Source organism: Nonomuraea sp. NPDC048882 (assembly GCF_040649755.1).
Classification (GTDB): domain Bacteria; phylum Actinomycetota; class Actinomycetes; order Streptosporangiales; family Streptosporangiaceae; genus Nonomuraea; species Nonomuraea maheshkhaliensis.
The window spans coordinates 1-55,641 of the sequence record NZ_JBEZGB010000028.1; the positions used below are offsets into that span (position 1 = coordinate 1).

The 55,641-nt window shown below is 70.1% G+C and carries 53 protein-coding genes, 1 pseudogene and 1 riboswitch (1 of these 55 only partly in view); of the genes and pseudogenes, 30 read left to right on the forward strand and 24 right to left on the reverse strand.

Translation table 11 applies throughout. The annotated features are described in order from the left end of the window. Positions 1-390 precede the first annotated feature (390 nt). Both AB0C27_RS51430 and mgrA read left to right on the forward strand, forming a co-directional pair. Positions 391-2,481, forward strand: a complete 2,091-nt coding sequence (locus AB0C27_RS51430) for a S9 family peptidase (RefSeq protein ID WP_357861844.1) — start codon at positions 391-393, stop codon at positions 2,479-2,481. Further along, complete coding sequence (mgrA, locus tag AB0C27_RS51435; RefSeq protein ID WP_357861846.1) at positions 2,478-3,461, forward strand: L-glyceraldehyde 3-phosphate reductase; 984 nt, start codon at positions 2,478-2,480, stop codon at positions 3,459-3,461. The genes AB0C27_RS51430 and mgrA overlap by 4 nt, the downstream gene beginning before the upstream one ends. 7 nt (positions 3,462-3,468) lie before the next feature. On the opposite strand, the gene AB0C27_RS51440 is transcribed toward mgrA, so the two are convergent. Further along, the gene (locus AB0C27_RS51440; protein ID WP_357861848.1) at positions 3,469-5,862 is read right to left on the reverse strand and encodes a lysylphosphatidylglycerol synthase transmembrane domain-containing protein; all 2,394 of its coding nucleotides are present in this window, start codon (positions 5,860-5,862) and stop codon (positions 3,469-3,471) included. A 216-nt stretch (positions 5,863-6,078) separates the two neighbouring features. Between AB0C27_RS51440 and AB0C27_RS51445 the strand changes: the two genes are divergently transcribed. Then, positions 6,079-8,085 carry a molybdopterin oxidoreductase family protein gene (locus AB0C27_RS51445; RefSeq protein ID WP_357861850.1) on the forward strand — a complete coding sequence of 669 codons (2,007 nt, stop codon included), beginning with the start codon at positions 6,079-6,081 and terminating at the stop codon, positions 8,083-8,085. On the opposite strand, the gene AB0C27_RS51450 is transcribed toward AB0C27_RS51445, so the two are convergent. Next, positions 8,072-8,542, reverse strand: coding sequence for a GNAT family N-acetyltransferase (locus tag AB0C27_RS51450; protein WP_357862010.1), 471 nt, complete (start codon positions 8,540-8,542; stop codon positions 8,072-8,074). The genes AB0C27_RS51445 and AB0C27_RS51450 overlap by 14 nt on opposite strands. Before the next feature lie 42 nt (positions 8,543-8,584). Continuing rightward, positions 8,585-9,007: pseudogene (locus tag AB0C27_RS51455) on the reverse strand (GNAT family N-acetyltransferase); the annotation flags it as partial. A 65-nt stretch (positions 9,008-9,072) separates the two neighbouring features. Here AB0C27_RS51455 and AB0C27_RS51460 point away from each other — a divergent pair. Continuing rightward, positions 9,073-9,522, forward strand: coding sequence for a hypothetical protein (locus tag AB0C27_RS51460; protein ID WP_357861852.1), 450 nt, complete (start codon positions 9,073-9,075; stop codon positions 9,520-9,522). An 88-nt stretch (positions 9,523-9,610) separates the two neighbouring features. Here the strand turns inward: AB0C27_RS51460 and AB0C27_RS51465 are convergent, their stop codons facing one another. The 3 genes from AB0C27_RS51465 to AB0C27_RS51475 form a co-directional block, all read right to left on the reverse strand. Beyond that, entirely contained in the window at positions 9,611-9,997 is a 387-nt protein-coding gene (locus AB0C27_RS51465) for a VOC family protein (RefSeq protein ID WP_357861854.1), read from the reverse strand. Between the two features lie 31 nt (positions 9,998-10,028). Next, positions 10,029-10,343 (reverse strand): multidrug efflux SMR transporter, encoded by a 315-nt coding sequence (locus AB0C27_RS51470; RefSeq protein ID WP_357861856.1) that lies wholly within the window; start codon positions 10,341-10,343, stop codon positions 10,029-10,031. Between the two features lie 33 nt (positions 10,344-10,376). Further along, positions 10,377-10,437: riboswitch (guanidine-III (ykkC-III) riboswitch) on the reverse strand. 25 nt (positions 10,438-10,462) lie between these two features. Continuing rightward, complete coding sequence (locus tag AB0C27_RS51475; protein ID WP_357861858.1) at positions 10,463-11,260, reverse strand: methyltransferase domain-containing protein; 798 nt, start codon at positions 11,258-11,260, stop codon at positions 10,463-10,465. A gap of 102 nt (positions 11,261-11,362) precedes the next feature. Between AB0C27_RS51475 and AB0C27_RS51480 the strand changes: the two genes are divergently transcribed. From AB0C27_RS51480 to AB0C27_RS51490, 3 genes are all read left to right on the forward strand, one after another. Next, the gene (locus tag AB0C27_RS51480) at positions 11,363-13,168 is read left to right on the forward strand and encodes an acyl-CoA dehydrogenase (RefSeq protein ID WP_357861859.1); all 1,806 of its coding nucleotides are present in this window, start codon (positions 11,363-11,365) and stop codon (positions 13,166-13,168) included. Between the two features lie 109 nt (positions 13,169-13,277). Beyond that, positions 13,278-14,228: an MBL fold metallo-hydrolase gene (locus AB0C27_RS51485; RefSeq protein ID WP_357861861.1), complete on the forward strand. Its 951-nt coding sequence runs from the start codon at positions 13,278-13,280 to the stop codon at positions 14,226-14,228. Positions 14,229-14,299: 71 nt separating this feature from the next. After that, the gene (locus AB0C27_RS51490) at positions 14,300-14,524 is read left to right on the forward strand and encodes a hypothetical protein (protein ID WP_357861863.1); all 225 of its coding nucleotides are present in this window, start codon (positions 14,300-14,302) and stop codon (positions 14,522-14,524) included. A gap of 29 nt (positions 14,525-14,553) precedes the next feature. Here the strand turns inward: AB0C27_RS51490 and AB0C27_RS51495 are convergent, their stop codons facing one another. The 4 genes from AB0C27_RS51495 to pdhA form a co-directional block, all read right to left on the reverse strand. Next, positions 14,554-14,847 carry a Dabb family protein gene (locus tag AB0C27_RS51495; RefSeq protein WP_357861865.1) on the reverse strand — a complete coding sequence of 98 codons (294 nt, stop codon included), beginning with the start codon at positions 14,845-14,847 and terminating at the stop codon, positions 14,554-14,556. Between the two features lie 155 nt (positions 14,848-15,002). Continuing rightward, the gene (locus AB0C27_RS51500; RefSeq protein ID WP_357861867.1) at positions 15,003-16,451 is read right to left on the reverse strand and encodes a dihydrolipoamide acetyltransferase family protein; all 1,449 of its coding nucleotides are present in this window, start codon (positions 16,449-16,451) and stop codon (positions 15,003-15,005) included. Between the two features lie 11 nt (positions 16,452-16,462). After that, a complete protein-coding gene (locus AB0C27_RS51505; protein WP_357861869.1) occupies positions 16,463-17,443 on the reverse strand; it encodes an alpha-ketoacid dehydrogenase subunit beta in 981 nt (326 codons plus the stop codon). 42 nt (positions 17,444-17,485) lie between these two features. After that, positions 17,486-18,577, reverse strand: coding sequence for a pyruvate dehydrogenase (acetyl-transferring) E1 component subunit alpha (gene pdhA, locus AB0C27_RS51510; RefSeq protein ID WP_357861871.1), 1,092 nt, complete (start codon positions 18,575-18,577; stop codon positions 17,486-17,488). A gap of 224 nt (positions 18,578-18,801) precedes the next feature. Between pdhA and purS the strand changes: the two genes are divergently transcribed. From purS to purL, 4 genes are all read left to right on the forward strand, one after another. Then, complete coding sequence (gene purS / locus AB0C27_RS51515; RefSeq protein ID WP_346105659.1) at positions 18,802-19,047, forward strand: phosphoribosylformylglycinamidine synthase subunit PurS; 246 nt, start codon at positions 18,802-18,804, stop codon at positions 19,045-19,047. A gap of 233 nt (positions 19,048-19,280) precedes the next feature. Then, positions 19,281-19,667: an ATP-binding protein gene (locus AB0C27_RS51520; RefSeq protein WP_346105694.1), complete on the forward strand. Its 387-nt coding sequence runs from the start codon at positions 19,281-19,283 to the stop codon at positions 19,665-19,667. Between the two features lie 123 nt (positions 19,668-19,790). Further along, complete coding sequence (gene purQ, locus AB0C27_RS51525) at positions 19,791-20,474, forward strand: phosphoribosylformylglycinamidine synthase subunit PurQ (RefSeq protein ID WP_357861874.1); 684 nt, start codon at positions 19,791-19,793, stop codon at positions 20,472-20,474. A 20-nt stretch (positions 20,475-20,494) separates the two neighbouring features. Beyond that, on the forward strand, positions 20,495-22,744 hold the full coding sequence (gene purL, locus AB0C27_RS51530; RefSeq protein WP_357861876.1) for a phosphoribosylformylglycinamidine synthase subunit PurL: 2,250 nt from the start codon (positions 20,495-20,497) through the stop codon (positions 22,742-22,744). 290 nt (positions 22,745-23,034) lie between these two features. Here the strand turns inward: purL and AB0C27_RS51535 are convergent, their stop codons facing one another. Further along, a complete protein-coding gene (locus AB0C27_RS51535; RefSeq protein WP_357861878.1) occupies positions 23,035-23,946 on the reverse strand; it encodes a hypothetical protein in 912 nt (303 codons plus the stop codon). A gap of 196 nt (positions 23,947-24,142) precedes the next feature. Here AB0C27_RS51535 and AB0C27_RS51540 point away from each other — a divergent pair, with 196 nt between their 5' ends. The 5 genes from AB0C27_RS51540 to AB0C27_RS51560 are packed head-to-tail and all read left to right on the forward strand — an operon-like array spanning position 24,143 to position 28,922. Then, positions 24,143-26,167 carry an adenylate/guanylate cyclase domain-containing protein gene (locus AB0C27_RS51540; protein WP_357861880.1) on the forward strand — a complete coding sequence of 675 codons (2,025 nt, stop codon included), beginning with the start codon at positions 24,143-24,145 and terminating at the stop codon, positions 26,165-26,167. A 33-nt stretch (positions 26,168-26,200) separates the two neighbouring features. Next, complete coding sequence (locus AB0C27_RS51545) at positions 26,201-26,863, forward strand: Crp/Fnr family transcriptional regulator (protein WP_357861882.1); 663 nt, start codon at positions 26,201-26,203, stop codon at positions 26,861-26,863. Between the two features lie 45 nt (positions 26,864-26,908). Continuing rightward, positions 26,909-28,351 (forward strand): MFS transporter, encoded by a 1,443-nt coding sequence (locus AB0C27_RS51550; protein WP_357861884.1) that lies wholly within the window; start codon positions 26,909-26,911, stop codon positions 28,349-28,351. A gap of 29 nt (positions 28,352-28,380) precedes the next feature. Next, entirely contained in the window at positions 28,381-28,605 is a 225-nt protein-coding gene (locus tag AB0C27_RS51555; RefSeq protein WP_357861886.1) for a hypothetical protein, read from the forward strand. Continuing rightward, positions 28,602-28,922, forward strand: coding sequence for a type II toxin-antitoxin system PemK/MazF family toxin (locus AB0C27_RS51560; protein ID WP_357861888.1), 321 nt, complete (start codon positions 28,602-28,604; stop codon positions 28,920-28,922). Before AB0C27_RS51555 ends, AB0C27_RS51560 begins: the two co-directional genes overlap by 4 nt. Here the strand turns inward: AB0C27_RS51560 and AB0C27_RS51565 are convergent. Together AB0C27_RS51565 and AB0C27_RS51570 are read right to left on the reverse strand one after the other, a co-directional pair. Beyond that, complete coding sequence (locus tag AB0C27_RS51565; protein WP_357861889.1) at positions 28,915-29,664, reverse strand: methylenetetrahydrofolate reductase; 750 nt, start codon at positions 29,662-29,664, stop codon at positions 28,915-28,917. The genes AB0C27_RS51560 and AB0C27_RS51565 overlap by 8 nt on opposite strands. Positions 29,665-29,674: 10 nt before the next feature. Continuing rightward, complete coding sequence (locus tag AB0C27_RS51570) at positions 29,675-30,319, reverse strand: TetR family transcriptional regulator (protein ID WP_357862012.1); 645 nt, start codon at positions 30,317-30,319, stop codon at positions 29,675-29,677. 72 nt (positions 30,320-30,391) lie between these two features. Here AB0C27_RS51570 and AB0C27_RS51575 point away from each other — a divergent pair, with 72 nt between their 5' ends. Further along, on the forward strand, positions 30,392-31,804 hold the full coding sequence (locus AB0C27_RS51575; protein WP_357861891.1) for an MFS transporter: 1,413 nt from the start codon (positions 30,392-30,394) through the stop codon (positions 31,802-31,804). Here the strand turns inward: AB0C27_RS51575 and AB0C27_RS51580 are convergent. Beyond that, a complete protein-coding gene (locus tag AB0C27_RS51580; RefSeq protein WP_357861893.1) occupies positions 31,765-33,645 on the reverse strand; it encodes an ABC transporter ATP-binding protein in 1,881 nt (626 codons plus the stop codon). The two genes, AB0C27_RS51575 and AB0C27_RS51580, sit on opposite strands and share 40 nt — an antisense overlap. Positions 33,646-33,679: 34 nt before the next feature. After that, complete coding sequence (locus tag AB0C27_RS51585) at positions 33,680-35,743, reverse strand: PhoX family phosphatase (RefSeq protein ID WP_357861895.1); 2,064 nt, start codon at positions 35,741-35,743, stop codon at positions 33,680-33,682. A gap of 129 nt (positions 35,744-35,872) precedes the next feature. Here AB0C27_RS51585 and AB0C27_RS51590 point away from each other — a divergent pair, with 129 nt between their 5' ends. Further along, positions 35,873-36,295, forward strand: coding sequence for a sterol carrier family protein (locus AB0C27_RS51590; protein ID WP_357862014.1), 423 nt, complete (start codon positions 35,873-35,875; stop codon positions 36,293-36,295). On the opposite strand, the gene AB0C27_RS51595 is transcribed toward AB0C27_RS51590, so the two are convergent. Further along, a complete protein-coding gene (locus AB0C27_RS51595; RefSeq protein WP_357861897.1) occupies positions 36,292-37,371 on the reverse strand; it encodes a hypothetical protein in 1,080 nt (359 codons plus the stop codon). The genes AB0C27_RS51590 and AB0C27_RS51595 overlap by 4 nt on opposite strands. A 198-nt stretch (positions 37,372-37,569) precedes the next feature. On the opposite strand from AB0C27_RS51595, the gene purF reads away from it, so the two are divergent. Beyond that, complete coding sequence (purF, locus tag AB0C27_RS51600; RefSeq protein ID WP_346105636.1) at positions 37,570-39,006, forward strand: amidophosphoribosyltransferase; 1,437 nt, start codon at positions 37,570-37,572, stop codon at positions 39,004-39,006. Beyond that, positions 39,003-40,028, forward strand: a complete 1,026-nt coding sequence (gene purM, locus AB0C27_RS51605) for a phosphoribosylformylglycinamidine cyclo-ligase (protein WP_357861899.1) — start codon at positions 39,003-39,005, stop codon at positions 40,026-40,028. Before purF ends, purM begins: the two co-directional genes overlap by 4 nt. 310 nt (positions 40,029-40,338) lie before the next feature. Here the strand turns inward: purM and AB0C27_RS51610 are convergent, their stop codons facing one another. Together AB0C27_RS51610 and AB0C27_RS51615 are read right to left on the reverse strand one after the other, a co-directional pair. After that, positions 40,339-40,569, reverse strand: coding sequence for a DUF3073 domain-containing protein (locus AB0C27_RS51610; protein WP_346105632.1), 231 nt, complete (start codon positions 40,567-40,569; stop codon positions 40,339-40,341). Positions 40,570-40,720: 151 nt separating this feature from the next. Next, positions 40,721-41,800: a Glu/Leu/Phe/Val dehydrogenase gene (locus tag AB0C27_RS51615; protein WP_357861901.1), complete on the reverse strand. Its 1,080-nt coding sequence runs from the start codon at positions 41,798-41,800 to the stop codon at positions 40,721-40,723. A 107-nt stretch (positions 41,801-41,907) separates the two neighbouring features. Here AB0C27_RS51615 and AB0C27_RS51620 point away from each other — a divergent pair, with 107 nt between their 5' ends. Both AB0C27_RS51620 and bldC read left to right on the forward strand, forming a co-directional pair. Further along, on the forward strand, positions 41,908-42,771 hold the full coding sequence (locus AB0C27_RS51620; RefSeq protein ID WP_357861903.1) for a hypothetical protein: 864 nt from the start codon (positions 41,908-41,910) through the stop codon (positions 42,769-42,771). A 322-nt stretch (positions 42,772-43,093) separates the two neighbouring features. Next, positions 43,094-43,297 (forward strand): developmental transcriptional regulator BldC, encoded by a 204-nt coding sequence (bldC, locus tag AB0C27_RS51625; RefSeq protein ID WP_013133571.1) that lies wholly within the window; start codon positions 43,094-43,096, stop codon positions 43,295-43,297. A 236-nt stretch (positions 43,298-43,533) separates the two neighbouring features. Here bldC and AB0C27_RS51630 read toward each other — a convergent pair whose 3' ends face one another. Further along, a complete protein-coding gene (locus AB0C27_RS51630; protein WP_357861905.1) occupies positions 43,534-44,268 on the reverse strand; it encodes a TetR/AcrR family transcriptional regulator in 735 nt (244 codons plus the stop codon). A gap of 246 nt (positions 44,269-44,514) precedes the next feature. On the opposite strand from AB0C27_RS51630, the gene AB0C27_RS51635 reads away from it, so the two are divergent. The 4 genes from AB0C27_RS51635 to AB0C27_RS51650 all read left to right on the forward strand — a co-directional run bounded on the left by AB0C27_RS51635 (position 44,515) and on the right by AB0C27_RS51650 (position 48,365). Next, the gene (locus tag AB0C27_RS51635; protein WP_357862016.1) at positions 44,515-45,486 is read left to right on the forward strand and encodes a LacI family DNA-binding transcriptional regulator; all 972 of its coding nucleotides are present in this window, start codon (positions 44,515-44,517) and stop codon (positions 45,484-45,486) included. Positions 45,487-45,607: 121 nt separating this feature from the next. After that, on the forward strand, positions 45,608-45,856 hold the full coding sequence (locus AB0C27_RS51640; protein ID WP_345559797.1) for a hypothetical protein: 249 nt from the start codon (positions 45,608-45,610) through the stop codon (positions 45,854-45,856). A 92-nt stretch (positions 45,857-45,948) separates the two neighbouring features. Beyond that, positions 45,949-46,776 carry an N-acetylmuramoyl-L-alanine amidase gene (locus AB0C27_RS51645; RefSeq protein ID WP_357861907.1) on the forward strand — a complete coding sequence of 276 codons (828 nt, stop codon included), beginning with the start codon at positions 45,949-45,951 and terminating at the stop codon, positions 46,774-46,776. Then, complete coding sequence (locus tag AB0C27_RS51650; protein ID WP_357861909.1) at positions 46,773-48,365, forward strand: beta-N-acetylhexosaminidase; 1,593 nt, start codon at positions 46,773-46,775, stop codon at positions 48,363-48,365. The genes AB0C27_RS51645 and AB0C27_RS51650 overlap by 4 nt, the downstream gene beginning before the upstream one ends. Before the next feature lie 7 nt (positions 48,366-48,372). On the opposite strand, the gene AB0C27_RS51655 is transcribed toward AB0C27_RS51650, so the two are convergent. The 3 genes from AB0C27_RS51655 to AB0C27_RS51665 are packed head-to-tail and all read right to left on the reverse strand — an operon-like array spanning position 48,373 to position 50,654. Then, a complete protein-coding gene (locus tag AB0C27_RS51655; RefSeq protein WP_357861911.1) occupies positions 48,373-48,927 on the reverse strand; it encodes a GNAT family N-acetyltransferase in 555 nt (184 codons plus the stop codon). A 17-nt stretch (positions 48,928-48,944) separates the two neighbouring features. Further along, complete coding sequence (locus AB0C27_RS51660; RefSeq protein WP_357861913.1) at positions 48,945-49,997, reverse strand: quinone-dependent dihydroorotate dehydrogenase; 1,053 nt, start codon at positions 49,995-49,997, stop codon at positions 48,945-48,947. 6 nt (positions 49,998-50,003) lie between these two features. Further along, the gene (locus AB0C27_RS51665) at positions 50,004-50,654 is read right to left on the reverse strand and encodes a response regulator transcription factor (protein WP_357861915.1); all 651 of its coding nucleotides are present in this window, start codon (positions 50,652-50,654) and stop codon (positions 50,004-50,006) included. Between the two features lie 19 nt (positions 50,655-50,673). Here AB0C27_RS51665 and AB0C27_RS51670 point away from each other — a divergent pair, with 19 nt between their 5' ends. Together AB0C27_RS51670 and lpdA are read left to right on the forward strand one after the other, a co-directional pair. Next, the gene (locus tag AB0C27_RS51670) at positions 50,674-51,048 is read left to right on the forward strand and encodes a tautomerase family protein (protein ID WP_357861917.1); all 375 of its coding nucleotides are present in this window, start codon (positions 50,674-50,676) and stop codon (positions 51,046-51,048) included. A gap of 39 nt (positions 51,049-51,087) precedes the next feature. Further along, positions 51,088-52,467, forward strand: a complete 1,380-nt coding sequence (gene lpdA, locus AB0C27_RS51675) for a dihydrolipoyl dehydrogenase (RefSeq protein ID WP_357861919.1) — start codon at positions 51,088-51,090, stop codon at positions 52,465-52,467. On the opposite strand, the gene AB0C27_RS51680 is transcribed toward lpdA, so the two are convergent. Together AB0C27_RS51680 and AB0C27_RS51685 are read right to left on the reverse strand one after the other, a co-directional pair. Then, the gene (locus AB0C27_RS51680; RefSeq protein WP_357861921.1) at positions 52,457-53,263 is read right to left on the reverse strand and encodes a hypothetical protein; all 807 of its coding nucleotides are present in this window, start codon (positions 53,261-53,263) and stop codon (positions 52,457-52,459) included. The two genes, lpdA and AB0C27_RS51680, sit on opposite strands and share 11 nt — an antisense overlap. Next, entirely contained in the window at positions 53,247-53,969 is a 723-nt protein-coding gene (locus AB0C27_RS51685) for a methyltransferase (RefSeq protein WP_357861923.1), read from the reverse strand. The genes AB0C27_RS51680 and AB0C27_RS51685 overlap by 17 nt, the downstream gene beginning before the upstream one ends. A 250-nt stretch (positions 53,970-54,219) precedes the next feature. Between AB0C27_RS51685 and AB0C27_RS51690 the strand changes: the two genes are divergently transcribed. Both AB0C27_RS51690 and AB0C27_RS51695 read left to right on the forward strand, forming a co-directional pair. Then, positions 54,220-54,714 (forward strand): hypothetical protein, encoded by a 495-nt coding sequence (locus AB0C27_RS51690; protein ID WP_357861925.1) that lies wholly within the window; start codon positions 54,220-54,222, stop codon positions 54,712-54,714. Positions 54,715-54,900: 186 nt separating this feature from the next. Then, positions 54,901-55,641: the 5' portion of a hypothetical protein gene (locus tag AB0C27_RS51695; protein WP_357861927.1), read on the forward strand. Its footprint extends 60 nt past the window's final position; the window shows 741 of its 801 coding nt (coding positions 1-741); it begins with the start codon at positions 54,901-54,903; its stop codon lies off the right edge, out of view.

Genomic DNA, 55,641 nt, shown 5'->3' on the forward strand with positions numbered 1-55,641 from the left:
TCCTCACCGAAACCACACTCTCGCGGCTCCCGCTCGGAGGCGTTCACTCCGTTTTGTTCTTTCGTTGTGTCTTAATTCTTTCAGCCGTTCAAGTCTCTGTCAAATTGACCGGACTCGCTCGACCTGCGGGAATTAAGCGCCGCCCCCTTTCGGAGACAACCCCTCTAACTTACCAGCCGTTCGGCCGTTCTGCGAATCGATCTCCAGACCGGCGCGTCAGAAGGGTTTGCCGACAAGCGAGACACAACACACCAAAGTCACCTGAGTGAGAGAGGAGGGTTGCGCCGCACCGCGTCGGCTCCTAAAGATTAGCAGCGCTTCCGAGCCCTCGTGCCGCTTCGCCGTCTTCTCCGGCAACAGAACGATCACGACCGAACATAGACTCCCCACGTGAGCAGCAACACGCCGCCAGTGGCGAAGAAGGTTCCCACGAAGCGCATCCATCACGGCGACACCGTCATCGACGAGTACGCCTGGCTGAGCAACAAGGAAGATCCCGACACGACCGCCTATCTGGAGGCGGAGAACGATTTCCTCAAACAGCAGACCGCTCACCTCTCCGATCTCCAGGAGCAGGTGTTCCAGGAGATCAAGGGCCGCACCCAGGAGACCGACCTGTCGGTGCCCAGCCGCAAGGGCGCGTGGTGGTATTTCTCGCGCACCGAGGAGGGCAAGCAGTACGCGGTCTCCTGCCGGGTCCCCGCCGACAGCGACGCGCCCCCGGAGATCACCCCGGGCGAGCGGCTCGACCGCGAGCAGGTGATCCTCGACGGCAACGAGCTGGCCGGCGACAGCCCGTTCTTCTCGGTCGGCGCCAGCTCCGTCAGCCCCGACGGCACGATGCTGGCCTTCTCGACCGATTACAAGGGCGACGAACGCTTCACGCTCAGGTTCAAGAACCTGACGACCGGCGAGGTGCTCCCCGACGAGATCACCGACATCTTCTACGGCGGCGCCTGGTCTGCCGACGGGTCGACGTTCTTCTACACGCGGGTGGACGACGCCTGGCGCCCCTTCCAGGTCTACCGGCACGCGCTGGGCACCCAGGAGGACGTACTCGTCTACGAGGAGTCCGACGAGCGCTACTGGGTCGGCATCGGGCTGACACGCAGCGAGAAGTACCTGGTGCTCGGCGCGGGCAGCAAGATCACCAGCGAGGTGCGGATCCTCGACGCGAACGACCCCGCGGGCGAGTTCAGGGTGGTCCGCCCGCGGACGACCGGCGTCGAGTACGGCGTCGAGCACGCGGGCGACTTCTTCTACGTGCTGCACAACGAGAACGCCGAGAACTTCGAGCTGGCCACGGCCCCGCTCGACGACCCCGGCACCTGGACGCCGCTCATCCCGCACGGGGAGGACACCAGGCTCCTGGAGATCGACGCGTTCTCCGACCACGCCGTGGTGCACCTGCGCCGCGACGGCCTGACCGGGCTGCGCGTGCTCCCGTACGGCTCGGCCGGCGGCACCTGGCGCGAGCGGGTCGAGGCGTCGGAGCGGAACGCGTACGAGATCGACTTTCCCGAGCCGCTCTACGACGTCGGCCCGGCCGGAAACCCGGAGTTCACGACCAGGCGGCTGCGGCTGGCCTACACGAGCATGGTCACCCCACCCAGCGTGTACGACTACGAGCTCGACAGCCACGAGCTGATCCTGCTCAAGCAGCGCCCGGTGCTCGGCGGCTACGACCCTGGCGACTACGAGCAGTTCCGCGAGTGGGCCACGGCCGGCGACGGCACGAAGATCCCGGTTTCGATCGTCAAGCGCAAGGACGCGGCCAAGCCCGCCCCGACCCTCCTGTACGGGTACGGCAGCTACGAGACCTCGATCGACCCCGGCTTCTCGGTGCCGAGGCTGTCGCTGCTCGACCGCGGGTTCGTCTTCGCCATCGCGCACGTGCGCGGCGGCGGTGAGATGGGCCGGCGCTGGTACGAGGAGGGCAAGCTCACCAGGAAGCGCAACACGTTCACTGACTTCGTGGACGTGGCCAGGCACATGAAGGCGTCGGGCTGGAGCGAGCGGATCATCGCGCGGGGCGGTTCGGCGGGCGGCCTGCTGATGGGCGCAGTGACGAACCTGGCTCCCGAGCTGTTCGCGGGCGTGGTGGCCGAGGTGCCGTTCGTGGACGCGCTGAACACGATCCTCGACCCGTCGCTGCCGCTCACCGTCATCGAATGGGACGAGTGGGGCGATCCGCTGCACAACCCGGACGTGTACGCGTACATGAAGAGCTATTCGCCCTATGAGAACGTAGACGGCGGGCCGTACCCGCCGATCCTGGCGATCACGAGCCTGAACGACACGCGCGTGCTGTACCACGAGCCGGCCAAGTGGATCGCCCGGCTGCGGGCGTCCGCGAGCGGCGGGCCGTTCCTGCTGAAGACGGAGATGGGCGCCGGTCACGGCGGGCGCAGCGGGCGTTACGACGCCTGGCGGGAAGAGGCGTTCGCGCTGTCGTGGATCATCGAAAGGGGCACAGCATGACCTACCAGGCCGACGAGGGGCGTTATGAGCGCCAGCCGTACAACCGCAGCGGGCGCAGCGGGCTGAAGCTGCCCGCGGTCTCGCTGGGGTTGTGGCACAACTTCGGCGACAACCGGCCGATCGAGAACTCGCGGGCGATCCTGCGCCGCGCGTTCGACCTCGGCGTCACGCACTTCGACCTGGCGAACAACTACGGCGTGCCGTACGGCTCGGCGGAGCGGAACTTCGGCCGGATCTTCAGCGAGGACTTCGCCCCTTACCGGGACGAGCTGATCATCTCGACCAAGGCGGGCTTCGACATGTGGCCGGGCCCGTACGGCGAGTGGGGTTCGCGCAAATACGTGCTGGCCAGCCTGGACCAGTCGCTGGGGCGCATGGGCCTCGACTACGTGGACATCTTCTACAGCCACCGTCCCGACCCGGAGACGCCGCTGGAGGAGACCATGGGGGCGCTCGACCGGGCCGTGCGCTCGGGCAAGGCGCTGTACGCCGGCATCTCCAACTACTCGGCCGAGCAGACCGCGCAGGCCGCGCGGATCATGCGCGAGCTGGGCACGCCGCTGCTCATCCACCAGCCGTCCTACTCGATGATCAACCGGTGGATCGAGAACGGGCTGCTGGACGCGGTGGAGGAGGCGGGCATGGGCTGCATCGCGTTCTCGCCGCTGGCGCAGGGGCTGCTGACCGACCGTTACCTCGACGGCGTTCCCACCGACTCGCGTGCGGCGACCAGCAGGTTCCTGAACGCCGAGCAGATCAACGTGCAGCTGGCGCGCGACCTCAACGAGATCGCGCGGACCCGGGGTCAGACGCTGGCGCAGATGGCGCTGTCGTGGGTGCTGCGGGACTCGCGGGTGACGAGCGTGCTGATCGGGGCGAGCAGCGTCAAGCAGCTTGAGGACAACGTGGCGTGCGTGGACGGCCCCGCCTTCACGCAGGACGAGCTCCAGGCCATCGACAAGCTCACCGGCTCGGCATGAGCACGCCTCACAGGGCTTCGTGCCGCTGGAGGTAGGTGAAGGAGGCCCAGCCGGGCAGGACCGGGAGCCAGAACGTGAGCAACCGGTACAGCAGCACGGCCGAGGTCGCCAGCTCCTTGGGCACCCCGGCCAGCACCAGGCCGCCCACGAGCGCCAGTTCGACCGCGCCCAGACCACCCGGTGTGGGCGCGGCCGAGCCGATCGCGTTGGCCGTGAGGAAGACGACCGCCACGGCGGTGAAGCTGATCTCGTGGCCGAAGGCGGCGATGCAGGCGTGCAGGCACAGCACGAACATCAGGGTGATCATGAGCGTGCCGACGCACGCCTCGACCATCTTGCGCGGCGACTGCAGCACGTCGAGCAGCCGGGGCAGCACGTTGGAGAACAGCTTGCTCATCCGCGTGGTCAGCAGCCGGCGCAGCGGCGGGATGCCGAGCACCGCCACCACCAGCACGGCGACCGCCAGCATGACCAGGACCAGGCCGCGTGACGGCGTGAACGAGGTCGCGGTGGTGGAGCCGGTGATGTAGGCGAACAGGGCCAGCAGCGAGATGTGGAAGACGAGCATGATGAGCTGTGAGGCCCCCACGCTGGCCACCGCGCTGGCCGGTGGGACGCCGCGTTTCTGCAGGTAGCGCGTGTTGATCGCGACGCCGCCGACGGCGGCGGGCGCGACCAGCTTGACGAACGACGACGCGAACTGCACGAGCACCGTGCGCCAGAGCGGCAGGGGCTCGGGGACGAATCCGCGCAGCATGAGCGCGGCCGCCACGAAGCTGGCGAACGAGGCCACCAGGGCGAGGCCCGACCAGGCCCAGTTGGCCGTGGTGACGACGTGGTAGACGTCGACCTGGCTGAGCTGGTAGAGCACGATGTAGGCGGCGATGGCGCTGGCGATGATCGTGATCAGGGTGCGCGGACGGAAGCGTTCGAGGCGGACTTCCTCGACCTTGCTCTGCGGCTTGAGGGCGACGATGTGCTCGCGGATGGCGGGCAGGACGTTCTTCGCCTTCGACAGCGCCGAGCGGGTCTCCCTGGTCAGCGCGATCTGCTGGAGCAGCGGCATGGCGGCGGCCAGCGCGTCGGGGCCCATCACGGCGGCCGCGGCGCGTACGGAACGCTCGGGGCCGACGCGCAGCGCCAGGTAGGTGAGCAGCTGGGCGACGTCGAGGCGCAGCAGCAGGTCGCCGGCGGCGACCTCGCCGCTGCGGGCGTCGGTGAGCACCACGCGGCCCGCCCGGTCGACGTGGATGCTGTCGCCGGTGAGGCGGCGGTGGGCCAGGCGCTGGATCTGCAGCAGCTCGACCTGCTCCCAGATCTGGGCGAGCAGGTCGTCGTCGATCTCCTCGTCGGGCAGCTCGTCGAGCGGGCGCGTGTCGATGTGCTCGTAAGCGAGCAGCGCGGCCTCGGTGCCGATCTCGCTGGTGCCGAGCAGGCGGGGGGTGCTGGCGCCGGCCGCCTGGGCCGCGTACGCCATGAGCGCCTCGCGTTCGAGCTCGGCCCGCAGCGATCTGATCGCCCGCCGCCTGGTCTCGGAGTTGAGCCGGAAGCGGCGCCACAGCCGGTAGGGGAGGCCGGCCACCTGCCGGTCGCGGTCGAGCACGGTCACGTCGAGGCCGGAGCCGTCGCGCAGGCCGATGGCGTAGCGGCGGCTGCCCTGGTGGTCGTCCTCGATGCGGCGGGCGGAGATCGGCGAGAACGACAGTTTGCGCAGCGCGGCGACCACGGCGCTGCCGGCCGGTCTGGTGTTGGGGCTGCCGACCCCGTAGAGGGTGGCGTAGCCGATGGCCATGCCCACGAGGACGGTGACGATGGCGCTGGGGATGGTGATCTGGCGGCCGGAGAAGAAGGCCAGGATGTAGAGGGCGATCGTGGTCCACATCAGCATGCGCCAGGTGGGGCGGCGGGAGATGCGGACGGCGGTGGCGTACGCGACGACCGAGGTGAGCAGCGTGTTGAGCGGCTCCATCTCGCGCCCGCCGGTGAGCAGGACGCGCAGGTCGTAGGCGTTGCCCCCGACGAGCCACTGCCCGAGCAGGAACGAGCCGGCCATGCCGACGATGGCGGCGATCAGCCCTTCGGCCACGCGCAGCCCGTCGCGGTGGAAGACCCGCTCGACCGCGAAGGCGGCGGGCACGATGAGGACGGCGGCGCCGCCGAGGAAGGCGGCGATCCTGCTGAGCAGGGGGACGAGCTCGGCGCCCTCCTTGACGTCGGCCTCCAGCCCGATCAGTGTCTGCTTGGCGACCAGGGCGAGCAGGACGACGGCGGCGAGCACGAGGATCGTGGCGATGAAGCGCAGCAGGTCGGAGGGCCGGCGCAGGCGCTGGGGCAGCAGCGGCTCGACGACGTAGACGGCGTTTACGTCGTCAGGGTCGTGGTCAGGGCGCGACTCAGCCACGGCGGGATCCTCCTCCGAGAGGTCCTCCGTGTTGTCTCGTTCCCTGATATCGGCCACCGAGAGAGATTCTGCCCCTTCCCGTGCCGGACCGTACGATCTCCGCCCCCCAGTGTCGTCGATCGTGCTCCAGTCGTCGCACGGGGCAGGCTACACGCTGGAGTTCCCACCCTTCACCTCTGATTTCCCGGCGCACCGAGGGGACGTAGGCTGTTCCTCATGTCGGGCGAATTGAGGGTTTTGGGGGCATGTCCACTGGACTGTCCGGATACCTGCTCCTGGGTGGTCACCGTGGAGGACGGCGCCGCGGTGAAGCTGCGCGGCAATCCCGACCAGCCCTACACCAGGGGCGCGCTGTGTGTGAAGGTCAACCGCTACCTGGAGCACACCAGGGCGGACGACCGCATCCTCTACCCCATGCGCCGGGTCGGGCCGAAGGGCTCGGGTCGGTTCGAGCGGATCACGTGGGAAGAGGCGCTCGACGAGATCTCCGTACGACTGCGCGGCATCGTCGAGGAGCACGGTGGCGAGGCGATCTGGCCGTATCTGGGCACCGGCTCGCTGGGCTACCTGCAAGGGTGCGAAGGCGTGGCGGGACGGCGGTTCTGGAACATGCTCGGCGCCTCCAAGCACTGGCTCAACATCTGCTCGGCGGCCGGCAACAGCGGCCTGCGCCGGACGAACGGCACCGCGGGCGGCATGGACCCGGAGAACTTCGCGCTGTCGAAGCTCATCCTGCTCTGGGGCACCAACACCCTGACCACCGGCCACCACCTGTGGAAGTTCATCCAGGACGCGCGGGCGAACGGCGCCCACGTCGTCGCCATCGACCCGATCCGCACCAGGACCGCCGACCAGGCCGACGAGCACCTCGCGATCAGGCCGGGCACGGACGGGGCGCTCGCGCTCGGGCTGCTCAACGTCGTGCTGGCCGAGAACGCGCAGGACGAGGAGTACCTGGCCGAACACGCCGAGGGCTGGGACGACTTCCGCGAGGAGATCCTGAGCTACCCGGTCGAGCGGGTGGCCGAGATCACGGGGATCCCGGCCGAGGCCGTCCACAGGCTGGGGATGAGGCTCGCGCACACGCGCCCGACCGCGCTGCGCGCCACGCACGGCCTCCAGCGGCACGCCGGCGGCGGCGCGGCGCTGCGCACGATCGCCGCCATCCCCGGCGTCACCGGCGACTGGCGCCACCCCGGCGGCGGCATGGCCTTCTCCACCAGCGACCACGTGCACCTCAACGTCGACCGGCGCGACGACCTGCTGGCCGAGCCCGTGCGCACGCTCGTGATGACCAAGCTGGCCTCCCAGCTGGAGTCGGTGAAGTGCCTGTGGGTGTACGCGGCCAACCCGGCCGGCTCCTCCCCCGACGCCAACGCCATCAGGCGCGGCCTGGCTCGCGAGGACCTGTTCACGGTGGTCATGGAGCACTTCCCGACCGACACCGTGGACTACGCCGACATCGTGCTGCCCGCGACCATGCAGACCGAGCACCACGACCTGCACGCCGGGTACGGCCACATGTACCTGCTCTGGAACGAGCAGGCCGTGCCGCCCCCCGGCGAATGCCTGTCCACGACGGAGACGTTCCGGCGGCTGGCGGCGCACATGGGGATGACCGAGCCGTCGCTGTTCGACTCGGACCTGGAGCTGGCCGAGCAACTGCTGAACAGCGGGCATCCGTCGCTTGATGGCATCACCCTGGACAGGCTGCGCAAGGAGGGCTGGATGCGGATGAGCTACCCGCGGCCCTTCACGCCGTTCGCCGAGGGCTTCCCGACGCCGTCGGGGCGGCTGCGCTTCCCGCCCCGGGGGAAGGCGTACGTGCCGTCGCACACGGCCGCCGCGGCGGGCGACTCGCCGTACCCGCTGACGTTGATCACGCCCGCCTCGCACACGTTCCTGAACACGACCTTCGGCAACAATCCCGAGCTGCGCCGCCGGGCGAAGGATCCCGTGGTGCTGGTCAACCCGGCCGACGCGGCGGCGCGCGGGCTGGTGGACGGCCGGCGCGTGCGCGTGCACAACGACGGCGGCGAGTTCCTGGCGGACGTGCAGGTCAGCGACCGGGTGGCGGCCGGGGTGGTGGCCTCGCGGAAGGGGCACTGGCCCAAGCTCAGCCCCGGCGGCGCCAACCCCAACGCGGTCGTGGCCGAGCGGGACGCCGACATGGGCAGGGGCCCGGCCTTTCACGACAACCTGGTGGAGATCACCCCAGTGTGAGCTTGTATCCCTCGTGGGAGGCGGTGAAGCCGAGCGAGTCGTAGAAGCGGTGCGCGCCCGTACGTGACTTGTCGGAGGTGAGCTGCACCATCGCGCAGCCGCGCGCCCGCGCCCTGTCGATCGCCCAGGTGATCATCTCGCGGCCGAGCCCCTGGCCCCGGGTGGAGGCGGCGACCCTGACGGCCTCGATCTGGCACCGCTCGGCGCCCAGCCTGGACAGCCCGGCCAGGTAGGTGAGCTGCATCGTCCCCACGACCTTGCCGTCCCGCTCGGCGACGATCAGCTCGTCGTACGGGTTGGCGTCGATCCGGTCGAACGCGGCGAGATACCGCTCGTCGTTCGGGTCGCCCTCGCGCGCGGCGCCGAGGTGGTCGTCGGCCAGCATCGCCACGATGGCGGGCACGTCCTGCCTGCGGGCCTGACGGAAGACGAGGGACAGCACGTAGTGGGACTCCATCACCGCGGGGTTGGACGGCAGGGCCATCACCTGGCCGCTGGGGGTGAAGCCCTTGCGGGCGTAGAGGGCTCTGGCGGCGTGGTTCCCGTCCACGGCCCACAGGCCGATCCGCCCGGCCCCCGTGCCCCTGGCCCAGTCCACGGCCTGGTCCACGAGCCGGGAGCCCACGCCCGCGCCTCTGGCTTCGGGGGCGACCCACATGGACACCAGGTGCGCGTCCTGCTCCTCCAGCAGCACGCACACCAGCCCGACGTCCTGGCCGGCGCGGGTGGCCACCCACCAGCACGACTCGGGGTTCGCCAGCCGCTGCGCCCACGTCTCGGGGTCGAAGGCGATTTCGCGGTCGTACGAGGAGCCGAACGCGTCCGGCGAGTCGCGCAGCGCGCGTAGCCGCACCTCACGCAGCCGGGGCCCTTCGCCGGGGCCGAGCCGCACAATGTCGATTTCCTGCATGCCCGAAATCATGTCAGGGACAGCTCAGGGTCTGTCCCCGATGCCCCCAGGGTGGGACAAAAGGCAGCATTGCTGACATGAACGAAATCAGTCGACGCGATGAGATATCGCTCTCCGGTGCAGCGCTGCGTGGCGCTCCATGGACGGCCGCCGCGATCGGCGGCGGGGTCACGGCCGCGGCCGGCTTCGGTGTGAGCCTGCTCACCGAGGGCGGCGACCTGGTGTGGGCGCTGGGGCTGGGCATCAGCCTGTTCGCCCTGATCGCCGCCATCGGCGCGGTCTCCAAGCCGGACGTGGGCGACCGGGTCACCCGTCAGGCCCGGCTCTGGTCGCTCAAGCATCCGTGGCGGTTCTCGCTCCTGCCCGCCGGCATCGTGGCCGTGCTCGACTACCCGGTGCAACTCGTCCTGGACGGCGAGGGGGTCTTCGGCTCGGCCTGGGACGCCGCGTGGCACGGCGCGCTCGTCTACCTGATCTCCGCCGTCCTGACGCTCACGATGCAGGGACGGGCGCGATCGAGCCGGTGAGCTCAAGCACTCGGCCGGTCAGCTCAGGCGGTGCCGGTGAGCTCAGGCGGTGCCGGTGAGCTCAGGCGGTGCCGGTGAGCTCAAGTGCTCAGCCGGCGACGGCCTCCCGCTCCGCCTGGCTCCTGCAGACGCAGAACTCGTTGCCCTCGGGGTCGAGCATGGTGACCCAGCCGGTGCCGTCCGGCTGACGCCGGTCGTCGAAGACGGTCGCGCCCAGCTCGATCAGCCGCTCGACCTCCTGGTCACGAGTCCTGCCCTCGGTCCCGTTGACGTCGAGGTGCAGCCGGTTCTTGACCGTCTTGCCCTCAGGGACGCGGATGAACAGCAGGAACGGGTCGCGCTCGGTCCGCAGCATGACCTCGTCGTGGCCGGGCTCGTCGCCCTCGCCCAGGGGCAGTCCGGTGGCCTTGCTCCACCACGTGGCGATCTCGTACGGGTTGTGCGCGTCGATGGTGACGGCATGAATTTCGATCACGCCGCCACCCAACCCGACACCACCGAAGACGTCAAGCCAGTGTTCGCAGGCCGATGACCCCGGCCAGGATCAAGGCGATGGAGACGAGCCGGGGCCACGAGACCTCGTCGCCCATGGCGATCATGCCCAGGATCGCGGTGCCCGCCGCGCCGACGCCGGTCCACACCGCGTAGGCGGTGCCGACCTCCAGCGTCCTGAGCGCGTACGAGAGCAGGCCGAAGCTGAGCACGGCGGTGAACAGGAACGACAGCGTCCACCACAGCTGGGTGAAGCCGCCGCTGAGCTTGAGTGACAGGGCCATGGCGACCTCGAAGACGCCGGCCAGCACCAGGATGATCCACGCCATGATGACGAACTCCCTCGGAGACGAGACTGACTCGGTGCGTCGTCTTCGCCTTCCGGGTACGGCGCGTCTCGTCCGGGAGCCGTAACGGCTCATCTACGCCAACGGCGCCCGCGCGGGGGTCATTCCCACCAGATGGTGACCCAGCGGTCGCGCGGCACCGGCCACATGCCGAGCTCGGCCGCCGTCTGCCCCACCTCCTCGGTTCTGGAGGGATCGAGGCAGACTCTTCTGACCGCGCTCGCTGCCAGCTCGTCAAGTGAGCTGAAACGTTCCAGCGGAGCCTCTCTCTCCTCCACCCGCACCGCGAACCCCAGCGCGGCGGCGAGCGCCACGCAGTCTTCCGCGATGGGCCGTACGGGCCGGTCGACGCCATGGAAGTGCTGCCAGAGCGGCGTCATCCAGCTCATGGGATGGCGGTGCGGCAGCTCAAGCACCACCCGCCCGTGGGTGCGGGCGTCGAGCGCGCGCAGGAATCCGGCCAGGTCGGGCACGTTGTAGACCACGTGCGCGGCCACCGTCACATCGGCGATCGGCACCTGGTCGGCGACGTCGGGCCAGCGGCCGTGGACCGTCGTGACCGGCACGCCCAGCTTCTCCGCCCTGGCGGAAAGCCCTTCCAGCATGGAGGCGGAGGTGTCGACCGCGTAGAGGTGGCCGATGCGCTCGTGCAGCGGCAGCGAGGCGGCACCGGGCCCGGAACCCACGTCGAGCAGGGTGCCCTTGTCGGGCAGTGCCTCGGCCAGGCGCGTCATGGTGGGGCCGTCGTCGGGCTCGGCCAGCGCCCTGTCGGTACGGGTGCCGAACCTCTCGAGCGAATGGCTCCACGGGTCCACCGGAGCCTTGGCCAGGATCTCGTCCGGAATCGCCCACGATTCGAGTCGCTCTCGCCACCTGGCGGCGAGTTCTTCGGCGTCCATGGAGACGAGCATGCCATGCATGGCGCGGGTTACCCGCGGGTAGCATTTCAGAGTAAGGTTACCCGCCAGTACAGATGTCTCGGTTCAAGGAGATCGACGCCCATGGGCCACTACAAGAGCAACCTGCGTGACCTGGAATTCAACCTCTTCGAGGTCTTCGGGAGAAGCGAGATCCTCGGCACGGGGCCATTCGCGGAAGTGGACGAGGACGTCGCCCGCAGCGTGCTGGACGAGGCGAACCGCCTGGCGACCGGCGTGCTGGCCGACTCCTTCGAGGAGGGCGACCGGAACCCGCCCGTGTTCGACCCGGCCACCGGCTCCGTCACCCTTCCGCCCGGCTTCAAGAAGTCGTACAAGGCGCTGATCGACGGCGGCTGGGCACACCAGGACCTGCCCGCCGACCTGGGCGGCCCCGGCATTCCGCGCACGCTCGCCTGGGCCACCGCCGAGATGGTGCTGGGCGCCAACCCCGCGCTCTACATGTACGCGGCCGGCCCCAACTTCGCCTACACCCTGTGGCAGGTGGGCACGCCCGAGCAGAAGCGCTTCGCCGAACTGGCCATCGAGCGCAACTGGGGCGCCACCATGGTCCTCACCGAGCCGGACGCCGGCTCCGACGTGGGCGCCGGGCGCGCGAAGGCGGTGCGGCAGCCCGACGGCACCTGGCACATCGAGGGCGTCAAGCGCTTCATCACCAGCGGCGAGCAGGACCTGACGGAGAACATCTTCCACCTCGTGCTGGCCCGCCCCGAGGGCCACGGCCCCGGCACCAAGGGCCTGTCGATGTTCCTGGTGCCGAAGTACCACGTGGACCTGGAGACCGGCGAGCTGGGCGAACGCAACGGCGTCTACGTCACCAACGTCGAGAAGAAGATGGGCCTGAAGGCCTCCACGACCTGCGAGCTCACCTTCGGCGACAAGCACCCGGCCGTCGGCTGGCTGGTCGGGGAGGTGCACGAGGGCATCAAGCAGATGTTCATGGTGATCGAGCACGCCCGCATGATGGTCGGCACCAAGGCCATCGCCACGCTGTCCACCGGCTACCTGAACGCCGTGGAGTACGCCAAGGCCCGCGTGCAGGGCGCCGACCTGGCCAAGATGGCCGACAAGAGCGCGCCCAGGGTGACCATCACCCACCACCCGGACGTGCGGCGCGAGCTCATGCTGCAGAAGGCGTACGCGGAGGGCATGCGCGCCCTGGTGCTCTACACGGCCACGTACCAGGACACCCTGCTCATCAACCCTGACGACCGGCACGCCCACGCGATGAACGACCTGCTGCTTCCCATCGTCAAGGGCATGGGCTCCGAGCGGTCGTACGAGCTGCTCTCCCGCTCGCTGCAGACCCTGGGCGGCTCCGGCTATCTGCAGGACTACCCGATCGAGCAGTACATCCGCGACGCCAGGATCGACTCCCTGTACGAGGGCACGACCGCGATCCAGGGCCAGGACCTGTTCTTCAGGAAGATCCTGCGCAACCAGGGCGCGGCGGTGGGCGCGCTGCTGGCCGAGATCAACGAGTTCGCCGGCTCCGACGCGGGCAACGGCCGGCTCAAGGAGGAACGCAAGCTGCTCGTTGAGGCCGCCGCCGACGTCAAGGCGATGGGCGACACCATGGCGGGCTGGGCGCTCGGCTCGCTGGACAAGCCCGAGGAGATCTACAAGGTCGGCCTCAACACCACCCGGCTGCTGCTCGCGCTGGGCGACCTGATCATCGGCTGGCTGCTGCTGCGCCAGGCCGAGGTGGCCCTGGCCAAGCTGGCCGAGGGCGAGGACGCCTTCTACCTGGGCAAGGTGGCCGCCGCCTCCTTCTTCGCCAAGACCGTGCTGCCCCGGCTGGCCGCCGAGCGGCGCGTGCTCGACTCCACCGGGCTGGAGCTCATGGAGCTGCCGGAAGAGGCCTTCTAGGACCTTCTCGCCGACGAACGCCCGCCTCTCGCGCGGGCGTTCTGTCGTGCGGGCGTTCTGTCGTCGGGGACACAGCCGGGCGGCGCGCCGGGCGAGTAAGTTCCCCGGCATGAGCTCTTCCCCGCACGACGACCACCATCCGGCCGCCCTGCCGCCACCGCGGGTCGAAGAGGTGTCGGACGGCGTGTTCGCCTACGTCCAGCCCGACGGCAGCTGGTGGATCAACAACACCGGGTTCCTGGCCGGGCGGCGCGGCGTCGTCGTCATCGACGCCTGCTCCACCGAGCGCCGCACCAGGGCCTTTCGCGAGGCGATCGGCAAGGTCAGCGACCGGCCGATCACCACGCTGGTCAACACCCACCACCACGGCGACCACACGTTCGGCAACTGGCTCTTCCCCGAAGCCACGATCGTCGGGCACGAGGGCGTGCGCGAGCAGATCATCGCCGACGGCATGCCCGCCTACCGCGCCGCGTGGTCGCCCGAGGTGGAGTGGGGCAAGCTCGAACTCGCGCCGCCGTTCCTCACCTTCACCGACCGGATCACCCTCCACTCCGACGACCTGCGCTGCGAGGTCAGGCACGTGGGGCACGCCGCCCACACCACCAACGACTCCTACGTGTGGATCCCCGAGCGGCGGCTGTTGTTCTCGGGCGACCTGGTCTTCAACGGCGGGACGCCGTTCGTGCTCATGGGCTCGGTCGCCGGGGCGCTCCAGGCGCTCGAACAGCTCCGTGAGCTGGGGGCTGAGACGGTCGTGCCCGGTCATGGCGAGGTGTGCGGGCCGGAGGCGTACGAGCCCGTGGAGCGTTATCTGCGTTTCGTGCAGGAGACGGCTCGGCGCGGCAAGGAGGCGGGCCTGACGCCGCTGGAGGTGGCCGGGGAGACCGACCTGGGCGAATGGGCGGGGCTGCTCGACGCCGAGCGGATCGTGGGCAACCTGCACCGCGCCTACGCCGAACTCGACGGCCGGCCCCTGGGCGCCCCGATCGACGTGGTCACGGCCGTGCTCGACATGATCACCTACAACGGCGGGCAGCCACTGTCGTGTCTCGCCTGACGAGTGACGGGTGTGATCGGCTATAGCCGGGTATGACCGTGGCTGTACTTGCCGTTTGCCTGGAGGTCGCCATGGGTGTCGGGGTCAGCATCTTCTTCCTCACGCTTGGCGCCATCCTGAAATTCGCCATCGAGCCCGACGTGTTCGGCCAGAGCGTCCACATGGACATCATCGGCATCATCTTCATGATCGTCGGAGGCGTGGGCGTGGTGCTGAGCATCGTGCTGGCCCCTCGGCGGGGCCAGACGTCCGACGGCAGGCTGATGCACCGCGAGAACAACCCGCCGGACCTCTGACGGTTTCCTCGCGGCCGGTCAGAGCCTCATCAGAGGCTCAGCTGTACGGCCGCCCGGCCGGCCACGATCGGCTTGATGTGCTCGGTGATCACGGCCTGGTGGCCGGGGTCGTCGCGGTAGACGAGGTAGTCGTCGGCGTTGTCGAAGTCCGCCACCACGGCGAAGTCCCAGGTGCCCTGGTTGATGCCCGCGTCGGCGCCGACCGTGTAGGAGCGCAGCTGGGGGATCTGGCCGGGCAGTTTGCGCAGCTCGGTGACCACCCTGGCCTTCTGCTCGTCGGTCGCTTCCTCGGTCCAGGTGAACAGCACGATGTGGCGAATCATGAAAGCCACTTTAGCCATGTATCAAATGCCGGCCTCGGCCGCTCTGACGTGATCGGGGTGCGGGCGTCCCCACCGTACGGCGATCGCCGGGAGAGGGGTCCTCCCGGCGGTCGCCGTACCGGTTCCATCGCGGTCCTGTAGGGGTCTGCGAGTGTTCAGCTCCAGGCGAGCATGCGGACGGGGTCCTCCAGCATCGCGCCGACGTCACGCAGGAAGTTCGAGCCCAGCTCGCCGTCCACGATCCGGTGGTCGAACGAGAGCGACAGGGTCGCCACCTTGCGCACCGCCAGTGCGCCGTCCACCACCCACGGCATGTCCCTGATCTGTCCGATGGCGAGAATGGCCGATTCGCCGGGGTTGAGGATCGGGGTGCCGCCGTCGACGCCGAACACGCCGACGTTGGAGATGGTGAAGGTGCCGCCGGTCATCTCCGCCGGCTGCATGCGGCCCGCCCTGGCCATTTCCGCCAGCCGGGCCAGCGCCCTGGCCAGGTCGGGGAGCGACAGCTCGTGGGCGTTCTTGATGTTGGGCACCACCAGGCCGCGCGGGGTGGCGGCGGCGATGCCCAGGTTGACGTAGTGCTTGATCACGATCTCCTGGGCCTCCTCGTCCCAGGAGGAGTTGATCATCGGGTGGCGCCGTGCCGCCGTGAGCACGGCCCTGGCCACCAGAAGCAGCGGGGAGACCTTGACCTCGGCGAACTCCTCCATGGTGCGCAGCCGCCGGACCGCCTCCATGGTGAGCGTCATGTCCACCTGGAGGAACTCGGTGACGTGGGGCGCGGTGAAGGCGCTGGTGACCATGGCGCGGGCGGTCGCCTTGCGTACGCCCTTGACGGGGATGCGCTCCTCGCGCTCCTTCTGGGCGGGCGCTCGGACCGGCGCGGTCACCGGCTCCTCGGCCCTGGCCGCCGCCTGGATGTCGTCCCTGGTGATCGAGCCCTGCGGGCCCGTGCCGGTGATGGTGGTCAGGTCGACGCCCAGGTCCTTGGCGAGCTTGCGTACCGGGGGCTTGGCCAGGACCGCCACCCGGGCGGGGGTCCCGGCCGGTGCCGCGTGGGGGGCTGCCTGGGGGACGGGCTGGGGAGCGGGCTGGGGCGGTGGGGTGTCCAGCTCCACCCTGGACGGGTTGGCGACCGGGTTGGCGGGGATGCCCTTGCGCGGGCGGCGCTTGCTGGCGCCGGTCTTGACGCCGTAGCCGACCAGGACCGCCTGGCGCTCCTCCTTGGGGGCGGGGCTGCCGTGGGCGCCCGGCTCGACCGCGCCCTCGGCGGGCGGCCTCGGCACCATGTCGTCGGCCAGCGCCTCGGCCTTGCTCCTGGCCGCGGCTCCCGCACCCGTGCCGGCGGTGGTCTCGTCGCCGGGCTCCGAGGTGTCCACGGCGATGATCGGGACGCCCACGTCGACCGTGTCACCCTCGTTCACCAGGAGAGCCGCCACCACGCCGTCCCACGGGCTCGGCAGCTCGACGGCCATCTTGGCGGTCTCGATCTCCACCAAGGTCTGCTTGACCTTGACGGCGTCGCCGGGCTTGACGTGCCAGCGGAGGATCTCCGCCTCCGTCAGCCCCTCGCCGACGTCGGGCAGCTTGAACTCGCGTCGCATCGCCAACCCCCTCAGTACCCGAAGACTCGGTCGACGGCGTCGAGCACCCGGTCCAGGTCGGGCAGGTAGTGCTCTTCGAGCTTCGACGGGGGGTAGGGGGTGGAGAAGCCGCCGACCCGCAGCACGGGTGACTCCAGGTGGTAGAAGCACTCCTCGGTGATGCGCGCCGCCAGCTCGGCCCCGAGGCCGCTGTTGACCGGCGCCTCGTGGACCACCACGACCCGCCCCGTCCGGCGTACTGACTCCATGATCACCGGCTCGTCGAGCGGGTTGAGCGAGCGCAGGTCGATGACCTCCAGCGAGCGCCCGTCGTCCTCGGCCGCCGTGGCGGCCTCCAGGCAGGTCTTGACCATGGGCCCGTACGCCAGCAGCGTGACGTCGGCGCCCGGCCGCACCACCTTGGCCGCGTGCAGCGGCGTCCACCAGTCGGTGGAGGTGGTGTCGATGTCGGCCTTCTCCCAGTAGCGGCGCTTGGGCTCGAAGAACACCACCGGGTCGTCGCTGCGGACGGCCTGCTGGATCATGGTGTAGGCGTCGGCCGGGTTGGAGCAGGCGACGACGCGCAGGCCCGCGGTGTGGGTGAAGTACGCCTCGGGCGACTCGCTGTGGTGCTCGACCGCGCCGATGCCGCCGCCGCAGGGGATGCGGACGACGATGGGCAGCTTGATCGCGCCGAGCGAGCGCATCGGCATCTTGGCCAGCTGGGTGATGATCTGGTCGGCCGCGGGGAAGACGAACCCGTCGAACTGGATCTCGCACACCGGCCGGTAGCCGCGCAGCGCCAGCCCGATCGCGGTGCCGATGATGCCCGACTCGGCCAGCGGCGTGTCGATCACGCGGTCCTCGCCGAAGTCCTTCTGCAGGCCGTCGGTGACCCGGAAGACGCCGCCCAGCTTGCCGACGTCCTCGCCCATGATGAGGACCTTGGGGTCGTCCTCCATGGCCTTGCGCATGCCCTCGTTGAGCGCCTTGGACAGACTCAGGATCGTCACGACGCCTCCTTCGCGACCGCCACGACGGCAGGCCGGTACGACTCAGTCACGGAACCCCTCCAAGTACGCGGCGAACTGGGCGCGCTCCCGGTCGATCAGGGAGTGGGGCTCGCGGTAGACGTGGTCGAAGATGTCGAGCGGCTCGGGGTCGGGCATGGCCAGGCAGCGCCTGCGCAGGTCGGCCCCGAGCTGGTCGGCCTCGGCGTCGACGGAGTCGAAGAACGCCTGGTCGGCCAGCTCGTTCTTGAACAGGTAGGCCTTGACCCGCTCGATCGGGTCCTTCAGCTTCCACGCCTCCAGCTCGCTGGCCACCCGGTAGCGGGTGGGGTCGTCGGTGGTGGTGTGGGCGCCCATCCGGTACGTGAACGCCTCGATGAGCGTCGGACCCTGCCCCGTACGGGCGGCTTCGAGCGCCTTGCGCGTCACGGCCAGGCAGGCGAACACGTCGTTGCCGTCGACCCTGATGCCGGGGAAGCCGAAACCCGAGGCCCGGCGGTAGAGCGGGATGCGGGTCTGCTTCTCCAGCGGCTCGGAGATGGCCCACTGGTTGTTCTGGCAGAAGAACACGATGGGCGCGTTGAACACGCTGGCCCAGATGAACGACTCGTTGACGTCGCCCTGCGAGGTGGCGCCGTCGCCGAAGTAGACGATCGTGGCGGCGTTGGCGTCGTCGCGCTGGATGCCCATGGCGTAGCCGACCGCGTGCAGGGTCTGGCTGCCGATCACGATCGTGTACAGGTGGAAGTTGTGCTCCTCTGGGTCCCACCCGCCGTGGTTGACCCCCCTGAACAGCCCCAGCAGCTTCACCGGGTCCACGTCGCGGCACCAGGCGACGCCGTGCTCGCGGTAGGTGGGGAAGGCCATGTCGGAGTCGGTCAGGGCGCGGCCCGAGCCGATCTGGGCGGCCTCCTGGCCGAGCAGCGAGGCCCAGATGCCCAGCTCGCCCTGGCGCTGCAGCGCCACGGCCTCCAGGTCGATGCGCCGGACGAGCGTCAGGTCGCGGTAGAGCGACCGGACCTCCTCCGCGCTCAGGTCGATGTCGTAGTCGGGGTGCTCGACCCGCTCGCCCTCGGGGGTGAGCAGCTGGACGAGCTCCGGAGGTGCTTCAGCACCACGAGAGGCGTCGGTTGTCATGCCACTCCTGCTGGTCGGGGCTGGTGTCGATGGGGTTGCCACCTTAGGCCAGCCTTCTTCGCGGCGAACCGTTAGGTGGTGGTTCGCCCGCTGTTGGGGCCATCGTGGCAGACGTCACAGCCCTGTGCGCAAGCCCCATGTCCTCCCCGTTCCCGTTGTGTCGGCAGCCACACGCGCCGGTAGGCTGTGCTTCCCATCCACCCACCGCTCCCAGGAGGAACGCAGTGGCCCGCGTCATCGTGGACGTCATGTTGAAGCCCGAGATCCTCGACCCGCAGGGCCAGGCGATCGCCAGAGCGCTGCCGAGGCTCGGCTTCTCCGGCGTCTCCGCAGTGCGCCAGGGCAAGCGTTTCGAGGTCGAGATCGAGGGCGCGGCCGACGAGGCGGCGCTGGCGGAAGTGCGCAAGATGGCCGAGACACTGCTGGCCAACACGGTGATCGAGGACTACGCCGTCAGGGTCGAAGACTGAGCCGGAGGCCGGGAAGGCACTTTTGGCGCCGGATTTCCCCCGCGGCGGTTAAAGTCGGGTTCGCCCGTGCCACAATGCCACGGGCTTGCCAACAGTAAATAACAACAACGTGATTTTGCGGTTAGCCCCGTTTTCTCAGGGAAACCTACTCCAGGTGACATTCCGGAGCCCGGAGGAGTCCGGTGGATATTGAGTTCTCGTTGGCCCTGCCTCGGGATGCGATCGGCATACCGATGGTCAGGCGGGTGCTAGGCGACGCCATGCGTTCACTCAACGTGAGTGAGACGTGCATCGCCGACATGCTGCTCGCCGTCTCCGAGGCGTGTTCCAACGCGGTCCGGCACGGAGGGCCGGCCAACCGCTACGAGGTGACGGCCGCGATCGGCTCCGACCACTGCGACGTACGCGTGGCGGACAACGGCTCCGGCGTGCCGTCGATGCCGCGCCAGTTCCCTCCTCCCGACACCGAAAATGGCCGCGGCCTGCTGATCATGCGCTCCGTGGTCGACGAGATCTCCTTCGGCATCACGCCGGGGCGTGGCACGACCGTCCATCTGCGCAAGCTGCTCGACAGGGACGAAGAGGCGCAAGCCCGTCCGCGTGAACTGGCCGCGGTCTGACCTGCGTGTCCGCTCGTGGCTGAGCCGATGCGGACCATGGGGAAGCACCCGATAACCTGGTGACACCGCCGTCCACCCCGATCGGGCGGTGGCGCGCGCATTCCTCTGGAGGGGACGACTGTCATGAGCGCTGCCCGTGTGGGCGTTGTCACGTTTCCCGGCACTCTCGACGACCAGGACGCAGCCAGAGCCGTGCGCCTCGTCGGCGCGCAGGCGGTTCCGCTGTGGCACGCCGACCGCGACCTCAAGGGGGTCGACGCCGTCTTCCTGCCCGGTGGCTTCTCCTACGGCGACTATCTGCGCTGCGGGGCCATCTCGCGCTTCGCGCCGCTCATGGAGGAGCTCGTCCCGGCCGCGAAGGCGGGGCTGCCGGTGATCGGCACGTGCAACGGGTTCCAGATCCTGTGCGAGGCGCATCTGCTGCCCGGCGCGCTGACCCGTAACGCCTCGCTGCACTACGTCTGCCGCGACCAGCGGGTCAGGGTCGAGCAGACCGCGACCGCCTGGACCAACTCGTTCGAGGCCGGCCAGGAGATCGTGCTGCCGGTCAAGCACGGCGAGGGCCGCTACGTGGCCTCCGACGACACGCTCGCGGCGCTGGAGGCGGGCGGCCACGTGGTGTTCCGCTACGTGGGCGGCAACCCCAACGGCTCGCTCAACGACATCGCCGGCATCCGTAACGAGGCGGGCAACGTGGTCGGGCTCATGCCGCACCCGGAGCACGCGGTCGAAGAGCTGGTCGGAGCGCCGAGCACCGACGGTCTGGGCTTCTTCACCTCCATCCTGAAGAATCTGGTGAACACGTGAGCGAGGGAGCCGGCAGGCACATGGCCGACAGCGTGAAGCGAGCCGCGGAGACTCCCGACGAGCCGATGCCCTTCGCCGAGCTGGGGATGAAGTCCGAGGAGTACGACCGGGTCAAGGAGATCCTGGGTCGCCGTCCCACCGGCTCCGAGCTGGCCATCTACAGCGTCATGTGGTCCGAGCACTGCTCGTACAAGTCCTCCAAGGTGCATCTGCGGCAGTTCGCCACCAAGGCGCCCGCCTCCGAGGCGCTGCTGGTGGGCATGGGGGAAAACGCCGGCGTGGTCGACATCGGCGACGGCTGGGCGGCCACGTTCAAGATCGAGTCGCACAACCACCCCTCCTACGTGGAGCCGCACCAGGGCGCGGCCACCGGCGTCGGCGGGATCGTGCGCGACATCATGTCGATGGGCGCGCGCCCGATCGCCGTCATGGACGCGCTGCGCTTCGGCGCCGCCGACGCGGTCGACACCCGCAGGGTGCTGCCCGGCGTGGTCGAGGGCATCAGCAGCTACGGCAACTGCCTGGGCCTGCCCAACATCGGCGGCGAGGTCGTCTTCGACCCCTGCTACCTCGGCAACCCGCTGGTCAACGCCCTGTGCGTGGGCCTGCTGCGCAAAGACCAGATCAAGCTGGCCACCGCGCCGGGGCCGGGCAACAAGGTCGTGCTGTTCGGCGCCTCCACCGGCCCCGACGGCATCGGCGGCGCCTCGGTGCTGGCGAGCGCCACGTTCGAGGACGAGTCGCAGGCCAAGCGGCCGGCCGTGCAGGTGGGCGACCCGTTCATGGAGAAGCTGCTCATCGAGTGCTGCCTTGAGCTCTACGCCGCCGACGTCGTCGTCGGCATCCAGGACCTCGGCGCGGCCGGCGTCTCCTGCGCCACCACCGAATTGGCCGCCAAGGGCACCGGCGGCATGACCGTCGACCTCAACCTGGTCCCGCTCCGCGACCCCTCGCTCAGGCCCGAGGAGATCCTCATGAGCGAGTCGCAGGAGCGGATGATGGCCGTGGTCCGGCCCGACGACATCCCCGCGTTCATGGCGATCTGCCAGCGGTGGGACGTGCCCGCCGCCGTCATCGGCGAGGTCACCGACACCGGCCGCCTGGTCATGACCTGGGACGGCGAGGTCATCGTGGACATCCCGCCGGGCACGGCGGCCGACGAGGGCCCGGTCTACGAGCGGCCCTTCCACGAGCCCGCAGGCCAGGCCGCGCTCAACGCCGACACCCCCGACCGGCTGGAGCGGCCCGCCGACCTGCGCGAGACGCTGCTCAAGCTGCTCGGCTCGCCCAACCTGGCCTCCAAGGAGTGGGTGACCGACCAGTACGACCGCTATGTCCGCTCCAACACCGTGCTGGCGCAGCCGGCCGACGCGGGCATGGTGCGCATCTCCGAGGTCATGGAAGGCGCCGAGGCGACGACCAGGGGCATCGCGCTGGCCACCGACGGCAACGGGCGCTACGCCAAGCTCGACCCGTACGCGGGGGCGCAGCTCGCGCTCGCCGAGGCGTACCGCAACGTGGCCGTCACCGGCGCCAATCCGCTGGCCGTCACCAACTGCCTCAACTTCGGCTCCCCCGAGGACCCCGAGGTCATGTGGCAGTTCGCGGAGGCCACGCGCGGTCTCGCGGACGCCTGCCGGGCCCTGGGCGTGCCGGTGACCGGCGGAAACGTCTCCTTCTACAACCAGACGGGCTCGACGGCGATCCACCCGACGCCGGTCGTGGGCGTGCTCGGCGTGATCGACGACGTGGCCGCGCGGGTGCCGACGGGGTTCGTCGCCGAGGGGCTGCGGGTCGTGCTGCTGGGCGACACCCGCGACGAGTTCGGCGGCTCCGAGTGGGCGCATGTCGCCCACCGCCACCTGGGCGGGCTGCCGCCCAGGGCCGACCTGGAGGCGGAGAAGGCGCTGGCCACCGTCCTGGTCGAGGCCGCTCGGCGCGGGCTGCTCGCGGGCTCTCACGACCTGTCGGACGGCGGGCTGGCCGTCGCGCTGGCCGAGTCGTGCCTGGCGCGGGGCGTCGGGGCGACGGTGGAGCTGACCGGAGACGCCTTCACCGACCTGTTCAGCGAGTCGGCGTCGCGGGCGCTCGTCGCCGTGCGGCCCGAGGCGTACGCCGAGTTCGCCTCGCTGTGCGGGCGGCACGACGTGCCCTGCTACGGGCTCGGGATGACCGGCGGGAGCGCGCTGGTGGTCAAGGACGTGTTCGAGGTTCCCGTCGAGGAGCTGCGGGAGACGCACACGGCGGCGCTGCCGGCACTGTTCGGCTGAGGCCCTTCTTTCAGAGGCGGTCTTTCCCATGGTTATCCAGGGCCGGTACGGAGATCCGTACCGGCCCTGTCACCCACGACCGCAATCCCGCACGTGCCGTGACCGCCTGACGGGCGTCAGGCGCATGTGCCGACGCCTGTCCGACGATCACCACTTGTCCGTGCCCGCCACCGTCCGACGGCCGCCACCCACAGCACCTGGGTGCCGGCCTGTGTCCGGCGGGCGGCACGCGCACGTGCGGGCCCCTTCCTTCTGGTCGTGAGGCGCTTGGACGCCTGCCGGCGTGGTCGTTACTTCTTCTCCAGGCAGACGGCGTAGACCGTGCCACCGCCGCTGCCGCCGCCCGACATCTGCGAGCCGGCCTGGCCGTCGGCGGTCTTGAAGTCGGCCTTGGTGATGGCGACCGACCAGCCGCCGCCCGTCGGCATGCTGCTGGTCACCTGGTAGCGCGAGTCCACCTGGAAGCCGCCGCCGGTCACGGCGTCGCCCTTCTTGCAGTTCGCCGTGCCGGAGTTGCCGTTGAACCGGTCGCTGACGACGTAGGTGGTGTAGGCCGCGCCGCCGCCGGGCTCGCCCTTCGGGCCCTGAGGGCCCTGAGGGCCCTGCGGGCCGCGCTGGCCGGTGTCGCCCTTGGGGCCTTGCAGGCCGCGGGGGCCGGTGTCGCCCTTCGGGCCTGCGGTGCCGGGCTTGCCGGGTTCGCCCTGCGCGCCCGGCTTGCCCGGCTCACCCTGCTCGCCCTTAGGGCCCTGGTCGCCCTTGAGGCCCTGGTCACCCTTCGGACCCTGCTCGCCCTGCGGTCCTTGAGGGCCCTGAGGACCGGCCACGCCCTGCTTGCCCTGCGGCCCGGGCCTGCCGTGCTGGCCACGGTCGCCCTTGAGGCCCTGCGGCCCCTGCGGGCCCTGGGGACCTTCGGGGCCCGCGGGGCCCTGGCTGCCCGTCTGGCCGGTCGTGGACGTGCCGCCCCCGCCGATGAGCACGCGTACCTCGATCTTCCTGCACTTGGCCGTGGCGTTGACGATGCGGACGTAACGCGACTTCCTGTGCACGCACGCGACCACCGTGCCGGCCGTGGCGCCCACCGAGGCGGCGGCGGAGACGGCGGACGAGGCGGTGGCGACGCCGCCGGTGGCGAGGAGCGAGGCGGCGAGCGCCCCCACGGTGGCGAGCGTGAGCGTACGCCCGCGGCGAACCTGGCTAGGCACGATTCCCCTCCAGAGGGTTTGGTGATGCTCATGGGATGCATGAGATTCACGCTTCAAACGTTCCAAAGGGTGACACTGATTACGTAACGCATTGGTCACAAAACAGAGGGTTACTGAGGTTGTTGACGGTTTGTCGGTACCGAGGGTGAGTAAAACGACGCAGTCGCGACAGCGAGCGAGCGTGGATAATCGATCTGTGCCAACCCCCGCTCCCGCGTCCTATCTCCCGCCCGCCACCCAGCCCGTGCGCGGCGTGGTGTGGGGAATCCACCTCGTCGTGCCCATGCTCGGGCTCTGGCTCCTGCTCGCCCAGCCCCACCTCAACATCCCCTGGCAGCACAATGCCAGCCACTTCTGGATGATCATCCTGGTGGCCGGGGTCAACGTCGTGCTCGGCGTCCTCATCAGCGAGTCCTCGCGCCGACGGCAGGACGCGCGGCTGTTCCTGGTCTCCATGGTCTTCCTGACCAGCGCCGGGTTCTTCTTCCTGCACGGGCTGTCCACCCCGAAGGTGATCCTCGACACCGGCTCCGTCGGGTTCGACATCGGCCAGCAGGTGGGGCTGTCGATCGCGGCGCTGTTCGCGTTCGCCTCCGCGCTGCCGCTCGGCGAGCAGCAGGCCAAGGCGGTGCTGGGCGCGCAACACTTCGTGCGCGCCGCGCTCGTCGGCATCATGGTGCTCTGGGGCGTGACCTCGCTGGTGCCCGGCCTGACCTCGCTCAGCGAGCCGCCTCTTGAGTCGCCGATGACCTGGCTGGCGTGGGCGTCGGTGCCGGGGCTGCTGCTGTACGCGGCGGCCAGCGTGATGATGTTCCTGCTCCACCGGCGGCGGCCTTCGGCGATGCTGATCAGCCTGATCACCGCCTACGCGCTGCTGGCCGAGTCGATGGTCGCGGGCATGTCCCAGCTCAACTGGCACCTGTCCTGGTGGGAATGGCACATCCTGCTCGTCTTCGCCTTCGTCTTCGTGGCCTACAGCTCCTACCTGCAGTTCCGGCGGGAGGGGTCGAGCGCGGGGCTGTTCGACTCGGTGGCGCTGTCGGCGACCGTGCGGCGCATTCAGCGCGACTACGACAAGGCGCTGGAGGAGATGGTCGAGCACGTACGCAGGGGCGAGCCGTTGGCCGCGACCCGGCTGTCGGGCAAGTTCCGGCTCAACGAGGGCCAGGCGGCGGTGCTCGACCGGGCGGGCGAGGCGCTGGCCAACGAGCGGGCGCTGTCGGAGCGGCTGGCCGCGCTGGTGTCGGTGAGCGCCCAGACCAGGATCGGGCTGCCGGAGGACCAGTTGCTGACCTCGTCGCTCGAACGGGTGCGGCAGGCGTACGGCGATGTCAAGATCGCGCTGGTGGCCGACGGCCGCACCCAGATCGGCTCGCGCGACTACCAGTTCGCCGACGGCAACCCCATCAGGCGTGACCAGCTGCTGGCCTTCCCGCTGACCGTCAAGGGCAACCTGGCGGGCGTGCTGGAGGTGCCGATCGGGCGGACCAACCAGGACGAGGCGCTCGCCGCCACGCTGGCCGGCCAGCTGTCCATCTCGCTGGAGAACGCCCGCCTCTACCAGGAGCTGCACACGCTCTTCCACCAGTACATGTCGCCCGACGTGGCCCACGCGCTGCTGGCCGACCCGCGGCAGGCGGCGCTGGGCGGCGAGGTGAAGGAGCTGACCGCGCTCTTCGCCGACCTCAAGGGCTTCACCACGTTCTCGGAGAAGGTCACGCCCGGCGAGATCGTCGAGATGCTCAACCGCTACCACACGGCCGCGGTGCCCCGCATCCTCGACAACGGCGGCACGATCGTGCAGTTCGTCGGTGACGCGCTGCTGGCGCTGTTCAACGCGCCGGCCACGCAGACGGGGCACGCGCGGTCGGCCTGCAAGGCGGCGCTCGCGATGCAGCGGGCCGCGTCCGAGATCGCCGAGGAGATGTTGTGGAAGCGGGAGGACGACATCGAGTGGCCGACGTTCCGGGTGGGCGTCAACACCGGTCCCGCGCTCGTCGGCAACATCGGCAGCCCGGAGCTGCGCGGCTTCAACGCGATGGGCGACTGCGTCAACGTGGCCGCCAGGCTCCAGGGCGTGGCCGAGCCCGGCACGGTCGTGATCGGCGAGACGACGCTGCGGCAACTGGGCGATGACGCCACGGTGACGCCGCTGGGAAGACTCAGCCTCAAGGGCAAGGAAGAGCTCGTCGAGGCCTATGTTCTGACCGAAATGACATAGAACGGTGATAGCCGTACCGACATAATCAGGCGCATGGATCCAGAGCCCGGTGAGTTTCTTTCCATGCTGACCCCGGAAGAGGTCGACGCCCTGCGCTCGGCCGGCCGGCCGAGGCGCTGGGATCGGGGCACCACCATCATGACCGAGGGCGACACGTCCGACTGGGTGCTCCTGCTGATGGAGGGCCGGGTCAAGTGCTCCTCCCACACCAGCGGCGGCACCGAGGTGGTGCTGGCCGTACGCGGTCCCGGCGCGCTGCTGGGCGAGCTCTCGGCCATCGACGGATCCCCCCGCTCGACCACGGTCACCGCGCTTGAGCCGATCTCCGGCATCGTGGTGCGCGACTTCTCCACGTTCCTGGAGTCCCACGGGCGCGTGGCGGTGCTGCTGATGAAGCTCGTCAGCGGGCGGCTGCGCGACGCCGACAGGAAGCGAATCGAGTACGGCGCGTTCGACACCACGGGCCGGGTCGCCACCCGGCTGCTCGAGCTGGCCGAGCGCTACGGCGAGAAGACCAACAGCGGCGTGCGTGTCGCGCTGCCCCTGTCGCAGGACGAGCTGGCCGGCTGGACCGGCGCCTCCCGCGAGGCCGTCAGCAAGGCGCTGCGCACGCTGCGCGACCGGGGCCTGATCGAGACCGGCAGGCGGCGCGTGGTGATCCACGACCTTGAGGGGTTGCGCAAGCGAGCCAGGTGACCCCTGGTACAAATCGGACGTACGTCGTACGTCATAGTGGAGGGCATGCCCGCCGTCACCCCCCAGGACGACACCCGCCTGCGTTACGCCTGGCGCGTGTGCGCGGTCACCAGCCTGGGCATCGTCCTCATCGGCGTGGCCGGCAGCACGCTCAACGTGGCCCTGCCGACGGTCGTGCGGCACTTCGGGGCCAGTGCGCTGGAGTCGACCTGGATCCTGCTGGCGTTCCTGCTGGTCAACACCGCGAGCCTGGTGTTCTTCGGCCGCGTGGCGGACCTGCTCGGCCGGCGTGAGGTCTATCTGACGGGGTTCGCCCTGTTCACGCTCGCCTCGCTGCTGGCGGGGCTGTCGCCGGACGTGTGGTTCCTCATCGGGACGCGGGCCTTGCAGGCGGTCGGCGCGGCCATGATCCTGGCGAACGGCACTGTGATCATCACCGACGCCTTCCCGCCCGACCGGCTCAGCCAGGGCATGGGCGTCTACATCGGCACGTTGTCGGTGGCCCAGCTCGCGGGGCCCACGCTCGGCGGGCTGATCGCGGAGACGGCCGGCTGGCAGTGGATCTTCTGGATCAACGTGCCCGCCGGGCTGATCGCGCTCGCCGTGGGCGCGGGCCTGCTGCGGAAGATGCCCAGGAGGCCGAAGGCGCCGGTGGACGCGCTGGGCAACCTGCTGGTGTTCGCGGCGCTGTCGGCGCTGCTGCTGGCGCTGTCGGAGGCCGGCTCCGGCGGGCTGTCCAGCCCTGTGTTCCTGATTGGGGCGGGGGTCTTCGTGCTGCTGGTGCCGCTCATCGTGCTGGCCGGGCGGCGCTCCCCCAGCCCGGTGCTGGATCTGCGGCTGTTCGGCGGGCGGCTGCTGGCCTGCGCGAACCTGGCCTCCTTCTGCAACGCGCTGGCCCGTTCCGCGCTGATCCTCGTGGTGGCGCTGTACTTCCAGGCGGCCAAGGGCCTGGACGCGTTCGAGGCGGGGCTGAGCGTGCTGCCGGTGCCGGTCGGGATCGGGCTGGCCTCCCCGCTCGTGGGCATGCTGGGGCGGCGGGTGTCGCCGTACGCGCTGTCGATCGTGGGGGCGGCGATGAGCACGACCGGGCTCGGCGTGCTGGCGCTGGCGGCCGATCCGGCGACGCCGTACTGGGTGATCGGGGGCGGGCTGTTCGTGGCCGGCTGCGGCAGCGGAACGTTCCTGACCGGGAACACGACGCAGGTCATGCGGGCGCTGCCGACCGGCAGCCTGGGAGTGGTCAACGGCTTCCGGGTCATGGTGATGAACGTCGGCATCGTGATCAGCGTCGGCCTGTCACTCAGCGTCCTGACCGCATCGGTCGGGCCGGCGCTGCGGGCGCAGGTGTACGCGGGCACGCTGTCCACGCTCTCGCCGGTGGCGGTGGGGCAGCTCATGGACGGGTTCCAGCGCGCGTACGGCGTCCTCTTCGCCGTAGCCCTCACCGGCACCGCCCTGGCCGCCCTCGCCCGCCCACCACGTCGCTGATGTATTACAGACCGTGTTACACTTAGGCCATGGGAACGCTTAACGTACGCACCGACGAAGCCATGGAGACGGCCCTGCGTGCGCTCGCAGGGGAGACGAGAAGCCGCTCTGAGGCGGTTCGTTACGCCCTGCTCCACACTTACAAGGAAATGCTACTCAACCAGGCCACAGCGGACGCGGACCGACTGCGCAACGACCCTGACGATCAGGCCGAGATGTTGGCGATCCAGCGCTTCATGGGCGTAGCCGAGTGATATTTCGGGGCGCGATCTACGAGCTCAAGGCCCTGCCAGGGACCCGCGACCACGAGCAACAGGGGCGGCGCTACGGTGTGATCATTCAGTCGGACCGCTTCACCACGAGCACGTTGACCATAGCGATGACCTCAACGAGCGCTGGGCCTGCCGTCTACCGGCTGGAGATCGAATTCAACGGAACGAAGTCCCGAGTCCTGACGGATCAGATCTACTCCGTTTCCCCATCAAGACTCGGGGAGTTCACGGGCGCGCTGGAAGCGCATGAGTGTGCCGATCTTGATCGGGCGCTGATGCTGAAGCTCGGGCTTATTTGAGGGCCGGGGCCAGTCTGGATTCGACGTCGCGGTAGCGGGAGACCGGGATGAGGTGGACGCCGGCGAAGGCGCCCGAGTCGCGCAGGGCCAGCACTTGCTCGCAGGCCGCCTCCACGCCCGCCATGCGGTCGGCGGCCACCCGGCGCACCAGATCCTCGGGCAGGGCGATGTCGGGGATGGCGGCGGCCAGGGTGCGGGCGTGCCGCTCGCTGGCCAGGACCATGACGCCGGCGTAGACGGGCACGTCGGCGGGGTGCTCTTCGCGCCAGCGCACCTGCGCCTCGACCGAGTAGCTGACCTGGCTGAACAGGAAGTCGGCCTGGAGCTTCCAAGCCGGAAGCGGGCGCAGCGCGGCGGCGGCGCCCACGCGGAAGCCGGGTGAGAACTCGCGCGCCTCCGCGATCATCGAGCGCACCGTCAGATCGCTCGTCCGGTTACCGCTCGTCGGTTTGTCGCCGTAGACGAACAGGAACCGCTCGACCCCGTACGCCGCCGCCGTGAGGAGGTCGCGGCGGAAGCCGAGCAGGTTGCGGTCGCGCGAGTTGAGGCAGGCGATGCCGCGCCCGCCCATGGCCTCGACCTCGTGGGCCACGGCCACGCTGGAGACGGTGGCGCGGCCGATGTGGTTGTCGGGGATGAGGAACGAGTGGGCGATCGTGCTCATCGTGCCGATCTGGTGCCTGACGTGCTTCAGATCGGGCTTGGTCGGGGGTTCGATCTCGCAGATCAGCTCGAAGGGCATGATCACGACCCTAACGCCTGGCCGCCAGCGCCTCGATGCCGGACAGGACGAGGTCGACGCCGAAGGTGTCGTACAGGCCGGGAGCCAGTCCGCCGGCCAGTGAGGAGGCGCCTTCCACCAGGTGGGGGTAGCGCTGCACGGGCAGCGACTGCAGGCCCACCTGCTTGATCCGCACCTGCTCCTCCCACTCGCAGTCGGCCCGGACGTGGACGGGCGCGTCCGCGATGGAGATGGCGCTCTGCAGGAGGTATTTGGTGATCAGGCAGCTTTCGTCCACGGTGAAGCCGGCCGTACGGGCCAGCCCGAGCGCGCGGTCCCAGACGGCCAGGAAGTGCTCCACCTCGACCGGGTCGATCTGCTCCAGGATGCCCTTGGCGCAGGGGTGGGTGCGCAGTGTCCTGATCAGGCCCTCGACCAGGTCGCGGAGCTGGTCCTGCCAGGGGCGCTCGTCGGCGGGCTTGGGCGCGAAGCCGCCGATCAGGTGGTCGGCCATGCCGACGAGCAACTGCTCCTTGTTCTTGTAGTGCCAGTAGAGGGCCATCGGGGTCACGCCGAGGTCGGTGGCCAGGCGGCGGATGGTCACGGCTTCGAGGCCCTCGACGTCGCCGATCTCCAGGGCCCGTTCCGCGATCGCCCGCGCGGTCAGTTTTCCCATCACGGTTGACAACTATACGACGTACAAGTTCAACTATACGACGTACAAGTACAGCGTATAGGAGGATATTTCATGCGATGGTGGGCTTTGGCGGCGGTGACACTAGGCACCTTCATGACCTATCTGGACAACAACGTGGGCAATGTCGCCCTGCCCACGATCCAGCGGGACCTGGGCCTGACAATCTCGGGCCTGGAGTGGATCGTCAGCTCGTACATCCTGGTCTTCGCCGGCCTCATGCTGGCCGGCGGCCGGCTGTCCGACGTGTACGGCGCCCGCAGGGTCTTCCTCGGCGGCCTGGCCGTCTTCACCGTGGCCTCGCTGGCGGCCGGACTGGCCACCTCGGGCGACATGCTGATCGCGGCGCGAGCCGTGCAGGGCGTGGGCGCGGCCCTGCTCACCCCCACCGCGCTCGCGCTGATCAGCCAGATCTTCCCCGACCCCGATGAGCGCGGCAGGGCCGTGGGCATCTGGAGCATGGCGGGAGCGCTGTCGATGGCGCTCGGGCCGGTCGTGGGCGGCTTCATCAGCGAGAACCTGCACTGGGGCTGGATCTACCTGGTCAACGTCCCCATCGGCGTCGTGACGGCCGGGCTGGCGCTGTGGGCGGTCAGGCCCGCGTTCGAGCGGGTGCGCCACAACCTCGACGTGCCCGGCCTGGTCACCTCGGCGGTGGCGCTCTTCGCCCTGACGTACGCGCTCATCGAGGGCGAGAGCGCCGGCTGGACCTCACCCGCGATCCTGGCCGCGGCGGGCGTGTTCGTGGTCGCGGCCGTGGCGTTCGTGCTGGCCGAGTCGCGCGCCGCCGAACCGATGGTGCCGGTGTCGCTGTTCAGGTCGCGGGTGTTCAGCGGCGGGCTGCTGACCAGCGGGATCTGGTCGTTCGGGGTGTTCGGGATCTACTTCTTCAGCGCCCTGTGGCTGCAGAACGTGCTCGGCTTCACCCCCACCGAGGCGGGCGCGTCGTTCGTGCCGATGGCGCTGACCATGGCCGTGGTCGCGCTCCTGTCGCAGCGGATCAGCGCCGCGCTCGGCATCGGCCGCACGGTGGCGCTCGGGATGGCGCTCATGGGCGCGGCGATCTTCCTGATCTCCCGCGTCGGCGCCGACGGCGGCTTTCCCGACGTCGCCCCCTGGTTCCTCCTGTACGGCCTCGGCGGCGGCCTGCTCGTCCCCCTGACCTCCGCCGTGCTGGGCGGCATGCCCAAGGCCCGCGCCGGGGTGGCCTCGGGCGTGCTCAACGTCTCCCGCGAGGTGTTCGGGCTGCTCGGCATCACCGTGCTGGGCGCGTTCCTCAGCTCCAGGCAGAGCGGCAGCGACCTGCCGCCGCTGGCTGCTTTCCTCGACGCCTACCAGTTCACGCTGGTCATCGCGGCCGTCGTGGTGGTGGCGGCGATCCCGATCGCGCTCTGGTCGCTGCGCGACCGGGCCGAGCCTGAGGAGCCTCAGGCCGCCGCGCCCGCCGTCGTGGGGTCCTCGAACTGAGTGCGGTAGAGCTCCTCGTAGCGGCCGCCGGCGGCGAGCAGCTCGGCGTGCGTGCCGCGCTCGGCCACCCGCCCGTCCTCGATGACGAGGATGACGTCGGCGGCCCTGATCGTGGAGAGCCGGTGCGCGATCACCACGGCGGTCCGGCCGGCCAGCGCCTCGCCCAGCGCCGCCTGCACGGCCGCCTCCGAGGTCGAGTCGAGCGCCGCCGTGGCCTCGTCCAGGATGACCACCCTGGGCCTGGCCAGCAGCAGCCGGGCGATCGTCAGGCGCTGGCGCTCGCCGCCCGACAGGCGGTAGCCGCGCTCGCCGACGACCGTGTCGAGCCCGTCGGGCAGCGACTCGATGAGGGCGGCCAGGCGGGCGCGAGAGAGCGCGTCCCAGAGCTCGTCCTCGCTCGCCTCCGGCCTGGCCAGCAGCAGGTTGGCGCGGATGGTCTCGTGGAACAGGTGGCCGTCCTGGGTGACCATGCCGAGCGTGTCGCGGATGGAGTCGGCGCTCAGGTCGCGTACGTCCACGCCGCCGAGCCGGACGGCGCCCGAGTCGACGTCGTACAGGCGGGGCAGCAGCTGGGCGATCGTGGACTTGCCCGCTCCCGACGAGCCGACCAGCGCCACCATCTGGCCGGGTTCGGCCCGGAACGAGATGCCGTGCAGCACCTCCTCGCCGCCGCGCGAGTCGAGCGTGGCGACCTCCTCCAGTGAGGCGAGCGAGACCTTGTCGGCCGAGGGGTAGGCGAAACGCACGTCGTCGAACTCGACCGAGACCGGGCCCTCGGGCACCTCGCGGGCGTCCGGCCGGTCCTGGATGAGCGGCTTGAGGTCGAGCACCTCGAAGACGCGCTCGAAGCTGACGACCGCGCTCATGACGTCCACGCGGGCGCTGGCCAGCGCGGTCAGGGGCGCGTAGAGGCGGGTGAGCAGCATGGCCATGGCCACCAGGGCGCCGGGGGCCAGCTGTCCGCGCAGGGCGTAGAAGCCGCCCAGGCCGTACACGAGGGCCAGGGCCAGCGCGGAGACCAGCGTCAGCGCGGTCACGAAGGCCGACTGGGTCATCGCCGAGCGCACCCCGATGTCGCGGACCCTGCTGGCCCTGCTCGCGAACTCGGTGGATTCGTGCGCGGGCCGGCCGAACAGCTTGACCAGCGTCGCGCCCGGCGCGGAGAAGCGCTCGGTCATCTGCGTGGCCATGGCCGCGTTGAGGTCGGCCGCCTCGCGCCGCAGCCGGGCGATCCTGGTGCCCATCCGCCGGGCCGGCAGCACGAAGACGGGCAGGAGCAGCAGCGCGAGCAGGGTGATCTGCCAGGAGATGCCGATCATCGCGATCAGCGTCAGCACGAGCGTCACGAGGTTGCCCGCCACGCCCGACAGCGTGTCGGTGAAGGCCCGCTGGGCGCCGATCACGTCGTTGTTGAGCCGGCTGACCAGCGCGCCGGTACGGGTCCTGGTGAAGAACGCGATCGGCATCTTCTGCACGTGGTCGAAGACGGCCGTGCGCAGGTCGAGGATGAGGCTCTCGCCCAGGCCCGCCGACAGCCACCGGTTCACCAGCCCCAGGCCGGCCTCCGCGATGGCCAGGGCGGCGATGGCCAGCGCCACGGTGACGACCACCTGGAGCGGCTCGCCGGTGAAGATGGCGTCGACAACCCGGCCCGCGAGCAGCGGCGCGCCCACCGCCAGGGCGGCCGTCACGACGCTCAGCACGAGGAACCACGCCAGCCTGCGGCGGTGCGGGCGGGCGAAGCCGCCGATGCGCCGCAGCGTCGCCCTCGAAACGCTGCGACGCTGCGGCTGGTTGTTCATCGAGTACAGCTGGTGCCAGGCCGTCACTTCCATGCTCATGGCACGGACCCTACGACCTCAAGTTAACCTGAGGTCAAGCGCCGATCTTCTTGCCCTGCCCGTGCCAGACCACCGCGACCGACGGGCGCGGCTGGTCTCCGTCAGGCCAGTGACTGCTCGGCTCCTCCGGGCTCGCCCCGTCGGTCTCGCCCGGGTGCTGCACCGCCACGAAGACGCTGCGCTGGTCGGCCGTGACGAGCGGGCCGCAGGTCTCGGCGCCGACCGGCACGGTGAGGAACTGGCGCAGGTGGCCGCGCTCCTTGCCCTTGACCGGCATCACGAACAGGCCGTCGTTCGTGCCCAGCGCGTTGCCGTCCGTGGAGATCCAGAGGTTGCCGTCCTTGTCGAACGTGACGTTGTCCGGGCAGGAGATCGGCGAGACCTTGCTCTTGTCGTAGCCGGCGAAGTAGGTGGCGGCGTCGTTCGGGTCGCCGCAGACCAGCGGGATCGACCAGGCGAACCGCTTCTCCCCGGCGTCGCCGCGCCGCTCCACGATCTCCAGGACGTGGCCGTGCTTGTTCGCGGAACGCGGATTGGCCTCGTCCGCCTCGGCCGCGGTGCGGTTGGTGTTGTTGGTCAGGGCCACGTACACGCCGCCGGTGACCGGGTTGCGCTCCATGTCCTCTGGGCGGTCCATCTTGGTCGCGCCGACCTTGTCGGCGGCCGAGCGGGTGTGGACGAGCACCTCGGCGGCGGACATGCCGTCCACGTACGACTTGTCGCCCGAGACCAGCGGAATCCACTCGCCCGAGCCGTCGAACTCACCGTCCGCGGGCAGCTTGCCGGAGCCGTCGATCTCGGACGCCGGGCTGTCGCCGGTGAATTTGGCCACGTACAGGGTGCCCTCGTCCAGCAGCGTGCGGTTGTGCCGGTCGAAACCGGGCTTGTAGCGCTCCTTGGAGACGAACTTGTAGATGTACTCGTAGCGCGAGTCGTCACCCATGTAGACGACCAGGCGGCCGTCACGGGCCAGCGTCGTGTTGGCGGCCTCGTGCTTGAACCGCCCGAGCGCGGTGCGCTTGATCGGCGTGGAGTCGGGGTCGAACGGGTCGATCTCCACGATCCACCCGAACCGGTTGGCCTCGTTCGGGTGCTTTTCCAGGTCGAAGCGCTCCTCGACGCGGTCGAACCTGCGGCTGCTCGACGGCACGCCGGTCTGGATCGTGTAGCGGGTGATGTACGGCTTCTGCTCCGCCGGCACCTTGTCGCCGTTGACGAAGTACTGGTCGAAGTTCTCCTCGGCGGTCAGCACCGTGCCCCACGGGGTGGTGCCGCCCGAGCAGTTGTTCAGCATGCCGACGGGCCCGACGCCCTTGGGGTCGGCCGCCGTCCTGAGCAGGGCGTGCCCCGCCGCCGGGCCGCTGAACCGCATCTTCGTCTGGGCCGTGATGCGCCGGTTGTAGCGGCGGCGGCCCCTGGTGACCAGCTTCCACTCGCCCTTGCCGCCGGAGCGCTCGATCTCCACGACCGAGCCGCCGTGCGCGGCCAGCCCGATCCGGATCTGCTCCTCGGTCGCCTCCGCGCCGCCGGTGTAGCCGCGGAACATCAGGCTCTCGTCGGTGTACTCGTGGTTGACCCAGAGCAGCGCCCGGTCCTTGCCCATGGGCAGCAGCGTCACGTAGTCACAGTTGTAGCCGAACTGCTTGTTCTGGGCGTCGGCGCTCTGGTTGTCGAAGTCGAACTCCGGTGCGTCGGGCAGCACCGGGTCGCCCCAGCGCACCACCACGGAGGAACGGTAACCGTCCGGGATGCTCAGCGCGTCTTCCTTGTTCGGCGGCACGGGCGTGAAGCGCAGGTCGCCGCTGCCGTGCCCCTTTCCCCTGGCGGCCTCCGCGGGCTCGTCCGCGAAGGCCGGGACGCCCGCGCCCGCCACCCCCGCGCCGGCCACGAGGGCGCCCAGCGCGCCCGCCCGCAGCACGCCGCGCCGCGACATCGCCTCGCGCACCACGTCGCCGAAGTAGGCGTTGCCGCTGGTGTTGGCCACGTCATGCGCGCACGCGTTGCCGCAGCGGAACTGACACGTCAGCGCGGATCGGCCACCTTTGTGCGGGGTGGACAGCAGCGGCAGCAGCCGCCGTCCCGCGTCGGGGTTCGCCACAGGTCCTCCATCAATGGGCGCGGTTGTACGGCGGGGACGCTACGGTCACTGTCGAAACCCGAGGTGAACGACGACCTCCATCTCGATGAACGCTTCCCGGGAGACAATGGTGGGGTGCCACCACGCAAGATGGATCCGGAGAAGCTGAGATCGGCCCTCGACGCCCAGCTCGTCGCCCTCGACGAGCCGCCCTACGACGGCCCGGCGTCCGCCCTGCCCGAAGCACTCGTGGCCGCCGTGCTGGCCGCCTACGACCGGGGGCTGAAGCCCGAGCGCGACGCGGCCAGGCAGGCCGTACGCCACCTGCTCGACCGGCTCGCGACAGCCGCGCCGGGAAGGACCGTCGAGGTGCGCGTGCCCCCGTACGCGGCCGTCCAGGCCATCGCGGGGCCCCGCCACACCCGCGGCACCCCGCCGAACGTGGTCGAGACCGACGGGCGGACCTGGATCGAGCTCGCCCTGGGCCGCCTGACCTGGGACGAGGCCATGGCCAAAGGCGCCATCTCCGCCAGCGGGGCGCGAGCCGACCTGTCAGCGCACCTGCCGCTCTAGCGGCTGCCGTTCATCCAGGGGAACTTCGACTCGAAGCAGCGGTCGGCGAGCTGGCCGTCCAGGTGGGCGCACTCCTGCACCACGTTCCAGAACCAGATGGCCACGATCGCGAAGAGGATCAGCGACAGGATGCTGATCACGATGCCGGCGATGGCGCGGCCCCTGCCGACCTGCCTGACCAGGGCCACGCAGCCGAAGACGATCGACAGGATGGCCGTGATGAGGCCGGTGAAGCAGACGAAGACCAGGAACGGGCTGGCCACGCCGAGGACGAGCGAGGCGGTGGCCAGGCCGCTGCCGGGGGGCGGCTGCTGGTATCCGCCGTACGGGGACGGCTGGGCGCCGTAGGGCGATCCCGGGGGCGGGGGGTAGCCGGGCGGGCCGCCGTACGGGCTGGAGGGGGTCGTGCCGGGCACGGTCGGGTCCTGGTCCCGCAGCGGGCCGCCCTGGTACGACGGACCCTCCTGGCCGCCGTACGGCGGGCCCTGGGGCGGACTTGAGGGGCCTTGGGGCGGGCCTGAGGGGCCGGACGGGCCCTGCTCGTAGCGGGAGGGCGCCGGCCTGGGCGGCGGCTCCTCCTCGTGCGGCGTCCCGCTCCAGCCCGGATAGGACGGAGTCGCGCCGGGCACCGGGAACACCTGCGTCGACTCGGCGTCCGCGCCACCGGCGGGCGGCGTGGTCGTCGGCGTCGTCGTCGGCGTGGTCGTCGGCGTCGTCGGGGTCGTCGGGGTCGTCGGGCCGGTGTCTCCGCCCGTCGCGGGCGGCGGCGTCTCCGGCGAGGTGGGCAGATCGGGATGGGACGGCCCGTCGGCCGGCCTCGGCTCGTGCGTCGGCGGCACGTCGGGCTCAGGCGCGCCCGGCTGCGGCGCCACGGGCGGCCTGGGCGCGATCGGCTCCCCGCCCGGGTGCGGCTCCTCCCCCTGCGCCGGCTCGCTGCCCCTGGACGGTTCGTCACCGCGGGTCGGCTCCTCCGGCGGCATGCCCTCACTCCACCACGCGGGCTCCCCCTCGTCGTGGCGGCCTTCGCGCGGGTCCTGCCCCTGGCGGGGCTCGTTCGGGTCCCCAGGTGTGCTCACGTCTGCGTCTCCCGCCGGGTCAGCATGCCGGATACTTCACCCTTTCGCGGAAGGGGTCCGTTAAACCGCGCGACACGGTAATACCGTGTCCAACCTTGGGTCACCATGCGTCAAAGCTCCAGGTGAGAGGCGGGGCGGAGGCCCCGATATCGCCCCCGGGTGTGCGAGCACGGAAGCCGCCGACCTAGACTGAGGCATGTGCTGAAGGGCGACGGCCGGCTCGGCCATGACCTGGACCCCCACGACCGCGCACCTAAAGACGCCTGTGGCGTCTTCGGCGTCTGGGCTCCGGGCGAGGAAGTTTCCAAACTCACCTACTACGGGCTGTACGCGTTGCAGCACCGCGGGCAGGAGTCCGCGGGCATCGCGGCCAGCGAGGGCAGCCGCATTCTCGTCTACAAGGACATGGGCCTGGTGGCCCAGGTCTTCGACGAGTCGGTGCTGAGCACCCTGCGCGGCCACCTGGCGATCGGTCACTGCCGCTACTCCACCACCGGATCCAGTGTGTGGGAGAACGCGCAGCCCACGCTGAGCTCGACCGACGTGGGCGGGCTCGCGCTGGCCCACAACGGCAACCTCATCAACACCCCGGAGCTGGCCCAGCGGCTTGAGCCCGGTTCCATCCGCGCGACCACCGACACCGAGGTCCTGACCACGCTGCTCGCGCAGGACCGCACCCGTTCCGTCGAAGACGCGGCCGCCGAGCTGCTCCCGCAGGTCAAGGGCGCCTACACGCTGGTCTTCATGGACGAGAAGACCCTTTACGCCGCCCGCGACCCGCAGGGCATCCGCCCGCTGGTCCTGGGCCGCCTGGAGCGCGGCTGGGTGGTGGCCTCCGAGACCGCGGCGCTCGACATCGTGGGCGCCACGTTCGTCCGCGAGGTCGAGCCGGGCGAGATGCTCACCATCGACGAGCGCGGCGTGCGGTCGCGCCGCTTCGCGCTGGCCGAGCCGAAGGGCTGCCTGTTCGAGTACGTCTACCTCGCCCGCCCCGACACCACCATCGCCGGGCGCGGCGTGCAGGTCACCCGGGTCGAGGTGGGCCGCGTACTGGCCCGCGAACACCCGGTCGAGGCCGACCTGGTCATCCCGACGCCCGAGTCCGGCACGCCCGCCGCCGTGGGCTACGCCGAGGAGAGCGGCATCCCCTACGGCCAGGGCCTGGTGAAGAACTCCTACGTCGGCCGCACGTTCATCCAGCCGTCGCAGACCATCCGCCAGCTCGGCATCCGGCTCAAGCTCAACCCGCTGCGCGAGGTCGTCGAGGGCAAGCGGCTGGTGGTCGTGGACGACTCGATCGTGCGCGGCAACACCCAGCGGGCCATCGTCAAAATGTTGCGCGAGGCGGGAGCGCGTGAGGTGCACGTACGCATCTCCTCCCCGCCCGTGCAGTGGCCGTGCTTCTACGGCATCGACTTCGCCACCAGGGCGGAGCTGATCGCGGGCTCGCTGTCGGTCGAGGAGATCCGGGCCTCGCTGGGGGCCGACTCGCTCGGCTACATCTCCCTGGAGGGCCTGACCAAGGCCACCACCATTCCGTCCGAGCGCCTGTGCAGGGCCTGCTTCGACGGCACCTATCCCATCCCGATCGACCAGGACAACGTGGGCAAGTTCGTGTTGGAGAGCAAGACGTGAGCACCTACGAGGCCGCCGGGGTCGACATCGAGGCGGGCGAGCGGGCCGTGGCCCTGATGAAGGACAAGGTGGCGCGCTCGCGGCGGCCGGAGGTGGTCGACGACGCCAGCGGCTTCGCCGGGCTCTTCGACGCCTCGGCGCTGCTGCGTTACCGGCGCCCGCTGCTGGCCAGCTCGACCGACGGCGTCGGCACCAAGGTCATGATCGCCCAGCGGTACGGCAAGCACGACACGATCGGCATCGACCTGGTCGGCATGGTCCTCGACGACCTGGTGGTCTGCGGGGCCGAGCCGCTGTTCATGACCGACTACATCGCCTGCGGCAAGCTGGTTCCCGAGCGCGTCGCCGAGATCGTCGGCGGCGTGGCCGAGGGCTGCCGGCTGGCCGGGGCCGCGCTGGTGGGCGGCGAGACGGCCGAGCACCCGGGGGCGATGGGCCCGGACGAATACGATCTTGCGGGTGCGGGCACCGGCGTCGTGGAGGCGTCGGCGATGCTCGGCCCCGACCGCGTGGTCGCCGGTGACGTGGTGCTGGCGCTGGCCTCGTCGGGCGTCCACTCCAACGGCTACTCGCTGGTGCGTCACGTGCTGCGCGAGGCCGCGCTCTCGCTCGACACCGTGCTGCCCGAGCTGGGCCGTCCGCTGGGCGAGGAGCTGCTGGAACCGACGCGGATCTACTCGCTCGACTGCCTGGAGCTGGCCCGCGCGGTCGATGTGCACGCCTACGCGCACATCACCGGCGGCGGGATCGAGAACAACCTGTCCAGGTCGCTGCCGGCCGGTCTCGACGCGCTGCTCGACCGGTCGTCGTGGACGCCGCCCGCGGTCTTCGGGGTGCTGGCCGGGCTCGGGAAGATCGCCCAGCGGGACATGGACCGCACGTTCAACCTCGGGGTCGGCATGGCGGCCGTGGTGGCCGCCGACGTCGCCGACGCGGCGATCAGGCTGCTGGCCGGGCGCGGGCTGGACGCCTGGGTGCTGGGCGAGATCGTGCCCGGCACGGGACAGGCCCGCTACCGCTGACGCCACCTCACGGAGCCGGGGCACCGCGCCCCGGCTTCCGCCGAGGAACGCGAAGGAAACCCGCGGAGTGCTCAAAAGGCCCGCGCATCGATGCGTGCGGAATGAGCACTCGTGGAAGGCGCATCGCATTCGTGTGCGGAGTGCTCACCCGCGAAAGGCGCTCCGCTCGGATGTGTGAACGTCCCGAGATCGGAAGCTCGTACCGGCTTCGCCCCACGTGACGAAAGCCCCACGGTCACCCGTGGGGCCCGACGAGTGTGGCCGAGGATCCGGCGTGCCGGGCCCTCGGCCACCTCAACCTGGAGAACGCCTACCGGCGGCCGGGCGAACGGCCGTCGTCGTCTTCTCCGGCGCCATAGTCATCGGCGTAATCGGCATAGCGATCCGCCAGCTCATCATCGCGGTCGTCGGCGTCGTCATTGCGGCCGGGGTCGCCGACCCCGAGTTCGTCGCGAAGACGGTCAAGATCCGTGCCACCGCTGTTGTACTTCAGCTGGCGAGCAACCTTGACCTGCTTGGCCTTTGCTCGGCCGCGCCCCATTGGCTCGACCCCCTCGTGTGGGGTCGTCCCCGACCCCTCGTCGCTAACGCACCACACACTGACGCCGCCTGACTTTGGGCGTCAGCCTATCGTTCGCCTATTACCGTACCTGTTTTGTGCCCAGCTCGGTACGTCGTATGGACGTGGGGCGTCAGTGGCCCAGCCAAATGCCCCTAATCCGCCCGACTTCCGACATTCTGCGCTCGGCCAGCCTATCTGCTGCCACCGCCGGCGGAACGCCCTCCTCGGCGGCGATTCGGAAGATCTTCAGAGTCGTGTCGTAGATCTGGGCCGCCTTCGACCTGGCTCGTTCCATGTCGAAGCCCCCGATCTCGTCGGCGACCTGAATCACACCGCCGGAATTGACCACGTAGTCGGGCGCGTAGAGGATGCCGCGTTCGGCGAGTTGCTTCTCCACGCCCGGATGGGCGAGCTGGTTGTTGGCCGCCCCGCAGACGATCTTCGCCTTGAGCGCGGCCACCGAGTCGTCGTCGAGCGCGCCGCCCAGCGCGCAGGGCGCGAAGACGTCGATGTCGGCCTCCACCAGCGCACGCGCGTCGGCGACCACCTCGACCTCGGGATGCCGCTGACGTACGCGTTCGACCGCTCTTGGATCGACGTCGCAGATCACGACGTCGGCGCCGTCCTCACGGAGCAGCCCGACCAGGCGGTGGCCCACCTTGCCGACCCCCTCCACGCCGACCCGCTTGCCGCGCAGCGACGGCGTGCCGAAGACCCGCTCGGCCGAGGCCCGCATGCCCTGGAACACGCCGTAGGCGGTGAGGATCGAGGAGTCGCCGGCCCCGCCGTGGGCCAGGGTGCGGCCGGTGGCGAAGCGCGTCTCGCGCGCGACGATGTCCATGTCCTCGCTGTAGGTGCCCACGTCGCAGGCGGTGATGTAGCGCCCGCCGAGCGACTGGACGAACCTGCCGTAGGCGCGCAGCAGCGCCTCGCTCTTGTCGCGCGCCGGGTCGCCGATGATGACGGCCTTGCCGCCACCCAGGTCGAGGCCCGCCAGCGCGTTCTTGTACGCCATGCCCTTGGCGAGGTTGAGCACGTCGGCCAGGGCCGCCTGCTCGCTCTCGTACGGATAGAACCTGGTGCCTCCCAGTGCCGGCCCCAGCGCCGTGTTGTGGATGGCGATGATGGCACGCAGGCCGCTCGGCTCGTCGGCGCAGAACACGACCTGCTCATGGACGTCCTTGTGGGACGCTCCGAAGACGTCGGTCACGGTAGTGACTCCCTGTCCGGTCCACCGCACCTTTGCGGCGGAGATCACCTCACAGAGTAGTAAGCCTCGACGGTGCGCGCAGGATCGCTTCGTGACACGATGCCTCCGTGCTGCCCTATGCCGCCTACCTCCGTGTCTATGAGCCACTGACCGCGTTCGCCGAGTCCGAGCGCAAGGTGTGGGCCGACTACGCCGACTCACGGGACCGCCCGCGCCGCGCGAACGCGCTCAATGCGGAGCACGGCGAGTCCGTCATGCGCCTGCTCGGCATGCCCCCTCAACCCGTTCCCGCCCAGGAGAGCCCCAACGCCTATCTCCGGCGTGTTGAGGACCGTCTCTATGTGTGTCCCTGGCAGACCCGCCTGCGCTCGTGGATGGCGTTCTCACGGCTTCGTGGCACCACTCCCGTGAAACTGATGGATCACCTCGTGCCCAAGCCGATCGCCGAGCAGACGGCCGACGACTTCGATCGCTACAAGCGAAGGGCCGGATCATCGGCGTTGCGCACCCACATCCGCACCACGGCGTGGCACGTGCCGCCGTCGTGGTTCGTGCCGTTTGATGGGAACGAGCGCTGGCTGGTGCTCGGCTCGGCCAATCCGGGGCAGGACGTGACGACCACTACGGGGCGTAACCTCATCTACGTCACCTCCATGGCGCAGGCCAGGAGGCGGGCGGCGCGCGCGCTCAACGTCCTGCGCCGCCATCTGGGCGACGTGGCGTCCAATTTCGACGTCGAGGACATCGCGCGGTGGCTGGAGGAGTTCCACCCCCACAGCCTGGTCGAACTCGACTACGGCGGGCTCGTGCACCTCATGGACGACGACGCGTTGCAGGCCGACCAGTCCGTCGCGGAGCTTTCAGCGGCCCTGACGGGCCTGGACACGGGTCAAGAAGAACTTGCCTATGCCATGTACCAGAGGGTCATCCTCCGGTGGAAGTCAATGCAACTGCTGGAATCTGCCAACTGAGCCCCAATACGGCTGTCTGACCTGCATGAGTAGGTCACGTCTCGCGGCTGCTCTCTTCTGCGAACTGAGTAGTTTGCCGTTTTCACTGCGATACCACGAAACGTGTCGCTAGAATCACCGAGCGTGACATGGCCACGGGGGCGGGCAGTTGGGTCAAAGAAGGGCTCGCCAATCGCTCTGCGTGGCGGTATGGTCACATCGGGTGATGCCGCATATGGCTCGGAAAAGCCGCACGCTCTGCGCCATAGGGGGACATCCGTGACACGCGCAAAGGCAGTCACAGGATCGCTAAGCCGGTCCACACGGAGGAGAGGCCGCACAAATGTCAGCTCGTACACCCGAGGCCGAGCCACTGCTCACGCCCGCTGAGGTCGCGACCATGTTCAGGGTCGACCCCAAGACCGTTACGCGGTGGGCCAAGGCGGGCAAGTTGACGTCGATTCGTACCCTCGGCGGTCATCGGCGTTACCGGGAGACCGAGGTCCGAGCACTGCTCGCGGGGATTCCGCAGCAGCGCTCCGAGTAGCTGGAGGGGTCGTCACGGACCTCAGGGGGGTTGAAGGGGTGGACCAGGTCGGCGACCGGCCCGGTCCACCGCTGTGACGACATGACGTCGCACGGGAAGTTGGCGCCGCCCGCCCGGCGCCATCCTCCCCGAGTCACGTCACTCCGGTGAGGCAGCCGACCCGCGGCTGTCCCGACCTCAGTCAGGCAGCTCAATCGAAGCTGTCCCCGTTCAGTGAGACAGCCCGACCAAGGCTGTCACGCCAGCAGCTCAAGCAGCCTGGCGACGTCACCGTCGTGCGCGGCGGCGACGCCTAGCAGCGCGATCATATGATCGACGAGCAGCTTCTCGAGTGTCGATCGCTCTATGTCGCGATACTCGAGCCAGTCGAGGCCGGCCGTCTCCACGGAGGCGATCCACGACCGCAGGGTCGTGCGCAGCACCGGGCTGGGATCCTCGACGCCCATCTGCTTCTGGATCAACCGGAAGAGCCGGCGGCGCACGCCGTCGACGATCTCACCGACCTCGCCGCTCCTGTTGGCCGGGCCGCCGCGCAGCAGCGCCGCGAAGCCCGCCGCGTGTTCCTCGACGAAGTCGAAGTAGCGACTGAGCCCTGAGGCAAGCTCGTCGAGCGGCCTGCCGCCCCCGTGGGGCCGCAGCCGGGACTCCAGCTGCTCCGCCGCGCTCCGCAGCGCGGCCACGTAGAGCTCCTGCTTGCCGCCGAAGTAGTGGTAGACCAGCGCCCGCGAAGCTCCTGCCGCCGAGGCCACGTCGTCGATCGAGACGTCTTCCGCGTCGCGGGTGCTGAACAGCTCCAGCGCCGCCGCCATCAGCTCTTCCCTGCGCCGGTCCACGCTGAGCCTGCGCCGCGCCGGCCGAGTCGTCTCGGAGGTCGTCGCGGGGGTCGTCGCGCGGGCCGGCTCGGGGGTCGGCTCGGGGCTCGTCTCGGGGGCCGTCTCAGCTGCGGTCTCGGCTGCCTTCCCGGGTGTCACACCTGCACAGTATCCGACGGCCTGCCCAATAGCGGACGCGCGACCGTCCAGTCAACATCGACCTCCGGGTGAGCAAGGTTGCGCTAATCCGTAACGAAGGCCGTACCCTGCGGCTAACTCGATCGTTTGGTCAGACAGGTGCCCATATCCGCATCGCGGGGGAGACACATGTCAGGACCGCCCGTCAACTCTTCAACCATCGCCGAGCTCAGAGAGGTAGACGCACTGCCTCGGCCCAGACCGACCATCCGTAACGTCGCCGAACGAGCCGGCGTGTCGAAATCGCTGGTCTCTCTCGTGCTGCGCGGATCCCCGCACGTGAGCGAGCACCGGCGCCAGGCCGTGCTGCAGGCGGCCCGCGAGCTCGGCTACCGGCCGAACGCGGTCGCGCGCAGCCTGGTCGAAGGACGTACGCATCTGGTGGGCGCGCTCGTCGCCGACCTGCACAACCCGTTCTACGCGGAGTTCCTCGACGGACTGCAGGAGAGCCTGCACGGCGACGGCCTGCGCATGCTGATCGGGAACAGCCAGTGGGACCCGGCGTTCGAGGACGAGGCCGTGGAGGCCTTCCTTGAGCTGAGGGTCGACGGGCTGGTCCTGCTCGGCATCGCGCCGACCAGCGAGACGCTGATCGAGGCCACCGCGTACACCCCCACGGTCGTCGTAGGGGAACGTGACATCGAGCTCGACGGCGTCGACATCGTGGTCGACGACGACCAGCTCGGCGCCCGGCTGGCCATCGACCACCTGGTCGAGCACGGCCACAAGCGGATCGCGCACATCGAGGGCAGGCGCTCGTCACGCTGCGAGGGTTATCTCGTGGCCATGCGCAGGCATTCGCTGGCGCCGTACATCATGGTCGAGGCCGCCGACTCCACGGAGGAGGGCGGCAGGGACGCGGCCGTCGCGCTGCTGACCCGTGACCCCAGGCCCACGGCGATCTTCGCCGCCAATGACGTGGTGGCTCTCGGCGTGCTGTCCGCCGCGAGCGAACTGGGCCTGCGCGTGCCCGAGGACCTGTCGGTGGTCGGCTACGACAACACGCACCTGTCGGCCTCCCACCACATCTCGCTCACCTCGGTCGACCAGCCGCGCCGGGCCATGGGCCGATCGGCCGCCGCGCTGCTGAGCGACCGGATCGGAGATCCGGGCAAGGTCGCGCGACTGAGGGAGGTACGCCCTGAGCTGATCGTGCGGCGCAGCACGGGACCCGCCTAAGAGCGGGCCAAGGCTGGGTCAAGCCGTGTGGAGGCGCGGCCGCACGGCGGTTTACTCGTCAGGGTCATGCTAATTGTGGCCGGATTCGGTCCGGTCACGATCTGATCCGGGGGGAACAGTCATGCGTGATCCGGAATTGGTGTCCTGCGCCCAGCGCGCCGCGGCCGAGCTAGAGCGCGCCTGGGGGCACTGGCGAGCGAACAGGGGACGGGGCACCGACGGCGGCGCGGAATCGGTCGCCAGCTACGTCGCCCACTCGCTGGACCATCCGTGGGGCCGCCCCCGCGTCGTTCTCGGGCTCGACGCCGAGGACGCGCGGGAGCTGGCCGCCCTGCTCGAACGGCAGGAGGTCGGAGAGCACGTCTGGTGAGACAGGCGTCCCGGTGAGGGCTGACCCGCGTACCGCCACGCTTGGGGCGTAAGCCGGGGCCGCGGCTCCCTGCTTGCCGTAAGTTGGACGGCATGCGTGCTCTACCAGCCACAGTCCTCGCCGTCTGCGGCCTGATCGCCTCCGCGTGTGGCGGCACCGGCTCCGGTGGCGCCGCGGCAGGTCAGGCCGCCCCCGCGACGCCGGCGGGGCAGGCTTCATCCTCCTCCGCGCCCGCGAAGGAGGCGCCGCCCGAGGCCAAGCCGCTCGACGGCAAGGTCATCGTCATCGACCCGGGCCACAACGGCGGCAACTACCGCAACCCCACGGCGGTCAACCGCAAGGTCAACGTGCTGACCAAGTGGAAGCCCTGCGACACGACCGGCACGTCCACCAACGACGGCTACAGCGAGGCCGCCTTCACCTGGGACGTCTCCAAGCGGATGGTGAAGATCCTCAAGGGCCGGGGCGCCACGGTCAAGCTGACCCGCCACGACAACGACAGCGTCGGCCCGTGCATCACGCAGCGGGCCGCCATCGGCAACAAGGCCGGGGCCGACGCCGCCATCTCCGTGCACGCCGACGGCTCGGGCCCGGCCAACCACGGCTTCCACGTCATCATGCCGAAGAAGATCAAGGGTCCGGTCGACAAGGTCGTGGCCGCCTCCAGCAGGCTCGGCATCGCCGTACGCGACGCCTACCGCAAGGGCACGGGCCTGCCTTACTCCACCTACATCGGCAACAAGGCGCTCGACTACCGCAGCGACCTGGGCGGGCTCAACCTGTCCACGGTGCCGAAGATCTTCATCGAGACCGGAAACATGCGCAACGCCGCCGAGGCGGCCAAGTTCAGGGACCCCGCGTTCCGGCAGCGGATCGCCCTGGCGCTGGCCAACGGATTGCAGCACTATCTCGAAGCATGATTCCTCGCCCGCAGCTGTTCAGTGATCTGTCCGCCTCTTATGTGCTCACCTCGGGCGTGACGGTCTCCGGCGACCTGGTCGGCCCCGTGCGCACGGCCCTGGCCGGGCTCGACCCGCTTCCCGGCGACTCCGGGGAGATCGACGTGCGCCGCGATCCCGCGCTGGACGAGGAGGCGTACCGGCTGACGACCGGGTCGCGGGGTGTGGAGATCGTGGCGGGCGGCCCGGCGGGCGCGTTCTACGCGGCGCAGTCGCTGCGCCAACTGCTGCCCCCGGCCTCTTTCCGCTTCTCGGCCGGCGCGTCGTGGCCCTTGCCGGGGGTGCGCGTCGAGGACGCGCCGCGTTTCGCCTGGCGCGGGCTGCACCTGGATGTGGCCCGGCATTTCTTCCCCAAGCGGGAGATCCTGCGGCTGATCGACCTGATGGCGCTGCACAAGCTCAACCGGCTGCACCTGCACCTGGTGGACGACCAGGGGTGGCGGGTGGAGAGCCCGGCCTATCCGCTGCTGCACGAGGTCTCCTCGCACCGCCCGCGTACGGCGACGAACCCCCACCGCGAGCCGGAGACCTACGACGACCTCCCGCACGGCGGCTACTACACGCTCGACGACCTGGCCGAGATGGGCGCGTACGCCCGCTCGCGGCACATCACGATCGTCCCCGAGATCGACGTGCCCGGGCACGCGTCGGCGATCCTGGCCGCCTACCCGGCGTTCGGCGTCACCGGCGAGCCTTACGACGTGCTCGACCGCTGGGGCATCTCCCCCGCCATCCTGTCGCCGCTGCCGCCGACCGTGGAGTTCCTGACCACGATCTTCGACGAGATCATCGGAGCGCTGGGCGAGACGCCGTTCCTGCACATCGGCGGCGACGAGGTCGTGCTCGACCACTGGGCCGGGTCGGCCGAGATCGGCGCCTACCGCGACTCGCTCGGGCTGGAGAGCGTCAACGACCTCCAGGCGTGGTTCCTGCGCCGGCTGGCCGACGCGCTGGCCGAGCGGGGCACCCGCGCCGTGGTGTGGGACGAGGCGTTCGTCAGCGGGCGGCTGCGGCAGGACACCGTGGTCATGCCGTGGCGCGGCATGGGCGTGGGCCGCCGGGCCGCCGCCGCGGGACACGACGTGGTGGCGACGCCGGTCTTCCCGCTCTACTTCGACTACGCCGAATCCTCATCGGCCGACGAGCCGATGGCCATCGGCGACGCGATCACGATCGACGACGTGGCCGCCTTCGAGCCGGCGCCGGCGGACTGGACGGAGGAGGAGCGGGCCCGCGTCCTGGGGGTGCAGGCCCAGCTCTGGACCGAGCGGGTGCCCGACGCCCGTACCGTCGACTACCGGCTGTGGCCCAGGGCCTGCGCGCTGGCCGAGGTGGCCTGGTCGGGCGCGGCCTCTCCCGGCTTCGACGGGCGGCTGCGCGAGCACCTCGCCCGGCTCGACGCGCTCGGCGTCGAATACCGGCCCGCGGCCGGGCCGCACCCGTGGCAGCGCCGCCGGCCGCACCGCCCTGGGCGCGTCAACGTGTCCGAGGCGATGGCCAGGATCGAGGCCATGACGTACGACGCGGAGTCGACCCGGCCGAGCCTGTGATCGGGTTCTAGAAGGCCGGCCGGTCGTTGAGTATGCGCTGGAACAGCCGGTGGTCCTGCCACCGGCCGTCGATCTCCAGGTAGCGCGGGGCGGTGCCGTACGCCTCGAACCCGGCTTTGAGCAGGACGCTCTGGGAGGCGGCGTTGTCGAGCAGCGTGCCCGCCGCCACCCGGTGCAGCCCCACCTCCTGGTCGGCCATGCGGCACACCTCGCGTACGGCCTGGGTGGCCAGGCCGCGGCCGGTGTAACCGGCGTCGGTCCAGTAGCCGAGGTCACCGCTGAGCCACGGGCCCCTGACGATGTTGTTGAGCGTCATGCGGCCTGCCACGAGGTCGCCGTCGGCCAGCACCCAGGCCACCGCCTGCCCTGCCGCCTGCTGCTCCAACAGGCTCTTGAGCCGCCTGGCCTGCCCCCGCTCGGTGAAGAACTCCTCCGGCCTGCGCGGCTCCCAGCGCCGCAGGTGCTCGCGGTTGCGCAGGTAGGCGTCCAGCAGGGGCCGCGCGTCGTACTCGGTGATGGGGCGGAGCACGACGTCGCCGGTGAGCTTGACTGCTTCGATCATCGCTCCACGATAGGGCGTCACGCCGTACGGCCGACGGCCTCCGTGACCGACTTGAGCCCGTGGCGGTGCACCCGGCGCAACAACTGGCGGTGGATGCGCGCGGCCCACAGCGGGCCGCCGTAGATCCAGCCGGTGTAGCCCTGGACCAGGGTCGCGCCGGCGAGGATGCGTTCCCAGACGTCGTCCACGTCCTCGACCCCGCCCGCCGACACCAGCGTCAGGCGGTCGCCGGTCTTGGCGCGCAGGCGCCGCAGGACTTCCAGCGAGCGCTCCTTGAGCGGGCGCCCCGACAGGCCGCCGGTCTCGCCGCCGTGCCTGATCGTGGTGTTGGTCGCGATGATGCCGTCGAGGCCCAGCTCCAAGGCCAGCTCGGCGACCGCGTCGACGTCCTCGTCGGCCAGGTCGGGCGCGATCTTGACCAGCAGCGGGGTACGCCGCGGCGTGGCGTCGGCCACCTGCTTGACCGCGGTGAGCAGCGGGCGCAGCAGCGAGACCGCCTGGAGGTTGCGCAGCCCGGGCGTGTTGGGCGAGCTGACGTTGACCACCAGGTAGTCGGCCAGCGGGGCGAGCAGCCTGGCACTGGCCACGTAGTCGGCGGTGGCCTCGGACTCGGGGACGACCTTGGTCTTGCCGATGTTCACCCCGACGACCACGGGGACGCTGCGGGGCTTGCGCAGCCTGCGCGCGGCGGCGTGAGCGCCCTCGTTGTTGAAGCCCATCCGGTTGATCACCGCCCGCTCGCGTACCAGCCGGAACAGGCGGGGGCGCGGGTTGCCCGGCTGGCCGTGCGCGGTGATGGTGCCGACCTCGACGTGGCCGAAGCCGAGCGCGGCGATGCCCTCGGCGCACGCGGCGTCCTTGTCGAAGCCGGCGGCCAGGCCGAGCGGCCCGGGGAAGTGCACGCCGAACGCGCTCACCCGCAGGGCCGGGTCGTGCGGCGCGAACGCCCGGTGCAGCAGCCGCTTGAGCAGCGGCAGCCGCGCGAGGAGCGCGAGGGCGCTCACGGTGAGACGGTGCACGGCCTCGGCGTCGAAACGCCGCAAGACCTGCGAGAACACGAGGCGATACATCACGCGTCAGGCTATCAAGCCGGCTTCGTGGGCGATGATCGCGGCCTGTACGCGGTTGCGCACGTCGAGCCGGGTCAAGATGGCGCTCACGTACGCCTTCACCGTGCCCTCCACGATGTGCAGCCGGCGGGCGATCTCCGCGTTGGACATCCCGGCGCCGAGCAGGGCGAGCACCTCGCGCTCGCGTTCGGTGAGCGCCGCGATGCGGTCGCGGGCCGCCGCGCCCCTGGCCATCCGCCCGCCCGCGAGCTGGGTGATGACGCGCTGGGCGACCTTGGGCGACAAATACGCCGCGCCGTCGGCCACCGCGTGGATCCCGGCGATGAGCTCGCGCGGATCGCCCGACTTGAGCAGGAACCCGCTGGCCCCGACATCGAGCGCCTTGGCGATGTAGTCGTCCTCCCCGAACGTCGTCAGCATCACCACCGCGGTGCCCGGCGCGGCCCTGCGCAGTTCCGCCGCGGCGGCCAGCCCGTCGAGCCCGGGCATGCGGATGTCGAGCAGCGCCACGTCGGGGCGGTGGCTGATGGCCAGGTCCACCGCCTGCCTGCCGTCGCCCGCCTCGGCCACGACGTCCAGCTCAGGATCTGACTGGAGGATCGCTCGGACCCCCGCTCTGATCATGGCCTCGTCGTCGGCCAGCAGTATGCGGATCACGCCCTCTATATTGGCCGACATGGCTCAGGTGAAGGTGTACGGGCGCAGGGACGTGTGGGCCGGCCGGCAGCGGGAGGTCTCCGACCTCCTCCAGTCGTGCCTGGTGAGCGCGTGGGGGCTGCCGGAGGACAAGCGGTTCCACCGGTTCCTGCTGCTGGACGCCGACGACTTCGTCTGCCCTGCGCGCAGTGAGCGCTACTTGATCATCGAGGTCATCTGCTTCACCGGCCGCACCGAGGCCGCCAAGCGGGCGCTGATCAGGGAGATCTACGCCACTTCCGGCTATGATCCCCAGGACGTCGAGATCACGATCATCGAGATGCCCCGGGTGAACTGGGGGATCAGGGGTGTCCCCGCCGACGAGCTCGACCTGTCGTACAAGGTAGAGGTCTGAGGTCGGGGTCAGGTACGGCCTGGCGGTATGGTCCGACTCATGAGCACTCACTATGACGTCGTCGTTCTCGGCGCGGGTCCGGGAGGATACACGGCCGCCGTCCGCGCCGCCCAGCTCGGACTGCGCACCGCGGTCGTCGAGGAGAAGTACTGGGGTGGCGTCTGCCTGAACGTGGGCTGCATCCCGTCCAAGGCGCTCCTGCGCAACGCCGAGCTGGCCCACATCTTCCACAGCGAGGCCAAGACCTTCGGCATCAGCGGCGAGGTCACCTTCGACTACGGCGCGGCCTTCCAGCGCAGCCGCAAGGTGGCCGACGGGCGGGTCAAGGGCGTTCACTACCTGATGAAGAAGAACGCCATCACCGAGTACGACGGCCGGGGCACCTTCCTCGACGCCAACACGCTCCAGGTGAACGGCGAGACGATCACGTTCTCCAACTGCATCATCGCCGCGGGCGCCACCACCAGGCTGATCCCGGGCACGCAGCTCTCCGAGCGGGTGGTGACGTACGAGGAGCAGATCCTCACCGAGGAGCTGCCGTCCAGCATCATCATCGCGGGCGCCGGCGCGATCGGGGTCGAGTTCGCGTACGTGCTGCACAACTACGGCGTCAAGGTGACGATCGTCGAGTTCCTCGACCGGGTCGTGCCGCTGGAGGACGAGGAGGTGTCGGCCGAGCTGGCCAAGCGTTACAAGCGGCTCGGCATCGAGGTGCTGACCTCCACCCGCGTGGACGGCATCGAGGACACCGGCTCCTCCGTCAAGGTCACCGTCACCCGGGGCGACCAGACGCAGGTGCTGGAGGCCGACAAGGTCATGCAGGCCATCGGGTTCCAGCCGCGCGTCGACGGTTACGGGCTGGAGAAGACCGGCGTGGAGCTGACCGACCGGGGCGCCATCGCGGTCGACGGGCGCTGCCGTACGAGCGTGCCGCACATCTACGCCATCGGCGACGTGACGGCCAAGCTGATGCTGGCCCACGCGGCCGAGTCCATGGGCATCATCGCCGCCGAGACGATCGCCGACGCGGAGACCATGGAGCTCGACTACGTGATGATCCCGCGCGCGACGTACTGCCAGCCCCAGGTGGCCAGCTTCGGCTACACCGAGACGCAGGCGCGCAAGCTGGGCTACGACGTGAAGGTGGCGAAGTTCCCGTTCACGGCGAACGGCAAGGCGCACGGGCTGGGCGACTCGGCCGGCTTCGTCAAGATCATCAGTGACAACACGCACGGTGAGCTGCTCGGGGCCCACCTGATCGGGCCCGAGGTCACCGAGCTGCTGCCGGAGCTGACCCTGGCGCAGCAGTGGGACCTGACGGTGCACGAGGTGGCCCGCAACGTGCACGCGCACCCGACGCTCGGCGAAGCGGTCAAGGAGGCCGTCCACGGCCTCGCCGGCCACATGATCAACATGTAGCGGGGCCGTCCGGGTGCAGGGTGGTGGTCAACGCGGTGGCCTGGTCGGTGAGGGCGCGCAGGTCGGAGGTGTCGTCGGTGCGGGCCAGCAGGTCGAGGTACCTGTCGTCGCTCCTGCGCAGGTCGCCGGCGCGCAGCGCGGAGTCGGCCGCGCGGACCTTGGCCGCGTACGTCTCCAGCTCCCGCACCCGCTCGGTGACCGCGGCCACCGAGCGGCGCAGCGCCTCCTGCTGGGGGCGCAGCACGGCGGCCAGGCCGGGGGTCATCACCTCGCCGAGCGCCTCGGCCTGCTCGGCCCGCAGGTCGGCGTGGACGCGGACGAGGCAGGCGATCTCCCACAGGTGCCGGGGCAGCACGACGTCGTTGGCCACGGCGTCCAGCAGGCCCAGGCGGTGCGCGCGGGAGGCGGACACGTCCCTGACGGCCCGCCTGGCGCGGGCGAGCAGGTCGAGCGCGGGGTCGTCGAGGCCGGCGGGGATGACGTAGCGGCCGGCGTACCGCTGGGACAGCCGCGTCCCCTCGTGGGAGCGGGCGACGCCGGTGCAGACGATCGCGACGAACAGCACCATCAGGGCGGCCAACGTCGCACTCTGGCGGCCGGTCTCCACCGCCGCCAGCGCCAGCGTCACGGCGGCGGTCGCGGACAGGACCGCTCCGGCGGCGAACAGGCGGCGCACCCATCGGGGCGGCTCCGGGTCGGGCCGGCCGAGCAGCGCCGGCAGCGCGACGGCCATCCGCCGCCGGTCCCCCTCGGGGATCTCCGGATCGACGATCGGCTGCTCAATCCAGTTCTCCACCGGCGCCACTCACCTTCATCAGGAACGTGTAGTAATCGACCCGCCAGCCGTCCTTCTCAAGGTCCTGGTGGGCCACGACCTGGGCCTGGAACCCGGCCACGCGGGCCAGCGACTTCAGGTACGCGAGGTCCCCCGAGGTGCCGAAGAACACCAGCATCCGCCCGCCCGGCGCGAGGTGATCGCGGACGCCGCGGAAGAACGCGGTCATGGCCCGGTAGTCCTCGTCCGTGGTGGCGGCCTCGAACAGGTCCCTGGGCGCGAACCAGCGGAACGGCGGATCGAAGACGATCAGGTCGAACGTGCCTTCGACGGCGCTGAAGACGTCGCTCAGGCGCACCTCGACGTGGACGCCGTTGCGTTCGGCGTTGCGCCGGGCCGCCTCGACGGCGCGGGGGTTGATGTCCACCGCCAGCACCTCGGCGGCCCTCGACGCGGCCAGCACGGCGTTGACCCCGCTGCCCGTGCCCATGTCGAGGACCCGGTCGCCCGCCCTCACCTCGGCCAGCACCGCCTCGCCGAGCGGGTGGGACATTCCGGTGATCGGCTGCACGCCGGGCGGCACGACGATGGTCCTGCCCAGATACGAAAACGTCAGCTCGGCCGCGCCTTCCTCGGTCATGGCGCGGTAGGCGTTCTCGTGCCAGCGGCGGATGCGCTCGGCGTGCTCGGCGGGCATCATCGGGTGATGGCGGCGCTCCTTCGTCATGAGGTCACTCTCCGTCCGGCGCGAGCGGGCGTCGAGTGCACGTGACCTCCCTGGCGGCGTACGTTCCGAGCACACCGCGCGCGGCCGTTCCGTTCCACCAGGCCGGTGTGCGGATGTCGTGGAGATCTCGTGCAGCCGTACATGAAGGCGGGTTCTCACCAGATCTTCAGAATTCGCTGAGACTCTTCTGAGGATGCCTGGAGACGTTGGAGACGGACGAAGACCCCTCGCACGGACGGTGGTCCCGCACATGACCTCAACTCCCCCTGAAACGACCGAGCGGCCGACCCACCGCCGCGCTCCGGCCGGCGCCACGGTGCTGCGACTGGGGCTGCTGGCGCTGGTCGTGATCGGCGTTCTGGGCGCCGCTCTTGAGCTCGCCTTCGAGCGTCACTGGCAGAGCCCCACCCAACTGATCCCCTGGGTCGCCCTGGCACTGCTGGTGGTGGCGCTGATCCTGCTGGCCGTGCGCGACGCGGGCAGTGCGCTCACCGCGGCGCGCGTGCTGGCCGCCGTCGTGCTGGTGGCGTCGGCGTACGGCGTGTTCGTGCATGTGTCGGTCAACCACGGCATGGGTGCGATGGACGCCGCCTGGGACACCTACTCGCCGCTCACCCAGTGGTGGTACGCGCTGACGAAGTCGGTGGGGGCGGCGCCGCCGCTCGCGCCCGGCATGCTGGCCCAAAGCGCGCTGCTCCTGCTGCTGGCCAGTGTGACCCCGAAGAAGCAGCGGAACCTCACCTGAAAGCTCCCGTTCCGCTGAAAGCTCCCGTTCCGCGCCGGCGTCCCTCCCCGGGGCGCAGGCGTGGCCTTTGATGAACATCTCCTAGATGATTTCATCCGTTTTCTGAACTTCTCAGCTGTTATCCGCGTCACAATCAGGCAGGATTTTGTGACAAGTGAGGCTGGTGAAGTTGTGGCATTACGTCGCATGGTCATCGCCGCGGCCGTCATGGCGGCCACCGCGATCAGCGCCGACGGGGCCGCCGCCAAGGTGGCGGCCGGTCCGGTGATCCGGCAGGCCCCGGCGGTCCCGTCCGTCCAAACCGCTCCCCCAGTCGAAACCGCCGCGACCGCCGCGACCGTCGCGGCCCCGGTGTCCAAGGCGGAGGCGGAGCCGGTGTGCGCGCGGCTCAAGGGGGTCAGGACATGCGTGGGGCCCGACAGCAGCAGCCGTCCGGGGGTCACGGTCGAGGACACCCGGGACGACCACATGCATCCGGCGGTCGAGTACTACCTGAACGGCTACCTGGGCACCAAGTACGTCATCCACAACCTGGGCCGCAAGGGCGAGGTACGCGGCAGCAGGGAGATCGGCAAGGTCGTGACCTTCCGGGCCGCTCTCTACCGAGGTGACCGCAGGGTCAGCCACGGCCGCTGGAAGACCGTACGAAATGTCGCGAAATATCCGGTCAAGCGCGACTCCCGCACCACCCCCGCGTCCGCCCGCGCCAAGTCCGAGGTGTGCACCTCGACCAAGGGCGCGGCGAGCCTGTGCTTCGCCGAGCGCCACACCTTCGTCTACGCCTGCGACACCGGCGCCGACCGCTACCAGGCCCGCGCCGAGTACTTCGTCGGCGGCGACCCGACCACCCGCTACGAGATCCACCAGCTCGCCGGCGTCGGCACGTGCGGCAAGGCCGAGCACGGCGACCTGTCCATCAGCATGTAC

Excerpts from the sequence above, each read along its gene's own strand:
- mgrA (WP_357861846.1), top strand. The coding sequence starts at position 2,478 with ATGACCTACCAGGCCGACGAGGGGCGTTATGAGCGCCAGCCGTACAAC.
- AB0C27_RS51445 (WP_357861850.1), top strand. The coding sequence starts at position 6,079 with ATGTCGGGCGAATTGAGGGTTTTGGGGGCATGTCCACTGGACTGTCCG.
- AB0C27_RS51450 (WP_357862010.1), bottom strand. The coding sequence starts at position 8,542 with ATGGAGTCCCACTACGTGCTGTCCCTCGTCTTCCGTCAGGCCCGCAGG.
- AB0C27_RS51460 (WP_357861852.1), top strand. The coding sequence starts at position 9,073 with ATGAACGAAATCAGTCGACGCGATGAGATATCGCTCTCCGGTGCAGCG.
- AB0C27_RS51470 (WP_357861856.1), bottom strand. The coding sequence starts at position 10,343 with ATGGCGTGGATCATCCTGGTGCTGGCCGGCGTCTTCGAGGTCGCCATG.
- AB0C27_RS51475 (WP_357861858.1), bottom strand. The coding sequence starts at position 11,260 with ATGGACGCCGAAGAACTCGCCGCCAGGTGGCGAGAGCGACTCGAATCG.
- AB0C27_RS51480 (WP_357861859.1), top strand. The coding sequence starts at position 11,363 with ATGGGCCACTACAAGAGCAACCTGCGTGACCTGGAATTCAACCTCTTC.
- AB0C27_RS51485 (WP_357861861.1), top strand. The coding sequence starts at position 13,278 with ATGAGCTCTTCCCCGCACGACGACCACCATCCGGCCGCCCTGCCGCCA.
- AB0C27_RS51490 (WP_357861863.1), top strand. The coding sequence starts at position 14,300 with ATGGGTGTCGGGGTCAGCATCTTCTTCCTCACGCTTGGCGCCATCCTG.
- AB0C27_RS51495 (WP_357861865.1), bottom strand. The coding sequence starts at position 14,847 with ATGATTCGCCACATCGTGCTGTTCACCTGGACCGAGGAAGCGACCGAC.
- AB0C27_RS51500 (WP_357861867.1), bottom strand. The coding sequence starts at position 16,451 with ATGCGACGCGAGTTCAAGCTGCCCGACGTCGGCGAGGGGCTGACGGAG.
- pdhA (WP_357861871.1), bottom strand. The coding sequence starts at position 18,577 with ATGACAACCGACGCCTCTCGTGGTGCTGAAGCACCTCCGGAGCTCGTC.
- AB0C27_RS51520 (WP_346105694.1), top strand. The coding sequence starts at position 19,281 with ATGGTCAGGCGGGTGCTAGGCGACGCCATGCGTTCACTCAACGTGAGT.
- purQ (WP_357861874.1), top strand. The coding sequence starts at position 19,791 with ATGAGCGCTGCCCGTGTGGGCGTTGTCACGTTTCCCGGCACTCTCGAC.
- purL (WP_357861876.1), top strand. The coding sequence starts at position 20,495 with ATGGCCGACAGCGTGAAGCGAGCCGCGGAGACTCCCGACGAGCCGATG.
- AB0C27_RS51545 (WP_357861882.1), top strand. The coding sequence starts at position 26,201 with ATGGATCCAGAGCCCGGTGAGTTTCTTTCCATGCTGACCCCGGAAGAG.
- AB0C27_RS51550 (WP_357861884.1), top strand. The coding sequence starts at position 26,909 with ATGCCCGCCGTCACCCCCCAGGACGACACCCGCCTGCGTTACGCCTGG.
- AB0C27_RS51555 (WP_357861886.1), top strand. The coding sequence starts at position 28,381 with ATGGGAACGCTTAACGTACGCACCGACGAAGCCATGGAGACGGCCCTG.
- AB0C27_RS51565 (WP_357861889.1), bottom strand. The coding sequence starts at position 29,664 with ATGCCCTTCGAGCTGATCTGCGAGATCGAACCCCCGACCAAGCCCGAT.
- AB0C27_RS51570 (WP_357862012.1), bottom strand. The coding sequence starts at position 30,319 with ATGGGAAAACTGACCGCGCGGGCGATCGCGGAACGGGCCCTGGAGATC.
- AB0C27_RS51575 (WP_357861891.1), top strand. The coding sequence starts at position 30,392 with ATGCGATGGTGGGCTTTGGCGGCGGTGACACTAGGCACCTTCATGACC.
- AB0C27_RS51580 (WP_357861893.1), bottom strand. The coding sequence starts at position 33,645 with ATGAGCATGGAAGTGACGGCCTGGCACCAGCTGTACTCGATGAACAAC.
- AB0C27_RS51590 (WP_357862014.1), top strand. The coding sequence starts at position 35,873 with ATGGATCCGGAGAAGCTGAGATCGGCCCTCGACGCCCAGCTCGTCGCC.
- AB0C27_RS51610 (WP_346105632.1), bottom strand. The coding sequence starts at position 40,569 with ATGGGGCGCGGCCGAGCAAAGGCCAAGCAGGTCAAGGTTGCTCGCCAG.
- bldC (WP_013133571.1), top strand. The coding sequence starts at position 43,094 with ATGTCAGCTCGTACACCCGAGGCCGAGCCACTGCTCACGCCCGCTGAG.
- AB0C27_RS51640 (WP_345559797.1), top strand. The coding sequence starts at position 45,608 with ATGCGTGATCCGGAATTGGTGTCCTGCGCCCAGCGCGCCGCGGCCGAG.
- AB0C27_RS51645 (WP_357861907.1), top strand. The coding sequence starts at position 45,949 with ATGCGTGCTCTACCAGCCACAGTCCTCGCCGTCTGCGGCCTGATCGCC.
- AB0C27_RS51650 (WP_357861909.1), top strand. The coding sequence starts at position 46,773 with ATGATTCCTCGCCCGCAGCTGTTCAGTGATCTGTCCGCCTCTTATGTG.
- AB0C27_RS51655 (WP_357861911.1), bottom strand. The coding sequence starts at position 48,927 with ATGATCGAAGCAGTCAAGCTCACCGGCGACGTCGTGCTCCGCCCCATC.
- AB0C27_RS51660 (WP_357861913.1), bottom strand. The coding sequence starts at position 49,997 with ATGTATCGCCTCGTGTTCTCGCAGGTCTTGCGGCGTTTCGACGCCGAG.
- AB0C27_RS51670 (WP_357861917.1), top strand. The coding sequence starts at position 50,674 with ATGGCTCAGGTGAAGGTGTACGGGCGCAGGGACGTGTGGGCCGGCCGG.
- lpdA (WP_357861919.1), top strand. The coding sequence starts at position 51,088 with ATGAGCACTCACTATGACGTCGTCGTTCTCGGCGCGGGTCCGGGAGGA.
- AB0C27_RS51685 (WP_357861923.1), bottom strand. The coding sequence starts at position 53,969 with ATGACGAAGGAGCGCCGCCATCACCCGATGATGCCCGCCGAGCACGCC.
- AB0C27_RS51690 (WP_357861925.1), top strand. The coding sequence starts at position 54,220 with ATGACCTCAACTCCCCCTGAAACGACCGAGCGGCCGACCCACCGCCGC.